This window comes from Streptomyces sp. NPDC058653 (assembly GCF_042716895.1).
In the GTDB taxonomy this organism is placed as follows: domain Bacteria; phylum Actinomycetota; class Actinomycetes; order Streptomycetales; family Streptomycetaceae; genus Streptomyces.
Genome location: NZ_JBHXRM010000005.1, coordinates 1 through 55,871, shown reverse-complemented (window position 1 = coordinate 55,871; position 55,871 = coordinate 1). Strand labels below are relative to the sequence as shown.

Here is a 55,871-nt window from a genome sequence, read left to right as displayed (position 1 = left end):
CCGCGGCGGTCTTCGGCAGGGTGCGGAGCTGACGGAGCATCATCGTCTCCTTGACTCGCGTCACTTGGTGAGAGTGAGGGTGTCGATGTCGAAGAGCGCTCCGGCCCCACCGCTGAAGGTGAGGAACAGCGCCCCGGACGAACCGGTGCCGGTCAGGGAGGTGGAGACGTTCTGGAAGGTCTCCCAGCCGCCGGTGTTGGGTACGGCGACGCTGCCGAGGACGGCTCCGGTGGCCGAGCCCGAGCGGATGGTGATGGTGCCGCCCGCGCCGGCCGAGGAGATCTTCGCGGAGAAGGTCTTGGTGCCGGCCGTCGGGACGGAGGCGTAACCGGCCCAGTCGCCGTTCTCGATGTGGCCGAGCGTGTTGCCGCCGCTCGCCGGGGCGTGAGCGGCCGCCTGGACGCCCTGGCCCGAGCTGAACGACTCGCCCTCGACGGTCTGGCTCGACCCGCTGGTGCCGGTGGTGAAGGTGAAGGCGTCCACGTCGAAGAGGTTGCCCTGGCCGGTCACGCCCTTGAAGACGAGGAACAACTCCGTCGTCCCGGTGGGGGCGTTGGTGATGTTCCCCGACACGTCGACGAAGTTCTCCCAGCCGCCGGTCGGGGCGACGGCCACCGAGCCGAGGAGTGTGCCGGTCGCGGAACCGGTGCGCACCTCCAGGGTGCCGCCGACGCCGCCGGACGCGACGCGGGCCGTGAACCGGGTGGCGTTGGCCAGGTTGTACGGCTTGAACGCGACCCAGTCGCCGTTGTCGGTGAAGCCGACGGTGCTGCCGCCCTCGGCGTTGGCGTGCGCGGCGACCTGGATGCCGCCCTGGTTGCCGAAGTGCTCGGCCTGGCGGTGCCGGGGCTGGAGGATACGGACGCTGTGCGAGGTCAGCCCGGCGGCGTCGGTGTACTCGGCGTCGAAGACCCCGTAGATGTTGGCCGCGCTGTCGTGCTCACCGTCGGCGGGCACGTTCAGATTGCCGGAGCAGCCGGTGGCCTGGGTGATCTGGTGCCGGTGCTCGTCGTGGCCGAGCAGATAGGTGACCTTGACCTTGGAGCAGTCGATGGTCCCGTCCTCCGGGTCGCTGACGGTGACCTGGAAGGGCACGGTGTCACCGAAGGAGAACAGCTGGCCGTCCTTGGGGCTTCCGAGGGTCACGGTCGGCGCGGTGTTGCCCGCCGTGACGACCAGACTCGCGGTGCCGGTCAGCCCTTCGGGGTCACGCACGGTGAGCGTGGGCCGGAAGGTGCCGTTGGTGGTGTAGGTGTGGCTCGGGTTGGCGGCCGTGGACGTGGTGCCGTCGCCGAAGTTCCACGAGTAGGTGAGGGCCTTGCCCTCGGGGTCGGTGCTGCCGGCCGAGGAGAACGCGACGGTCAGCGGGGTGGGTCCGGACACCTTGTCGGCGGCGGCCTTGGCGACGGGGTTGCGGTTGGCCCCGCCGACGTACTCGACGCGGTACAGGGCCTGGTTGTTGCCGCCGGTGCCGTAGTCGAGGACGTACAGCGCGCCGTCGGGGCCGAAGGCCTGGTCCATCACCTGCGTGCCGGTCCAGGGGAAGGCCTCGATGACACCGGGGGTGCCGTCGGACTTGACCTCGATCGCCTTGATCCACTTACGGCCGTACTCACCGGCGAAGAAGCGGCCGTCGAGCGACTGCGGGAACTTCACGTTCGAGTTGAGGTTGGCGTCGTAACGGTAGACCGGGCCGCCCATGGGCGACTCGGAGCCGCCGCCGAACTCGGGCGGGGAGCCCGCGTCACCGCCGTACTTGATCCAGCTCGACTTGGCGGCGGGCAGGGTCGCCAGACCGGTGTTGCGGAACGAGTTGTTCGCGGGCGCGGCGCAGTTGTACTTCGCGGCGGAGGGGCCGCTGGGGAAGGTGAACTCGCTGTACGTCTCGCTGGAGGTGTTGGTGCCGGTGCAGTACGGCCAGCCGTAGTTGCCCGGTCCGGTGATGCGGTTGAACTCGACCTGGCCGCTGGGACCGCGGCTCGCGTTGGTGACACCCGCGTCGGGGCCGTAGTCGCCGAGGTAGACGATGCCGGTGGCCTTGTCGACGGACATCCGGAAGGGGTTGCGGAAGCCCATCGCGTAGATCTCGGGACGGGTCCGCGCGGTGCCGGGCGCGAAGAGGTTGCCGGACGGCACGGTGTAGCCGCCGGCCGCCGTCGGCTTGATCCGCAGGACCTTGCCGCGCAGGTCGTTGGTGTTGCCGGAGGAGCGCTGGGCGTCGAACTGCGGGTTGCGGTCGGTCCGTTCGTCGATCGGGGAGTAGCCCGAGGACTCGAACGGGTTCGTGTCGTCGCCCGTGGTCAGGTAGAGGTTGCCCTGCGCGTCGAAGTCGATGTCACCGCCGACGTGGCAGCACTGGCCGCGGTCGTTGGGTACTTCGAGTACGACCTTCTCGCTGGCCAGGTCGAGCGTGTTGTCGCTCTTGAGCGTGAAGCGCGAGAGGTTGAGGTGGCCCTTCCACGCCTCGAAGGACGCGGCGTTGCCGGTGACCGGCGCGTCGCCGCCCGGGGTGCTGAGCTTGGGCGAGTAGTACAGGTACAGATACCGGTTGCTCTGGAAGTTCGGGTCGGCGGCTATCCCCTGGAGGCCTTCCTCGTCATGGGTGTAGACGTCGAGCTTTCCCGCCGACTTGGTGTTGCCCGCGGGGTCCGTGTAGCGGACCGTTCCGTCCCTCGCCGTGTGCACGACGGCACGGTCGGGCAGTACGGCGAGTGACATCGCCTCGCCCAACTCGGCCGAACCGAGCGCGAGTTGTACCTGCTGGTAGTCGCCGGCCGGAATGTCGGCGGATGCTGCGGGTGCTGCCTCGTGGCCGGGGTGACCCGGGTGGGCCCCGGCGGTGGGGACGCTGATCGCGCCACCACCCACCACCAGACCCAGTACCGCGAGCCACCTCAGCCACTTCTGTCTCGGGCGCGGCCGTCCTGAGAGTCCTGACATCGAGCTTCCTTCCTTACCTGATCATGGGGGGTGAGGCAGGCGGAAGCGCGGGCGAGCGCGCCACCGTGTCTCACTCAGGGAGGAACCTGCCGCCCGGGTGATGTCCCGTCACCCGGATTGCAGCCGTACTGATCTGTGCAAGGGCATGTGATGCGGCACCGAACATTCGCGGGAAACCCGCGAGAGTTTCGCATGCTGGCAACGGGCCACTAATTTGTCAAGGGTCTATCCAAATGGGCTTGACCTGCTACGGGTTCGACAGCGCGCGAGGAGCAGCGTGGCGCGGCGTGCGCGGCCCCCGAGACTCATTGGGGGATTGCGTTCGCACACTGAACAAATACGACGGGCGCCGCGGGTGACGGCCGGTGCGACGGCGGCTCCTGAGGAGAACCTCACTGTCGCGGTGGAGGTGGCTACACCCCACGATCTGCCGTCCAGCCCCCGTGATCTCGCGGGCCCGATGGATCAAGCTCGTCTCATCGGCCGGGACGTGGCCGGGGGCACGTACGAGGAGGGATTCAACCATGAGCCGCGAGATGACCGCCGCAGCCACGGAGACGGAGACCAGGACCGGAACGGCGACCCTGACCTGGCCGCGGACCGGCACCACGGTCACCGGCACCGGGGCCGGCACCGGCACGGGGAGGCACGGCCGCCGCGTCGTGGCCGCCGCGCTGCTGGCCCCCGCGCTGTTCGCCACCGCCGTTCCCGTCGCCGCCGCGCGGGAGGCACTGGGCGGCGGTGTGCGGCACCAAGTCGACCTGCTGGTCGAGCGGGACGGGGTGCCCGGCGCGCTCGCCCACGTCAACGGCCGTACTTTCACGGCGGGAACGGCGGAGCTCGGCACGGACCGGCCGATCGTCGGCGCCGACGCCCACTTCCGACTGGCCAGCGACACCAAGGCGTTCACCGCGGCCGCCGTGATGCGTCTGGTGGCCGACGGCAAGGTACGGCTCGACTCGCCCGCCCGGCGCTATGTCCCGCAGCTGGCGGAGAACCCCGTCACCGTACGGGAGTTGCTGAAGCAGCGGAGCGGACTGCCCGAGTACAGCGATCTGATCGACTGGTCGGACGGCCCGTACACGGACGAGGACTGTCTCGCGCTCGCGCTCGCCAAGGGCCAGGACTTCGAACCCGGCTCGGACTGGGCGTACTCCAACACCAACTACCTGGTCCTGGGCCTGGTGATCGACAACACCTCCGGGGAGGACTACCGCGGCTACATCGAGCGGACCGTGCTGCGCCCCCTCGGCCTGAGGGACACCTACTGGCCCGCGCCCGGCGAGCCGACCCTGCGCGGCCCGCACGCCCGCGACTACGGCCACCACCCGGCCGATCCGGAGGGGGGTGTGGTCGACATGACGGAACTGCCGGGTCACGGGTTCGGCCCCTCCGGTGGTCTGGTGTCCACCCCGAAGGATCTCAACGCCTTCTGGGAAGGGCTCTTCGACGGGCGGCTGCTCCCCGGCTGGGCGGTTCGCCAGATGACGGACGACACGACGGACGTCGGCGGGCTGGATGTCTATCCGCAGGGCAGCCGTTACGGCTACGGGGTCGCGAGCATCCCGCTGAGCTGCGGCGGCGAGTACTGGGGCCACGGCGGTGACCTGCCGGGGAACTCGGTGGGCGGGAGCCACGCCACCACCGGCCGGGGCGATGTCACCGTCTCCACCACGACGGCCGCGGCGTCGGGCGATCGGCTGCGCCACTTGCGGGGAGCGGTGGACGCGGCGCTGTGCACGGGACGCCAGGGCGTGTCCCAGTAACACCAACCCCCGTTGTCCGGACCGGGCGGCGCCGCTCCTGACCGGGAGCGGCGCCGCCCGGTCACCCCGGGAGGTCACCGGCAGTCATCAGGGGTCGCTCTTCGCCGGAGGTGTACACCCGCGGGGTGATTGCCCTGGAAGCGCCGACAACCGAGTACAACCCTTCGTGGAGTTCGAGGGTCTACCAAGTGCGAGCAAACCGCTCTCGGAGTCACAAGGGGGAAATAATGGGAATCACGCGTAATGCGGCGTCCGCAGGAGTGTTGACCGCACTGCTGGTCGGCGCCACCGCCACGTTCGGTGCCACCGCGCAGGCCGCGCCCAATGTCACACCGCAGGGGGTCTGCGGCAGCGGCTACAAGACCGTGAACTCGGCTCCCATCGGTTCACAGGGCACGGTCTACCTCACGTACAACTCGGCGAACGGCAAGAACTGCGTCGCGACCATCCGCACCAACCCGGGCACCGCCAAGAGCATGTCGGCGTACATCTACGTACCCGACACCGACGAGTGGGCCGACGACTCCGGGAACTTCACGTCGTACGCGGGTCCGAGCCGTGTGTACGGCAAGGGCCACTGCGTCAGCTGGGGCGGCAACATCGCCAACGTGTACGTCTCGGTGGAGAACTCCAACTGCGCGGCCCTGAAGGAGCGCCGGGTCACCACCGTCCGCTGACCCGGTCCGGTCCCGCGTCAACGAGTCTCCGCGCCACCCCGCGGGTTCGGCTTCTCCGGACCTCCACGCGGACGCCTTCGGGAAGGCGTCCGCGCGTCGCGGGGTGGCGCGGGGCTCTGTGGAGACCCCGAGTTCAGTCCCGGACGACCGCCCCCTGGCCGGCCCACGGGCTGTCGACGGACCAGATCGTGTCCTCGGTGAACATGGCCGGGTCGTCCCAGGCACGCGCGCCGCCCCGAGTCGCCATCCAGACCTCCGAGTTGATGTGCCGCAGATAGCTTCCCGCCATGTTGTACGCCGCCAGCCGTACTCCCCCGCTCGCGGGCAGCGCGCAGAACGTGGCGTCGGCCCGGAAGAGCGCCGACCCGTCGCCCGCCTCCTTGTACACGCGGAAGTCACGGTGTCGCAGATACTGCCCGGGATAGTTGAGGGACTCGAAGGAGTAGCAGCCGCTGCCCGCGAGTCCGGGGACGATCTTCCAGGTGGCGTCGGACTTCAGCAGGCCGTCGCTGTTCGCGTCGACGGGCGCGGTGAAGGCGAGCCCGTCCTGATGGCGGAGGTACTTGCCGGTGTGGCCGGGTGTCGTCACGCGGAGCGACTTGTACTGCCCGGTGGGCAGCGTGACCGGTGCCGGCGGGTTGCGTGAGGCTTCGACGAGGGCGAGGTTGGCGGCCCGGAGGCGGGCCGCGTCGACCTTGACCACCTGCCGGTCGTAGGTCAGCAGGCCGTTGGCCTCGTTCTCCACATCGGTGATCTCGGTGTAGACGGACGCGGACAGTCCGCTGGGCATCTGGTTCTCGCGGATGGTGTCGATGAGGCCGACGAGACGGTTGTTAAGCGCGGCGACGCTCGCCTGGTCCTCGTAGCTGAAGCCGCCGCCGGGGTACCACTCATGTCCCGGTACCTTCCAGCCGAGCCCGCCGAACTCGCCGAGGACGGCCGCGCGGGTGGCCGTCGGTGTGGTGGTGCCCGGACCGACGTAGACATGGTTGTCGATGACGTCGCCGTTGCCGCCGTCGACGGAGCCGCAGCAGTTGACGCCGCTCATGTTGTTGACGAGGCGGGAGGGATCGTACGCCTTGACCTCGTTCGCGATCCTGGCCTGGTCGTACTGGCCCCAGCCCTCGTTCTGATTGACCCACATGACCAGCGACGGCGAGCTGCGGTGCTGGTCGATGATCCGGTCGTACTCCGCCTCCCACTGCACCCGCGCGGCACTGTCCGGGGTCCGGGTGTCCATCGCCGGCATGTCCTGCCATACCAGCAGCCCGAGCCGGTCCGCCCAGTAGAACCAGCGCTGCGGCTCCACCTTGATGTGTTTGCGGACCATGTTGAAGCCCAGGTCCTTGTGCTTCTGGAGGTCGTACCGCAACGCCTCGTCACTGGGCGCGGTGTAGATGCCGTCCGGCCAGTAGCCCTGGTCCAGCGTGCCGGTCTGGAAGACGAACTTGCCGTTGAGCAGCGGGCGTTGGACACCGCCGACCTTGCCGACGGAGACGGAGCGCATTCCGGCGTAGCTGCCGACGGAGTCGACGGCCGTGCCGCCCGTGCCGGACAGCAGGTCGGCCTTGACGTCGTAGAGGAACGGGTCCTCGGGGGTCCACAGGCGCGGGTTCGGGATGGCCACCGAGAACTGGCTGTTCACGGGGCCGGTGGCGGTGGCGACCGTCGTGCCGCCGGAGGAGACGGTCACCCTTGCGGTCTGGCCGGCGATACCGGCGCCTCGGACGGTGACCTTCAGCGTGTTGTCGGAGAGGCTGGGCACCAGGTCGAGCCGGGTGATGTGGGCGGACGCGGTGGGCTCGATCCAGACGGTCTGCCAGATGCCGGACGCGGCCGTGTAGAAGATGCCTCCGCCGGGATGGGGGGTGACGTCGTTGACGCGCTGCTTGCCGACGGCCTGGCCGCCGGCCTGGGACGGGTCGAAGACGGAGACGACGACGGTGTTGGTACCCGTCGTCAGCAGGGGCGTGATGTCGTAGGTGAACGCGTCGAAGCCGCCGCTGTGGGCGGCGCCGGCCTGCCGGCCGTTGACCCAGACCGTCGTCTGCCAGTCACTGGCACCGAAGTTCAGCTGGACGCGGCGGCCGTTCCAGCCCGCCGGCACCGTGAAGTTCCGCTTGTACCAGAGTTTGTCGCTCTGGGTGATCTTGCGCTGGATACCGGAGAGCGCCGACTCGGCGACGAACGGGACCCGGATCTGCTCGGGGAACGAGGCGGGCTGCCCGGCGTTCGCACCGGTGACGGCGAAGTCCCAGATGCCGTTGAGGTTGACCCAGTCGGGGCGGGTGAGCTGGGGGCGCGGATACTCCGGCAGCGGGTTGTCGACCGGGACCTGATTCGTCCACGGGGTGGTCATCGGGGAGGGCTTGGGCTGCCAGGCGCCGGCCTTCGCCTCGGCGGGACCGGCGGCCATCACGAGGCTGGCGCAGAGGAGGAGCAGAGCGCCGAGCCAGGCGGTCGCGCGGTCGCAGGGACCGGCGGCGGTGCCGGCGGTACCGGCGCTTCTGGTGGCCCTGGGGTTTCTGGTGCTTCTGGGGGTGGTGGGGTGGGCTGTGGGGGTGGGGCGTGACAGCGGGCTGTACGGGTCGTACGAGGCGTACATGGTCGATTGCCCTCCTCGGTGATACGGGCGAGGACGGTGCTGGTGCGGCCCGTAGGCATCTTTTACATCGTTGGAAGAGGGCTGTACAGCCTCGCCGCACGACCGGTTCCGCCGGGCTGCGGGGCGGCGTGGCAGACGTGATGATGGCACTGCCCGCAGCGCGGTCCGCGCGGCGGGCAGTGCCCGTCGACGAACGTGCGAGCGACCCAGTCACCAGGAGGACCACCCATGAGCGTCACCCCCGAGGACCCGACGGTCGCCGCGTTCGTCTCCGCGATCAACAGCGGCGACCGCGACGCCCTCTTCGCCCTCCTGACCCCGAACGCCACGATGACCGACGACGGGAGCGAGCGGGATCTCGCGGGCTGGGTGGACAAGGAGATCTTCTCCGTCGGCGGCCGGATGGACGTCGAGACCGCGTCCGACGGGGGCCGCTCCCTGACAGCGACGTTCACGAACGCGACGTACGGCAGCATGCGGACGCGCTGGGCCTTCACGGTCACCGACGGCCGTATCAGCCGCTTCGACACGGGTCAGGCCTAGGAGCCCGCTGTCGCCGGGGCCGGACGGGTCCGCGGAGGGGACGGAACCGGGGAGCGTCACCGGCGGGTGCGCCGAGGTCCGGGCCGTCGTCCCCGTACGCGGTGAGTACGCGCGCCCGCGACTCGGCGGGACCGCGGCGGGGTGCGGGACGACGGATCTGACGTCGTCCACCGCGCGTGGTTGGGAGCGATGAGTCCGGGGCGATCTCCGAGTCAGTACCGGTACAGGGCAGCACTGCCGACGAACCGTGAAGAGGAGAAACCGATGCGCCATCCGACGCCCCACCCCGCGCTCAGCCGCCTGGACGCCCCCGTGGGCGAGTGGGACATGTGGGCGGCCGGGCTCAAGGCGGGTCCCGTCCGGACGGAGTTCGCCTGGCTGGAGGGTGGCGCGTTCCTGATCCAGCGCACGGACATCGGGGACTCGACGGAGCTTCCGCCGGAGTGGCGGGCGAACGCGCCCTTCCCCACGAGCACGATCATCGGTTACGACGACACGGCCGACGAGTTCACGACGCTGTACGCCGACGGCCGGGGCGTCGCGCGGGTCTACCGTACGAGCCTGACCGCCGGCGTCTGGAAGCAGTGGCGCGCGGCGACCGGCTTCCACCAGCGGTTCACCGGGACGTTCGACGCGTCCGGCGACACGATCAGGGGCGGCTGGGAGCGGTCGGAGGACGGCGAGTTCTGGGCGACCGACTTCGACGTGACGTACGTCCGGCCCGGCGTCCGGCCGCCGTCGCCGTCGCCGTCGTCGGACGGGCCGGCCTAGGCACCGTCGGTCCGGCGACGGGAGCAGCGTGCCCTCTGTCGCTCGTCGCCCGTCGCCCGTTGCTTGAGGGCGCCGCGCGGGGCAGGTCAGTCGCCGAGTTCATGGCCCGTCGTCGCGTCGACATGGTCGGGGATCTCGTCGTGCCGGTCCCCGACCGTCGACGTCCCCGAAGGCTCGAACATCATGATCGCCGTCCGCGTGGCGGCGTACGGCTTGTGCTCCGTACCCCGGGGGACCGTGAACACCGCTCCCCGGGGCAGCACGACCGTGCGCTCGCCCGCGGGCTCACGCAGGGAGATGGACAGCTCGCCTTCGAGGACGAGGAAGAACTCGTCCGTGTCCTCGTGGACGTGCCAGACATGCTCGCCCTCGACCTTGGCGACGCGGACGTCGTAGTCGTTGACACGCGTCACGATACGGGGGCTCCACAGGGCGTCGAAGGAGGTCAGCGCCTTGTCGAGGGAGATGGGTCGTTCGGTTCCGTGGCTCATGCGCCCATGCTGGTCCCTTCCACGCGGCCGGGGTGAGTGCTAGGAATCGCATATGACGCAAGAATCCTCGCAGGGACCGCGCCGGGACGCCCCTCCGCGCGTCCACCGGGTCGTGGTGATCGTGGACGAGAACTCGAACCCGTTCGAGCTCGGCTGCGCGACCGAGGTCTTCGGACTGCGCCGACCCGAGATCGGCCGTGATCTCTACGACTTCCGCCTCTGCTCCCCCGAGCCGAGCACCCCGATGCGGGACGGGTTCTTCACGCTCACGGGCGTCGCCGAGCTGGCGGTGGCCGACACGGCGGACACCTTGATCGTCCCCAACCGGCCCGACGTAGAAGTGCCGCGCCGCACTGCCGTGCTCGACGCCGTCCGGCGGGCCCACGCGCGGGGCGCGCGCCTGGTCGGCTTCTGCAGCGGCGCCTTCACCCTGGCCGAGGCGGGGGTGCTCGACGGGCGCCGGGCCACGGCACACTGGCAGTGGGCCGACTCCTTCCGGGCCCGCTTCCCCTCCGTACGGCTCGAATCGGATGTGCTGTTCGTCGACGACGGGGACATCCTGACGGCGGCGGGGAGCGCCGCCGCGCTCGACCTCGGGCTGCATCTGGTCCGACGCGACCACGGGGCCGAGGTCGCCAACTCCGTGAGCCGGCGGCTGGTCTTCGCGGCGCACCGGGACGGCGGGCAGCGGCAGTTCGTGGAGCGTCCGGTGCCGGATCCGCCGGACGAGTCGCTCGCTCCCGTGCTGGCCTGGGCACAGGAGCGACTGGACTCCCCGCTCGCGGTGGCCGACCTCGCGGCGCGTGCCTCGGTCAGCGCCGCGACACTGCACCGCCGCTTCCAGGCGCAGCTCGGGACGACGCCGCTGGCGTGGCTCACCGGTGAACGGGTCGCTCTCGCCTGCCGGTTGATCGAACGGGGTGAGTCACGCTTCGAGCTGGTGGCGCGTCGCAGCGGCCTCGGCACGGCGGCGAATCTGCGGACCCTGATCCGCCGGGAGACCGGTCTGACACCGTCGGCCTACCAGCGCCGCTTCGGCCCCGGCCCCACCCTGACGCCGGCGGATCTTCCATGACCGGGACACCGGAGACTCGACACCGTACGCCCGGGACGAGAGCGCTCCGCCGCCCCGGGCCGACCCGCGAAGATCCGCCGCGCAGGATCTGACGGGTCACCGATCCACCGCGCCCGCCATCTCTTCGGCCTCCTTGACGTCCTGAACGGCGGCGTCACCGCCGTCGTCGTCGCCACCGCCGTCGAGAACCGCCGCTATCAGTTCCGCGAACTCCTCCGGCGACGCTATGCGTGTGCCGAGTTGTTCGGCCTTCTCCCGCTTGGACCCGGCGTTCTCACCGGCGACCAGCAAGGACGTGCGCTTGGAGACGCTGGAGGAGGACTTGCCGCCCGCCCGCTCGATCAGTTCGTTCATCTGGTTGCGCGAGAGCTTCTCCAGCGGTCCCGTCATGGCGCCGGTGACCACCACGGTCATCCCGTCCAACGGGCCGCTCCCCGCCCGGACTTCGCCGTCCCCGGGGTCCGTCGGGTCGTCCGACGGCGGCGTCGCGCCGGGCTCGACCATGTTGACCCCGGCGGCACGCAGCTTCTCGACGAGGCCCGCCAGCTCGGCCAGCTCCGCCACGATCACCGGAGCCTTCTCGACGCCGATCCCGTCGACCCGCTGCATCGCCTCCTCGTCCGCTGCACACAGCACGTCCATGGTGGCGAAGTGCCGTGCGATCCGCCGGGACATGGAGCGGCCGGTGCCACGGACGCCGAGAGCGGCCAGAACCCGGGAGAGCGGCTGTCCCTTGGCCCGCTCGATCGCGGCCAGGAGATTGTCCGTGCTGGTCTCCCCCATCCGGTCGAGCCCGAGGATCTGCTCGCGGGTGAGGGTGAACAGGTCGCCGATGTCCCCGACGAGACCGGAGTCCACGAGCTGGACGACGCGGGTCGCGCCCAGGCCCTCGATGTCGAACTGGTCGCGCCCGGCGGCGTACGAGATGGAGGCGACGACATGGCAGTTACGGCCCCGGACACAGCGCCACCGCTGCTCCGAGGTGTCGATCTCCGAGCCGCACTGGGGGCAGACCTCGGGGAACACGATGGCTGTCTCGTCGCCGGTACGGAGGTGCGCCACGGGCGCCTCGACCCGGGGGATGATGTCGCCCGCCTTGTAGACCATCACGTGGTCGCCGATCCGCAGGTCACGGCGGGTGATGTCGTTCGGGTTGTGGAGGGTGGCGTAGGTGACCGTCGATCCGTCTATCTCGACCGGCTCCAGGACGGCGCGGGGCGCGACGGTGCCCGTCCGGCCGACGTTCCACTCCACGTCCAGCAGCCGCGTCACCTTCTCGACGGCCGGGAGCTTCCAGGCGATCGCCCAGCGGGGCGCGCGGGAGCCCGATCCGGCGGCCAGTTGGTCGGCCGCCGCGTCGGCCTTGATGACGATGCCGTCGATACCGAACGGCAGCTCCGGGCAGAGCGCCGCGATCTCGTCCACGCGCCCGCGCACGGCCTCGGGGTCGGTCACCGTCCTGGGCGGGACGGTGGTGCCGGCCGTGGTGTGCACGCCCAGAGCCGCCACGAAGGCCAGCACCTCGCTGTGCGGCAGCTCCGCCAGAGAGGCGGCAGGCCCGTCGGCGGTCCCGGCGAGGGGCAGGGCCGCGTAGGCGAAGAAGGTCATCTCCACCTGGTACGGACGGTCCTTCGCCCGCACGCTCCCTGCCGCCGCGCTGCGCGGATTGGCGAACGGCGTCCCGCCGTGGCCGGTGCGGAGCGTGTTGGCCCGCTCGAACTGCTCCACGGTCATCAGGACCTCGCCCCGCACCTCGAGGGTGACGGGCTCCTTGAGCCGGTCGGGCAGGCCCTCGATCATCCCGATCGCGTGCGAGACGTCCTCGCCCGCGAGCCCGTCCCCGCGCGTGATGAGCCGGGCCAGGCGCCCGTCCTCGTACCTGGCGGCGACGGCCAGGCCGTCCAGCTTCGGCTCGACGCTCCAGCTCCCGACCGGGCGCCCGATCCGCCGCTCCAGCGACGCGGCCCAGGCGGTGAACTCCTCGCCGCCGAAAACGTTGTCCAGGGAGAGCATCGGCACCGTGTGCGGTACGTCCCCGACGACCGCGCCGCCCGCCACCTTCCCGCTGGGCGAGTCGGCGGAGATCTCGTCGGGATGAGCCTCCTCGTAGGCGGCTATCCCCCGCGCCAGGCGGTCGTAGGCGTCGTCGTCGAGGGCGCTCTCGCCCGTCGCGTAATAGGCGGCGGCGGCCTTCGTCGCGGTCTCGACCGCCACGGCGTAGGCGGCTGCGTCGACAAGTACGGCTGCGGGTGTCGTCATGTCCCTCATCTTGCCGCGCACCACTGACAATGCCCCTGCCCACGGCGGGACAGGGGCTTGACCAGGCACTTTGTCAGTGGTCTGGGCCCGGGCGCGCTCTCAGTCGGCGAGTTCGCCCAGGAGGTTCCAGGTGCGGCGGCGGTCGGCCTCCCCCGCGATCTCCGTGCCCGCGAAGACCACCTCCGTCGCTCCCGCGTCCCGGTAGCGCCGTACCTCGGCCGCCACCGTCCGCTCGTCGCCGATCACGGAGACATCGACGGCGCGGGTGCCGCCGGAGAGTCCGATCGCCCGCGCGTAGGACGGGATCTGCTCGTAGAACGCGAGCGCCTCGGTGGCCGACGCACGTACCGTCTCGACGTCGTCGGTGACCACACCGTGCACGAGCGCCACGATCCGGGGCGCGGGGCGCCCCGCGGCCTCCGCCGCCGCGGTGACGGCCGGCACGATGTGCTCGGCCAGCGCACGCGGACCGGCGAGGTACGGCAGGATGCCGTCGGCCAGCTCCCCGCTGACTCTCAGCGCCTGTGGCCCCATCGCCGCGACCAGCAGGGGCACACCGGCGTCGGCTCCGGGCACTCGCGCGGAGAGGGGGGTGTGCGCGGTGAGCAGTTCGCCCTCGAAGTCGGCGTTGCCGGTCTCGGTCAACTGGCGCAGCGCGGTGAGGAATTCACGCAGGCGCGCGACAGGGCGTTCGAAGGGGATGCCGAAGCCGCCCTCGCTGAGGAACTTGGTGCCGAGCGCGAGGCCGAGGTGGTAGCGGCCGTGGGTGGCCGCCTGCGCGGTGAGTGCCTGGCTCGACACGGTCAGCGGGTGCCGTCCGAACACGGGTATCGCGGACGTGCCCACCTGGAGGGCCGGTACCTCACGTCCCACGATCGCCGCGAGTTGGGGCGAGTCGGCGCCGAAGGTCTGGCCGAACCAGGCGGACCGCAGTCCCGCCGCCGCGGCCTCCTCGGCGAGCCGTACGGTGGCGTCGATCTGGTTGTCGGGATCGGTCGTGTTGAGTGCTACTCCCACAGTCATGTCCCGAGAACCGTCGCCCGCCGGTCACCCATTCCGGTCCTGTGTGACGGCTGTGTGACGGCTCGCCGTGGCCCCGGGGTCCCGACCCGCTGTGGACGCCCGCGCCCCAACTCGCCCTGGGCGCCCGGGTCTCGGCCGCCGGCAGGCGCCGGGGAGGTCTCAGTGCGCGATCGAGTCGATCAGCTCGCGTGCTCCCTGCCGGAGCAGGGCCACGGCCACCGACGTGCCGAGGGTCGCCGGGTCGAGCGGCCCCGCCCACTCGTGCGCGTTGAGGACCGTCTTGCCGTCCGGGGTGAAGACCCGGGCGCGCAGGGAGAGGCCGCCGCTGCGCTCCGCGTGCGCGAATCCGGCGATGGGGCTGTTGCAGTGCCCCTGGAGGACATGGAGGAACATCCGCTCGGCGGAGGCTTCCTTGTACGTGTCGGGGTCGCCGAGCGAGGAGACGGCGTCGATGGTGTCGGTGTCGTCCTCGCGGCACTGGAGGGCGAGGATCCCGGCGCCGATGGGCGGGCACATGAGGTCCACCGGCAGGGTTTCGGTGATCACGTCGGTGCGCCCGATCCGTTCCAGTCCCGCGGCGGCCAGCAGCAGCGCGTCGGCCTCCCCGGCCGCGAGCTTCTCCAGCCGGCGGTTGGCGTTGCCGCGCATCGGCACGCACATGAGATGCGGGTGCGAGGCGGCGAGCTGGGCGACGCGCCGGACCGACGAGGTACCGATCCTGGTCCCCGCAGGGAGCTCGTCGAGGGTGTGTCCGCCCGGGTGGACCAGGGCGTCGCGGATGTCGTCCCTCTTCAGGAAGGCGGCGAAGACCGTCCCGGCGGGCAGCGGCCGGTCGGCGGGCACGTCCTTGACACAGTGGACCGCGAGGTCGGCCTGTCCGGCGAGGAGGGCGGCGTCGACCTCCTTGGTGAAGGCGCCCTTCCCTTCCACCAGGGACAGGTCGCCCATCCATTTGTCGCCGGTCGTCTTGACGGGGACGACCTCGGTCGCGATACCGGGGTGGAGCGCGGTCAGTTCGGCACGCACACGCTCCACCTGTGCGAGTGCCATCGGCGAGTCGCGGGAGACGATGCGGATCAGTTCTGGGGTGGACATGGCGTTCACCCTAGAGCGTCGGGAGGGCGCTCCCGGCACCCGGTCCGGAAGCCCATCACAGTGGCACGGAAAGCGGGTTGACCGCCTCGGTCAGGTGTACGAGCGGGAGGGCCGCGCTCCGGGGCGGGACCACCGGACTCCGGCGTGTTCGACGGCTCCCCGATCCCGCCGGGCGTACGCCGGGAGGCGTGACGGTGCGACGTAAAGGCGCCATAAGCAGATGGCCGAACGAATGACGACGTCCCTTCGAAGCCCGCACAAGGTGTCGGACCGAGTGCGCCGGATCCGCCGGTTACCCGTACAGGTGAGCTTGGCATCGCCGCGCATGGTGGCCCTTTCCGTACGGAATGAACTCAAGGTTGCCAACGTCACCGTGAGTGACCATCCTGCCCGTGGGAGTGCTGTGATGACCGGCGTGGACTCTGTAGGGACCTGCCCCTTCCGCCATGACGAGGCCCTTGAACCGGACCCCTTCATGACCCGGATGCGCCTGGAGGCACCCGTCGCCCGGGTACGTATGCCGTACGGCGAGGGTGACTGCTGGCTGGTGACCCGGTACGAGGACGTGAGGACCGTCACCTCGGACCGCCGCTTCAGCAGGGCCGCCCTGATCGGGCAGGACTTCCCCCGGATCACTCCGGCGCCCATCGCGCAGTCCGAGTCGATCAACCTCATGGACCCGCCCGCGCTCAACAGGGTGCGCAGGCTCATCACGAAGGCGTTCACCACCCCGCAGGTGGAGGCGCTGCGCCCGTGGACCCAGCGGACCGTGGACGCTCTGCTGGACACCATGGCCAAGGGCGGCGCGCCGGCGGACATCGCCGACCATCTCGCGGACCGGCTTCCACTGATGACGATCTGCGAGCTGCTGGACGTACCGGAGGCGGACCGTCCGCAACTCCGGCAGCGCGCCATGGACATGATGTCCATGAACGCCGCGGACCGGAATTCGGCGGTCGAGGCGAAGGCATGGCTGCGGGCCTACTTCTCCGAGCTGACGGCCGAGCGGCGGCGGAACCCCGGCGAGGACCTGATCAGCGGCCTCGCCAGCGCGCGCATCGGTGAGGAGACGCTCGACGCGGACGAACTCGCCGTTCTGGCCATGCTCCTGGTGATCACCGGGCACGACACCACCACGTACAACATCAGCAACATCGTCTACACGCTGCTGACCCAGCCCGAGCGCGCGGCCGAGCTGCGCGCCCGTCCCGAACTGCTCCCGAAGGCCCTTGAGGAGCTGCTGCGCTACATCCCCTTCCGCCAGGGCGTCGGCATCCCCCGCGTCGCCACCGAGGACGTCGACTTCGACGGTGTCGTCATCAAGGCCGGCGACACGGTCCATGTCTCCTATCTGACGGCCAACCGTGACGAACTCGCCTACGACCGGCCGGACGAGCTCGACTTCCACCGCGAGAACCCCGCCGTGCACATGACCTTCGGGTACGGCAGCCACCACTGTCTGGGCGCGCACCTCGCGCGCATGGTGCTCCAAGTCGCCATCGGCACACTGCTCACCCGTTTCCCCGACCTTCGTCTGGCCGTCCCGGCGGAGGAGGTGCGGTGGAACACCGTCTCGATCTGGCGATACCCGCTCGCCCTGCCGGTCACCTGGTAAGGAGCTGATCATGGCAACTCTGTGCAGGCCCGCCATCGCCGTCCCCGAGCATGTCATCACGCTGGAACAGACCGTGGAACTGGCACGGGAGCTCCACCCCGACCACCCGCAGCTCGAACTCGCCGTACGGCTCATCACCAACACCGGTGTCCGGACCAGACGTCTGGTGCAGCCCATCGAGACGACGCTCGAGCACCCCGGCTTCACCACCCGTAACGCCGTGTACGAGGCCGAGGCGAAGACACGCGTACCGGAAGCGGTGCTGCGGGCCCTCGGCAACGCCGAACTGACGCCGCGGGACATCGACATGATCGTCTATGTGTCGTGCACCGGCTTCATGATGCCCTCGATGACCGCCTGGCTCATCAACACCATGGGCTTCAGGTCGGAGACCCGTCAGCTGCCCATCGCCCAGCTGGGCTGCGCGGCGGGCGGCGCGGCCATCAACCGCGCGCACGACTTCTGCTCCGCGTACCCGCGGGCGAACGTGCTGATCGTGTCCTGCGAGTTCTGCTCGCTCTGCTACCAGCCGACGGACCTCGCGGTGGGCAACCTGCTCTCCAACGGGCTCTTCGGGGACGCCGTCGCCGCCGCGGTCGTCCGGGGAGAGGGAGGCACCGGCGTACGTCTTGAGCAGAACGGCTCCCATCTGGTGCCCGACACGGAGGACTGGATCTCCTACGCGGTCCGTGACACCGGGTTCCACTTCATGCTCGACAAGCGCGTGCCCGGCACGATGTCCGTACTGGCGCCCGCCATGCGGGAGATGGCGGAGCCGCACGACTGGGACGTGTCGGGGCTGGACTTCTACATCGTGCACGCCGGCGGTCCCCGGATCCTGGACGATCTCTGCCAGTACCTCGACGTACCGGCGGAGAAGTTCCGCTACAGCAGGGCGACCCTCACCGAGCGCGGCAACATCGCGAGCGCCGTCATCTTCGACGCGCTCGACCGGTTCTTCGAGGACGGCGGCGCCGAGCACGGAGCGCGCGGGGTGATCGCCGGCTTCGGTCCCGGCATCACGGCCGAACTGACCCTGGGCACCTGGTCCGTGGCCGGTCAGGAGAGCGGTCGGATCGAGCGCGAAGTGATCCTTCCGGCGCCGGTCCTGATGGCGGGGTCGGACGCGGCCGGCTGATCCGGGGCTTTCCGGCCGCTGTCCCCCTTGGGTGCCGGACGGGACCATCGTCCCGTCCGGCACCTCGCCGAGGACCGGCCCCCGCCGCTATCTCGGCCCGCCGATGCTCAAGCCCGGGCCCGGCGGCCGCTCGTCCCTGTCGTGCGGCATCAGTTCGATCTCGACGCGGTGCAGGCTCTCGCGCGCCGCCGTCCCGCCCGCCTCCGCGGTGACGACGCCGATGTTCAGACCTCCCCGCCCGGTGCCCTCGCGCCGCACCTGCACGGAGAACTCGACGTGCACCCGCTCCACCCGGAACTGGAGTCTGCTCTCCCGGCCGCCCCGCTGTGCCTCCTCCAGCTCCTCGCGGATCCGGCCGATCACCTCGGCGAGACCGACGGTCTCCGCGCCGTCGTGTCCACCACGTGCGCCACGCGCGCCCATTTCGACCCCCTCGTCACACAGCGGGGGTCAATTGTCACACCCCGTGGTTATTGTTGAGCAGTATGAGCCAGCTGGACACCACATCCAACTCTCCGTCGCAGGACGGCCCTTGGCGGGTCCGGCTGGTCGAGGGGGAGACCCGCGACGCCGCACCGCTCGGCGCGGGGGTGCTGCTGCCCGGCGGACTGGTGCTCACCTGCGCCCATGTGGTGCTGTCCAAACCCCGTCGCGGGACGGACAGTTCCTGGGGAGCCGGCCGGCGCGACGAGCGGCCCCGGCCGCTCGACGTGGTGTACGCGGAGTTCCCCGGCTCACCCGCGGACCCTCCCCTGCGGCTGCGCGCCGAGGTGCTGACCGACCATCTCAGGCCGCCCACCTCGCACTTCAGCGCCGACATGGCGCTGCTGCGGCTGGCAGCCGTGCCTCCGGTGGAGACCGCCGTACTGCACCGACAGATCCCGGCGCGAAACGAACCGGTGCACTCCGTGGGCTATCCCGACGAGCTCCCCGGCGGGGAGATCATCAACGCCCGGCTGATGGGGCGCGGCGGTCCCGGGCGGTTTCCCGAGTGGGTCCAGCTCGACCCGGACGGCGGGTCGTACGCGGTTCGCCACGGGTACAGCGGCAGCGGGGTGGTCCACACCCGCTCCGGCGGGGTCATCGGCATCATGGTGCACCAGTTCGGCACCGAGCGGTTCCCGGTCGCGGTGAGCCACGCCTATATGATCCCGACCGAGACGATCCTGCGTCATCTCTCGGTCCTGCGGCAGCCGACGCCCGGTCACCGGCCGGCCCTTCGGGTGACGGGCACCACCGCCCTCTCGGACACCATCCCGCGCAATCCGCCGAGGAGCGACTCCAACCGCGCCCAGGGACTGCGCCGCAAGGTGACCCACTGGCTGATCGGCGCGGCTCCGGCGCCGGGCTCGGCCGCTCCCCGGGCCTCGGACGCCGCGTCGGGCGCGGACCCCGCCTCCCGCAGGCATGTCGCGGCGGAGCCGGTGGAGCTGATGTTCGCCCGGGGCGACCGTCCGGACGACATGTCGGCGATCCACGCCACGCTCAACCTCGCCGACCGCGAGCGCACTCCGCGCGTGCAGGGCCCTGGCGACACCACGGAGCCGCCGGTCGGCTCGATCGACATCGCCGTGGACGCGGCGGGTCTGACCGCCGGCCAGCTGGTGGGCCTCACCGCCGACCGCCTCGGTCTCACCGGCCCGGCGGCGTCCGTCGCACCGGGCGGACCTGGAGCGGCCCACGGACCGCCGGGGGGACCCGGCGCGCCCTACGGACCGGCCGGATCCGACGATCCGGAGGAGCACGAAGGCGTGCTCACCAGGATCGCCGCCGACAGCCCGACGATCTCCGCCGCCTTCCTGTCGGTCGACCGGACGGCACCGACGGGAGAGGCGGTCTTCCCGCTGCTCGCGGCGTTACGGGAGCGCCGTCAAACCCGGCTCCTGCTGGTCTTCCGCGACCCGGCGTCCCCCTTGCTCGAACTCGTCGTGGCGGGACTCCTCGACGACGGGTGGGCCGAGCGCCGCACGGCCGCCGTCGCGGCGCGCCTCGACGTGCTCGCCGAGCTGGAGAGAAGGTTCCGCAGGCTGTACGCGCGCCCGGGAGCCAGGCCCATCACCGACGCGCCACGACCGGCCCACCCGCAACTGACCGCCAGGCTGCGCGAGTTGCGCGCCGAGGACGGAGGCGTGCCCCACAGGAGCCCGGCCCTCGCGTACGACCTGTTCCTGCTGGACATCGCCGTGGAGGACGCGGTGCGGCGGACCGGATCCGCCGTCCAGCTTCTGGACCGTCCCTACTCACCGGGTGAGTACGTGGTGAATCCGCCCGGTGACGGTCTCACCGATCTGCCGCACATCAGCGTCGGGGATCCGGACGCGTTCGTGGAGCCCCAGCAGGACGCCGGGCTCGTACGGGGCCAGGAGCTGCACCAGCAGTACCGGGTGGTCGGGCTGCTCGGCGAGGGCAGCAACGGACAGGTGTATCTCGCCCGGGACCAGATGCTGGAGAGCCGCCCCGTCGCCCTGAAGGGCGTACGGGACCCCGACGACCCGACCGACCGGCGGATCTCCCGGCTGGAGCTGCTCCGGCTGGTCAGCCTCAACCACCCCTCGATCATCAAGGTCTTCAACTACGCGAGGCATCCCGGCCACCCCGACCGGCCCGAACACCCGGCGAACAACGCCCGGTTCATCGTGATGGAGTTCGCCGACGGGGCTCCGCTGAAGTGGGTGGCCGAACAGATCAAGCAGAACGCGGAGCCGTTCGCCGGCTACCGCGTCCATGAGTTCATCGCCGCGTACGGACTGCGCATCCTGAACGCGCTCAGCTATCTGCACGACGAGGAGCACTTCGTCTACGGCGACCTGTCCCTGACCAATGTCATGCACTGCGGCAACGGCATCAAACTCATCGATGTCGCGGGCGTGCGGAAACCGGGGCACGCGGGCCCGGTCACCTTCGCCGCTCCCGAGCTGGGCACCACCACGGAGGTGACCGTCGCGGCCGATCTGTACGCGGTCGGTGCCGTCCTCCAGGAGTTGCTCGACCAGGTTCCCGGACGCGCCGCGGACCTCGGGACGACCTCTCTCCAACGGGTTCTGGACCGCGCCCAGGCCCCCAGTCCCAAGGACCGGTTCGCCCGCGCGCAGGAGATGGCGGTCCAGCTCCGGGGTGTGCTGCGGGAGCTGCGCTCGCTACGGCTGGACGAGGAGACGTTCGAGCCGTCCCCGGTGTTCTCGGGCGCGCCCGCGGCGCTCGACGGCGAACTCGGCAAGGCGCCCCCGCTCGAACAGTGGCGGCACGGCGGCACGGACAAACGCCCGCTGACGATAGGGCCGCCGAGGCCCGCCGAGGTGGCCGTGGGGCTGCCCGCCCCCAAGCCGAACCCCCAGGACGACAACTGGCAGCGGCTGCGGCGGACGTCGTACGACGATCCGGTCGGGCTGCTCCAGAAGAGCGCCGACTGGAAGCTCACGCCCGAACTGGCTCTGCTGCGCTGCCGTCTGCATCTGGCCGTCGCCCGGCACGAGTCGGCCGACACGGGCGGACAACTGGTCCTGGCGGCGGCCGAGTTGAAGCGGGCCGGGCGCGCCGTCGGCGCCCTGGCGGAGTACGACTGGCGACTGCGCTGGCACGAGGGTCTGCTCCATCTCGCCAGGGACGACGTGAAGTCGGCGCTGCTCTCCTTCGACCAGGTCTACGCGGCGATCCCCGGGGAGTACGCGCCCAAGCTCGCCCTCGGTTACTGCCACGAGGTCCTGGGCCGGCCACGTGAGGCGATGGTCTTCTACGGCGCGGTGTGGAAACGCAACCACGCGCTGGGCGGCGCCGCGTTCGGTCTGGCCCGGATCCATCTGGCCGAAGGCGACAGCCGGCTCGCGCTCGGCCAGTTGGAGGCCGTCCCCGCCGACTCCCGGCACCGCACCGCCGCACGCACGGGCATGGCCCGTATCCACGCCGAGGCCCCGGCCGGCGGCGGGCCGCCGACGGTGAGCGCCGCCGCGAAGGCGTGCGAGGCGCTGCACCAGCTGGCCAGGGACGAGGGTCTGACGGACCGTCAGGCCCACGAGCGGCTGCGCACCGATCTGCTGGAGCTGCTCCTCCGGCTGGTCACGACCGACCAGGAGTCCGACCCGCTGCGGAAGCTCCGCGAGGCGCTGCCCAAGGACATCGCCGTTCCCTGCACCGAGCGCGAGCTGCGCGAACAGCTCGCGGCGAGCTATCTGCGGCTCTCCAAACAGGTACCGCACACGGCCCTGCGTGAACACACCGCCCTGGAGGAGGCCCTGCTCGACAACGCGTACCGCACCCGGCCGTTCGGCTTCACCCACAGCAGGCGCGACCACGACCGGGATCCGGTCCGCGGCTGGCGCCTCGGACGGCTGCGCGGCCGGCTGCGCGGCGGGCGGACCGAGCCGCCGGCCGCGCCGGAGATCGACGGACGCGTCGACGTCGCCGAGGCCGGGGAGCGCTGATGCGGCGACGCCGGTTCACCGTGCCCGGGTGGCTCCGGCCCGCCGTCACGGCGGTGAGAGGGGGCCTGCGGACCGTGTGGCGCTCCCTGTGGCTGCCCCTGTGGCGCCGGTCCTCCGGCCGTACGCCCACGGGCACGCGACGGCACACCGCGCCGTTCATGTTCAGCCGCATGCTGCTGCTTCCCGCGCTCTCGCTGACGGTCCTGGCACTGGCCGGCACGGCGTATCTCGACGTGCACGGCCGTACGGAACAGCTGCGTGAGCGCTACGCCCCGGCCCTGGTCGAACTGGCCCATGCCCGGACGTCGTTGGAGCTCGCGGACGACGAGGCGGCGCTGCGGCTCGGCAGAGGCAGGGCGGCGCCGCCGCCCCAGACCGATCTCGTCAGGCTCGGTGAGAAGTACCCGTCCCTGTTGACGGAGGCGGCGCAGAGTCTCAACAACGCGGCGCAGACGAAGGCACTCCGCACCGATCAGGAGCAGGAGGTCCGTGTGGTGTCGGGGCTGGTGGTGGCGTACGACTCCTGGATCGGCTGGGCGGACAGCCACCACAAGAACGCGGCGCTGCGCAACGCCGGGCTGGAGTACGCCCGGAGCCTGCTGCGGGACACGGGCAGCCCCGACGAGCCCACGGCCGTGATCAATCGCATCCTGGCCCTCGAAGACGAACTGGAGGGCGACATCGCGGAGTTGTCGGGCTGGACCTCGCTGTCGGCGGTGACGGCGTCGGCCGCCCTGCTGACGGCGCTGCTCTTCGCCTTCGTCGTCGTCGGCACGCTCGACTTCGTCCGGGCTCAACTGCGCGTGCATCCGTGGCTGTTGACGCTGTACGCGCTGCCGGTCCCGCTGGTCCTGGGGGTCCTGCTGCTCGGCGGGCTCGGCCAGCAGCACGCACAGCGGGAAGTGCGCCGGGCGGGCACCCAACTCGCCGCGGTGCAGGCGACCCCAGGGGCCGATCCGCGGATCGAGTCGCTGGACGAGCAGTTGGCCGTCGACCTGCGCGGGACCCACCCCGGCGCGTGGGTGCTCGCCGCCGAACTCTCCCTGGCGGTCGGCGCGGTGGGGGCGGTGGCGGGCGGCTTCACCCTGTTCCACTACGGCCGCAGACACCTGCAGATCTTCTGGAGGACGCCATGAGGACCCCGTACCGGCTGGTCCGGTCGGTGCTGGCGGGCGCGCTGCTCGCCGGGGTGGCCATGGTGTCGGGGGGCTGCGCGGCCGAGGAGCAGCCCTCGTTGGTCGTTCTCGGTCCCTGGACGGACGGCGAGGAGAGGTCGTTCAAGAAGACGCTGGCGAAGATAGGCGAGCGGACGGGCCGGCATTACGTGTACAAGGGCACCCGCTCCCTGCGCGAGACGCTGGTCGCGCAGTTGCGGACCGACGCGCCGCCCGACGTGGCCATCCTCAACGGCCCCGGCGAGCTGGCCGAGTACGCGCGCGACGGCGACGCGTACCCGCTGCCCCCGGAGGTGGAGCACGCGGCCATAGGGCCCTGGGCGCCCGACGTCACCACCGTCGGCAAGGACACGACGATGGGAGAGCGGGCGTACTGGGTGCCGATCCGGGTGGACCTCAAGTCCATCGTCTGGAGCAGGGGCGGCGAGCGGGACGCGACGCCCGAGGACGCCGTGTGGTGTCTGGGCATGGCGTCCGGCGCGACATCGGGATGGCCGGGGACGGACTGGATCGAGGACCTGCTCCTCCAGCGACAGGGCTACGAGGTGTACGAGCGGTGGGCGACCGGCAAGCTGCCATGGACCGGGAAGGAGGTGCGACAGGCCTGGCTGGACTGGGCCTCCGTGCTCGCCTCCGACAGGCCCACGAACGCGGTGGACTCACTCACCAAGAACTTCGAGAACCTGAGGGCGGGCAGGTACGGACTGTTGAACGCGAAAGACTGCACCCGCGAGCATCAGGGTTCCTTCATCGGCCGGCACTACGGCCCCGACGTCATGCCCGCTCCGACCTCGGACTTCATCGACTGGCTACCGAAGGACCAGCGTGCCTTCGAGGTCTCGGGCGACATGGCCGCGGTCTTCAAACCGAGCGCCGGCGCGTGGGAGCTGATGCTGGCCCTGACGTCGCCGGAGACCCGGACCGACTGGGTCGAGGCGGCGGATCCGCGGGAGCGGCCGCACTTTCCCTCGGGTGCGCTGGGCATGACGGGAAAGCATGCCCCGACCGGGAGTTCGGCTGCGGTGCTGACGATGCTCGACGAAGCGGATCAGATCTGCCTGGACGCCTCCGACGCCATGCCGTCGACGCTGCGGGGTGCCTTCCAGCGGGCCGTACTGCAATTCCTGGAGGATCGGGAGAAAACGGAGGCGCTGGATCGGCTGCTCGGGCAACTGGAGGCGGAGCGGACGTTGCAGAGGAAGGCCGACGCGTTCGTGCTGGACGATCTGTGCGACGTGCCGCCGGGCGGCTAGGGCGTCTGCGCCCAGGGCGCCCGGCGGCCGATGTCGCGGTCGGGACCGGGGTCACGGTCGCGGTCGTGGCCGCTGATACGGCCGGTGCCCCGATCGGGGTCTCCGCGCACCGGCGGCGGTCAGGGCGTGATGGCGATGTTCGTCAGGCCCCGGCCGCCGGTCACGGTGTTGTTCGAGTGCACGGTCGTCCGGCAACTCGCCGTGTCGGCGGTCACGTTGATCGCCAGCTGCTTGTCACCGGTGGCGCCACTGAGATCCGACCTGTTGCCCCGGAAGACCGTGCCGCAGCCCCACCCCGACTGCTGGGTGTGGGTCTCGAAGCCGTTGTTCGTGGTGTTCTTCCCGGTGTTGTTCTCGACGAGCGTGTTGTTGCCCTTCACATCGACCCAGGAGTCGTCGAAGTTGGCACCGGTCAGCCCCCGCCCGTCGAAGGTATTGCCGATAATCTTCGCACCGGTGGTGCCTTCCTTGATGTCGATGGCCTCGCCGCCGACATCGGGCCCGATGGTGTTGCCGATGATCTGCGCGTTGTCGCTCTTGTCGGACGTACCGCCCGCCGAGCCGACATAGACGCCCTCGCCCATCCCCCGGCCGTCGTTGCCGGTGTTGTAGATCCGCGAGTTCTTGATAATGCCGTCACGGCTGGTGTTACGGAAGTGGACACCCTCCATGTCCAGGTCGTGCACGACCACGGAGTCGATCACGACGCCGTTGGCGCTGTCCGCCATGATCCCCTTCTGGGCGCCGGTGAGGGTGATGCCCTTGACGGTCCAGTACGAGGCGCCGTTGAGATGCAGCACATAGCCGCCGCCCGCGCTGAGCACGGCCTTCTCCGAACCGGTGAGCGTGATACGGGAGTTGGCGGTGCCGGCGACCAGCGCCTTGAAGTTTCCCGTGTAGGAGCCGTCGGCGAGCTGGATCGTGTCGCCCGGGCGGGCGGCGGTGAGCGCCGACTTCAACTCGGCGGCGGTCTTCACATTGATGACGGCGGCATGGGCGGGGGTGACGGTCGCGGACAGCACACCGGCCGTCGTGGCAACGGCGAGGAGGGTGGGGAGCAGCCTTCGAGCACGCATCGCAAGCGCCTTCCTGCGGAGTGTGGGGTCGCATATGCGAACAGGGAACGAGCTTGTGAACAGGGGAGCCGAGTGGCCACCGTAGGGACACCGATCGACCGCGTCAAGGTCCATACCAATCAGGGTCCGTCAGCCTTCCTGCCCCCGATGCGCGCGCTCGAACACTCGGACAGGCCCCGGCGCGGGACACCACCGACACTCCGATGCCACACTTGCTTGCAGTATGCGCACGACCGATCGTACTTTTACGGCATGACTACTGTGGCAAATGCCCTCACCGAGGAGACCGATCCCTTCTGCCTCTCACCGGAGCGTGCCGTACGGCTCCTGGCCGGTTCGCCGTGGCGGCGATACGCGGTGGCCGGCGACAGCCTGGCCGCCGGGACCGGGGACCCGAGTCCCGGTTACGCGAACACGCCCTGGGCGGACCGGGTCGCCGATGTCCTGCGCCGTCTCCGTCCCGAACTGGCCTATCTGAACACCGGCACGATCGGAGCCACGGCCGCCGACACGCTGGCCCACCAGCTGGACGAGATCGTCGCGTTCCGCCCGGATCTGGTCCATGTCTCCTGCGGCGCCAACGACTTGTTCCGCCGGCGGCCCGACTTCGGTATCGCGGAGCGCACGGCGCGTCAGGTCCTCGAGCTGGCGGCGGGTACCGGGGCGCGGCTGACGACGTTCACGCTCGGCAGGGCCTTCGACGTACCCGCCATCCCCGATTTCCCCCGACGGGTGCGGACCCTCAACGACATCACGCGCCGCCTGGCGGCCGAATTCGACGTGCTGGTGGTCGACATGTGGGACCACCCGCTCAACGCGCGGCCGGAGTTGCTGAGCGCCGACCGTATCCACTTCTCCACATCCGGCCAGGCGGTGATCGCGGCCGAGATGGTGAAGGGACTCGCGGGCGTGCTCCACCGGGCGGGTGCGGCGGAAGGGCGGCCCGTCGCCGTGGCGCGCCGCCCCTCGGCGCTGCGTCAGCCCTCGACGTCCCCCGGCGACTCGTAACGCGCCGGGTCCGAAGAGGCCGGGCGCCGCCGTTCCGGGGACCGGTCTCAGGGCGGGCCGAGTCCCTCGCGGGCCCGGCGTTCCTGGACGAGGCGCACCGCCATCGCGCCGTCGCCCACCGCCGCCGCCACGCGCTTGACCGAGCCGCCGCGTACGTCGCCGGCGGCGAACACCCCGGTGAGCGCCGTCTCCAGCATCAGCGGAGCCGGGGTCAGCGCCCGCCGGGGCACCGGGCTCGTCGACGCGAGGGCGTCGGGTCCGCAGAGGACGAAGCCGCGTTCGTCCAGGGGAAGCGTGCCCCGGAGCCAGCCGGTGTGGGGCCTGACACCGATGAAGACGAAGAGCGCGCCCACCCTCGTACGGCTCGACTCCCCCGTGCGATTGTCCTCGACGGTGAGCTCTTCGAGGGAGTTCCGCCCGTGCGCCTCGCGGACCTCGGTGTGCGGGCGCACATCGACGCGCGGGTGGCGTTCGATCTGGTCCACCAGATAGCGCGACATGGAGGCGCCCAACTCTCCCCCGCGCAGGAGTAGTTGGACGCGGGGGGTGAACCCGGCGAGGAAGAGCGCCGCATGGCCCGCCGCGTTGCCGCCGCCGACCACCGCGACCGGTTGCTCGCCGCACCGGCGGACCTCCTCCAGCGTGGCGGCGTAGTGGACGCTCCCGCCCTCGAGCCGCTCGACGCCCGGGGCGGTCAGCCTGCGGTAGTGCGCGCCGGTGGCCACCACGATGTGGTGGCCGGCCGCCTCCGTACCGTCGGCGAAGGTGACGACGTAATGGCCGTCGCTCTCGCGCAGCGCGATCGCCTTGGCGGGCACGGTGACGGCCGCGCCGAACTTCCGTGCCTGGACGACGGCGCGTTCCGCGAGTCCCCCGCCGGAGATGCCGGTGGGGAAGCCCAGATAGTTCTCGATCCGCCCCGACGTGGCGGCCTGTCCGCCGGTGGCGACGCTGTCGACCATCGCGGTGGTCAGACCCTCCGACGCGCCGTAGACCGCAGCGGCGAGTCCGGCCGGTCCGGCGCCGACGACCAGCAGATCGCGGACGGTGTCGGACGGCACGCCGGTCGCGGGCAGGCCGATGAGCGTGGCCAGTTGGGCGTTGCCGGGGTTGCGCAGGAGGTGCCGGCCGCCCCACAGGACGACGGGGGTCTGCTCGGGTGTGATGCCGAAACGGCTCAGGAGCGCGTCGGCGGCATGGTCGCGTTCCAGATCGGTCCAGCGGTGCGGCACCTGGTTGCGGGCGGCGAACTCGCGCAGTCTGCGGCTGTCCGGGGAGTAGCCGGACCCGATGATCTGGAAGCCGACGCCCTCCCCGACGTGCATCTCACGGCGGACGAGACAGGCCTGGAGGACGAGGTCCCCGAAGCCCGGTTCGCGGGTGACGAGTTCGCGCAGCATCTCCACGGGAAGGGCGAGCACGTCGCAGGGTTCGCGGGCGGTCACGGTGTAGAAGGCGGCCCGGCCTTCGAGGAGGCCGAGTTCGCCGAGGAACCGGCCGGGTCCATGGACCCGGATCTCCTGTTCGTCCGGGCTCCCCGGGCCTTTCACGACGACGACCGAACCGCTCAGGATCACCAGGAACCGCTCGCAGGTCCGCCCTTCCACGAAGAGCCGTTCGCCCTGCTCGAAGAAGCGGCGGGCACCGTACGGGGCGAGGACGTCGATCTGTTCGGAGGTCAGCCGGGGGTAGGCGCCGTGGAGATCGGGGGTCTCGTCGGGGGGCGGCGCGGGCAACCGCCCTGTGGACGCCGGGACTTCGACGCCGGGGATCTCGTCGGCGTGCCCCCGGCCGACGGGCACTTCGCTCCCGGGCGCGTCGTCGGCGGGCATCAGACGAGCGCCTCGTGGAGATAGCACCAGCGCCAGTTCTGGCGCGGCACATAGGGCTCGACGATCGGATGCCCGTCCGCGCGCGCGTGATGACGGGCGTGCCTGAGCGGCGAGGAGTCGCAGCATCCGACGTGCCCGCAGGTCAGACAGAGACGCAGCTGGACCCAGGGGGTACCCAGCCGCAGGCACTCCTCGCACCCTTCGGGGGTGAGCGGCTCGACGGATCGCACCATGGACAGATGCGGGTCGACTCCGATGCTCATGGTGCTCACTCCTTCTGCTGTCGGGCGGCCTCGCGGTCCGCGACGGCCCCTCGCACCCAGGACCGCAGCGCGGCCGCCGGTGCCGCGCCCGCCTGGCGGGCGATGACCTCGCCGCCGTCCATGACGAGCAGCGTGGGCACGGCCTGCACCTCGAAGCGGGCGGCGATGCCGGGCGACCGGTCGATGTCGACCTTGACGAGTTTGATCTCCCCGGCGAGCTCCTGGGCGACCTGTTCCAGGGCGGGGCTCACCGTGCGGCAGGGCCCGCACCAGACGGCCCAGAGGTCCACGAGGACGTAGGGGCCCGGCCGTTCGGCGATCCGGGCGAAGTCGTCGTCGCCCGCGTCGGCGATCCAGGGCAGCGCGTGGTGGCAGTTGCCGCAGTTCGGCGTGGAGTCAGCCTCGGACGGCACCCGGTTCCTGCGTCCGCAGTTCGGGCAGACGGTGACCCGCGACTCCTTGGTCCCGGGGTCCGTGACGGGCGATTCCATAGTGTTCACGCTCCCTGTCCGACGGTCTCGCGTGGCCTGCTGCCGGCGAAGGTGACGACGAGTTCGCCGTTCTGGGCGTCGACCAGGATCGTCGCGCCGTCCTCGACGTCACCGCGCAGCAGCGCCCGGCCGATGAGGGTCTCGACCTCGTGGGAGATGTACCGGCGCAGCGGTCTGGCGCCGTAGACGGGGTCGAAGCCCTGGTGGGCGATGAGTTCGCGGGCGCCCGGAGTGAGGTCGACGCTGATCCGGCGCTCCGCGAGGCGCCCGCGCAGTTCGTTGAACTGAAGCTCCACGATGCGCTCGATCTGTTCCAGACCCAGCGGCTGGAACAGCACGATGTCGTCCACCCGGTTGAGGAACTCGGGGCGGAAGTGGGCGCGTAGCTCCGCCATCACCAGATCGCGGGCGTCGGGCTTGATCTCGCCGTCGGCGGTGGCGCCGTCGAGGAGATGGGACGACCCGATGTTGGACGTCATGATGATCACCGTGTTGCGGAAGTCGACCATCCGGCCCTGCGCGTCGGTGATGCGGCCGTCGTCCAGGATCTGCAGGAGGGTGTTGAAGACGTCCGCGTGGGCCTTCTCGATCTCGTCGAACAGGACGACGGAGTACGGCTTGCGGCGTACGGCCTCCGTGAGCTGGCCTCCCTCCTCGTACCCGACGTAACCGGGAGGCGCGCCGACGAGCCGGCTGACCGTGTGCCGCTCCTGGTACTCGCTCATGTCGAGACGGACCATGTTCTCCTCGGAGTCGAAGAGCGCGGCGGCGAGGGTCTTGGCGAGTTCGGTCTTTCCCACTCCGGTCGGTCCGAGGAAGATGAACGACCCGATGGGCCTGCGGGGGTCGCGGATACCGGACCGGGCCCGGATGATCGCGTCGGCCACCAGCTGGACGGCCTCGTCCTGGCCGATGACGCGCTCCTGGAGTATCTCGTCCAGGCGCAGCAGCTTCTCGCGTTCGCCTTCCTGGAGCCGGGCGACGGGGATGCCGGTCCAGACGGCGACGATGTCGGCGATCTCGTCCTCGGTGACCACCTCGCGGAGCAGCCGGGTCTCCCCCTGTTTGGCGGCGAGTTGTTCCTCCTCGGCGGCGAGCCGGCGTTCGAGTTCGGTGATCCGCCCGTAGCGCAGTTCGGCGGCCCGGTCGAGGTCGTAGTTCCGTTCGGCCTCCTCCGCCTCGCGCCGTATCTGTTCCAGTTCCTGGCGCAGGTCCTGGACGCGCCGGATGGCCTGGCGCTCGGCCTCCCACTGCGCCTGTGAGGCATCGGCCTCACCGCGCAGATCGGCGAGTTCGCGGCGCAGTTCGGTGAGCCGGGCCTCGCTGGCGGCGTCCTCCTCCTTGGAGAGCGCGGCCTCCTCGATCTCCAGGCGGGTGACGCGGCGGGTGATCTCGTCCAGCTCGGCGGGCATGGAGTCGATCTCGGTACGCAGCCGGGCGCAGGCCTCGTCGACGAGATCGATGGCCTTGTCGGGGAGGAAGCGGTCGGAGATGTAGCGGTGGCTGAGCGTGGCAGCCGCCACCAGGGCGGTGTCCTGGATCCGTACGCCGTGGAAGACCTCCAGACGCTCGCGCAGTCCGCGGAGGATGGAGACGGTGTCCTCGACGCTCGGCTCGTCGACCAGCACCTGCTGGAAGCGCCGTTCGAGCGCGGCGTCGGACTCCACGCGTTTGCGGTACTCGTCCAGGGTGGTGGCGCCGATCATATGGAGTTCGCCGCGGGCCAGCATGGGCTTGAGCATGTTGCCCGCGTCCATGGCTCCCTCGGGGCCGCCTCCGGCGCCGACGACGGTGTGCAGTTCGTCGACGAAGAGCAGGATCCGCCCGGCGGCGGCCCTGACCTCGCCGAGCACGGCCTTGAGCCGTTCCTCGAACTCGCCCCGGTACTTGGCGCCGGCGACCAGCGCCCCCATGTCGAGGGAGAAGACGGTCTTGTCACGCAGCCCTTCCGGGACGTCGCCCCGCACGATGCGCTGGGCGAGTCCTTCGACGATGGCTGTCTTTCCGACGCCGGGGTCGCCGATGAGGACCGGGTTGTTCTTCCGTTTGCGGCTGAGTATCTGGGTGACGCGGCGGATCTCGGCGTCGCGGCCGATCACCGGGTCGAGCGTGCCGTCGCGTGCCTCGGCGACCAGGTCGCGGCCGTACTTCTCCAGGGCCTCGTACGCCCCTTCGGGGGTCGCAGACGTCACGCGCTGGTTGCCGCGGACCCGGGTGAGCGCGCCCAGGAACGCCTCCTTGGTGAGGCCGTGTTCCTTCAGGAGGCGTCCGGCGGAACTCGCCGAGCCCTCGTCGACGAGCGCGAGCACGAGATGCTCGACGGAGACGTACTCGTCCTTGAGCCGGTGTGCCTCCTGTTCGGCGCTGTCCAGCAGCCGGCCGAGGCGCTGGGTGACGAAGACCTGGCCGGGTGCGGCTCCCGGGCCGGTGCTCCGGGGCCGGCGGGAGAGATCGGCCTCCACGGCGGTGCGCAGGTCTGCGGTGTCGGTGCCCGCCTGGTCGAGCAGCCTGGGCACGAGGCCGTCCCGCTGGTCGAGGAGCGCGAGGAGCAGATGCTCGCCGTCGGTCTCGTTCTGCCCGAGGCGTACGGCCACGGTCTGGGCGTCCTGCAGCGCTTCCTGGGACTTCTGCGTGAGCCGGTTCATGTCCATGGCGGCTGATCACTCCTGGTGTCTCGGCGGCGCAGGGCGGTTTCGAGACGGCTGATGCGGTCGAGGAGGTCGACCACGACGCCGAGCGAGGCGTAGTTGAGGCACAGGCCGGTCCGCAGCCGCTCCATCCTGGCGAGTTCCAGCGGGGCGCTCTCGGCGAACCTGAGCCGGCCGGACGCCTCGCGACGGGCGTCCAGCAGGCCGAGGGCGACGAACTTGCGGACGGCGTCGGGGTGCATGCCCGAGCGGCGGGCGACGGTCTCCAGGGAGAGTCCGGGAAGCGGCGCCAGCGCGTAGACGGCGCGCGTACGGGGGTGGGCCGGACGGCGCGGTGGAGGGGTCATGACGTCCTCCTCGGGTCGAAGTCGGAGACCTTCGCCAGCTCTTCGAAGAGGTCGCGCTCACGGTCGGTGGGGTGCGGCGGCACCATGATCCGCAGCTCCGCGTAGAGGTCGCCGTCCTTGCCGCGCGGGTTGGGCAGTCCCTCGCCGCGCAGCCTCAGCCTTCGCCCGCCGGAGGAACCGGCCGGGACGGACACCTTGGCGGTCCCGTGCGGTGTGGTGACGGGAAGGGTGGCGCCGAGCGCCGCTTCCCAGGGGGAGAGCGCCAGTTGGACGGTGAGGTCGCGGCCGTCGACCCGGTAGGCGTCGTGCGGGGCGAGACGTACGCGCAGATACAGGTCACCGGGCGGCGCGCTGCCGCTGCCCCGGCCGCCCTGCCCGGCGAGGCGGATCCGCTGCCCCTCGGTGACGCCGCGCGGGATGTTGACCTCGTAGGAACGGCTGCCGTCGGGACCGGAGAGGGTGAGACTGCGCCGGCCGCCCTGGTACGCGTCCTCGACGGTGAGCACCAGTTCGGTCTCCTGGTCGGCGCCGGGCACGCGGCCCCTTGCCCCGCCGCCGAAGATGCCGCCGAAGAGATCTTCGAAGTCGACGCCGGGCCCCCCGGAACCGGAGGAGCCCGGTGATCCCCCGAAGGGGCCGCCACCGCCGTAACCGGGTCCGGAAGGCCCTGGTCTTCCCCTCCCCGCTCCGGTTCCGGCCCGGGTGCCGGCCCCCACGCGCTCGTCGTAGTCCTCGGGTATCTTCCGGAAGTCCGCGCCGAACCGGTCGTAGCGCGCCCGGGTCTTCGGGTCGGACAGCACGCTGTAGGCCTCGTTCAGCTCCTTGAAGCGTTCCTCGGCGCCGGGTTCCTTGTTGATGTCGGGGTGGTACTTGCGGGCGCGGGCGCGGTACGCCTGCTGGATCTCCTCGGTGCTGGCGGTGCGCGGCACGCCGAGGGCTTCGTAGAGGTCCACTGCCATGGGCGCGTCACTCCTGCCGCTTGCTGACGACGGCGGCCATCGGGCGCAGCTGGCGGCCGGGTACGCCGTAGCCGGGACGCAGGCACTGGACGACGGTCCCCGGCTCGGCGTCGGGGTCCTCCACCACGGTGACCGCTTCGTGCCGGAGCGGGTCGAAGGAGACGCCGGTCTCGTCGTCCCTGGGGTAGCCGAGCCGGTCGAGGATGTCGACGGCCTGGTCGCGTACGGCCCTGACCCCCTGGACCAGGGATTCGGTCGCCGACTCGGAGTGGGACAGGGCGAGTTCGAGGTTGTCCACCACCGGGAGCCAGACGGTGGCGACGCGGGCGCGTTCGGAGTCCCGTTCGCGTGCCAGGTCCTTCGTCTGGCGCTTACGGAGGTTGTCGAGGTCGGCGAGGGCGCGTTTCCAGCGGTCCCTCAGCTCGTCCAGCTCGGCCACGGGGACCTGCTCCCCCTGGTCGGGGGCGGCGGGGGCGCCGGGCGTGGCGGGGGCTCCGGGGTCCTTCGGCCCCGGGGCCCCGGGACCGTGCGGCGCGGCGGGGTCGTTGGGCCAGTTGCCCGCGTCGCCCCGCCCGGTGTCCTGGTTGCCTTCGTTGCCTTCGGGGGGCGGCTCGGGCGCCGCTTCCTGGGACGTAGTCATGGCGGCCGCTTCAGCTCTTGTTGAATTCGGCGTCGATGACGTCGTCGTCGGCTCCGCCGCCCGAGCCGGGCCCGGACCCGGACTCGTCGTCGGAGCCCTCTCCGCCGCCCGGCCCCTCGCCGTCACCGCCCGGACCCGGCCCGGCCCGGCGGGCGGAGAGCGCGGCGTGCACCTGCTGGAGTTCGGAGGTCAGCGATCTGGCCCTCGCCGGGTCGGCCTCCTCCTTGACGGCCTGATGGGCATCGGTGATCAGCATCTGCGCACGGGCCTTCTCGTGTTCGGGCGCGGAGTCGCCGAGTTCGGCGAGGCTCCGCTCCACCTGGTAGGCGGCGGCGTCGAGTTCGTTGCGGGCGTCGACGGCTTCGCGCAGCGCCTGGTCCTCGCCACGGTTGCGTTCGGCCTCGCTGACCATCCGTTCGACCTCGGACCGGTCGAGGTTGGAGCCCTCGCTGATGGTGATGGACTGTTCCTTGCCGGTGGACTGGTCCTTCGCGTTGACGTTGAGGATGCCGTTGGCGTCGATGTCGAAGGTGACCTCGATCTGGGGCTCACCCCGGGGCGCGGGGCGGATGTCGGTGAGCTGGAACCTGCCCAGTACCCGGTTGTCGGCGGCCAGTTCGCGTTCGCCCTGTACGACCACGACGTCGACGGCGGGCTGGTTGTCGGCGGCGGTGGAGAACGTCTCGGACCGCCGGACGGGGATGGTGGTGTTCCGCTCGATGATCTTCGTCATCACGCCGCCGCGGGTCTCGACCCCGAGGGAGAGCGGTGTGACGTCGAGCAGCAGGACGTCCTTGACCTCGCCCTTGAGGACGCCCGCCTGGATCGCGGCGCCCAGCGCCACGACCTCGTCGGGGTTGACGCTCATGTTGGGCTCCTTGCCGCCGGTGAGCCGGCGGACCAGGGCCTGTACGGCGGGGATACGGGTGGAGCCGCCGACCAGGATGACCTCGTCGATGTCCTGGTCGGTGACCTTGGCGTCGGCGAGCGCCTGCTTGACGGGATCGAGGCAGCGCTCCACCAGGTCGGCGGTGATCTGCTCGAACGTGGAGCGCATGACGGTCTCGGTCAGATGCTTGGGGCCGGACGCGTCGGCGGTGACGAAGGGCAGGCTGACCTGTGTCTGGGTGACGGAGCTGAGTTCGGTCTTGGCCTTCTCGGCCGCCTCGAAGAGCCGTTGCAGTGCCTGCGGGTCCTGGCGCAGATCGATGCCGTTGTCCCGTTGGAAGGCGTCGGCGAGATGGTCGACCAGACGGCGGTCGAAGTCGTCGCCGCCGAGGTGGCTGTCGCCGGCGGTGGAACGGACTTCTACGACACCGTCCCCGACGTCCAGGATGCTCACGTCGAAGGTGCCGCCGCCGAGGTCGAAGACGAGCACGGTCTCGTGCTCCTTCTTGTCCATCCCGTACGCGAGGGCCGCGGCGGTCGGCTCGTTGATGATGCGGAGCACCTCGAGGCCGGCGATCTTGCCGGCGTCCTTGGTGGCGGTGCGCTGCGCGTCGTTGAAGTAGGCGGGGACGGTGATGACGGCTTCGGTGACCCGCTCTCCCATGGACCGTCCGGCGTCCTCGGCGAGTTTGCGCAGTACAAGCGCGCTGATCTCCTCGGGCGCGTACATCTTGCCCCGTACGTCGATACGGGCGACGCCGCCCTCACCCTCCACGACGTCGTACGCGACGGCCTTGGCCTCGTCGGATATCTCGTCGTAGTGCCGGCCGATGAAGCGCTTGGCCGAGTAGATGGTGCCCTTGGGGTTGAGAATCGCCTGACGGCGGGCGAGCTGCCCGATGAGGCGTTCTCCCGAATCGGTGAATCCGACCACGGACGGTGTGGTGCGGGTGCCCTCCGCGTTGGGGAGCACCGTCGCCTCGCCGCCCTCCCACGACGCGATCACCGAGTTCGTGGTACCGAGATCGATTCCTACTGCCTTGGCCATGGAAGCACTCCTCAGTACTGCCGCCCCAGGCACTCGGCCCGCCGCGGCGGGTGTGGGCCGCGTCGCAAGCCAGGCCCGGTTCGGCGTGACCGAGGGGCCGGCGCCTTCGATCAGAGCTGTGCGACCGCGTCTGATCCCCTTTTGATGTGATCCCTCCGGGAGTGGACGGTGATTCCACTCACCGCTGTCCAGTTTCACACCATTTGTTACGCCGTGCGAAAGGGGCTCATCGCGTGAGGTCAGCGGCGGTGCCCGGCCGCGTTGGGCCGGCGCCCCGGCGGATAGCCCGGCGTCGGCGGGGCGACGAGCGCGGGGATGGGGCGGGCCTCGGCGAGTCCCCCCTGGAGGGTGACGGGGTCGCCGTAGTGGTGGATCTTCAGCGGTTCGCCCTGGGGCATGGTGTACGTGGCGGTCGTCGAGGTGATCTCCACGCGGATGCGCCGGCCGCGGAACTGCATGGTGAACGCGAGGCGCCTGATCTCCTCCGGCAGCCTGGGCGAGAACTCCAGCCTGTCCCAGCTGTGCCGCATACCGCCGAAGCCGGCCACCAGAGCCATCCAGGCACCCGCGAGCGAGGCGATGTGCAGCCCGTCCCGCGTGTTGTGCTCAAGGTCCTCCAGGTCCATGAGCGCGGCCTCGGTCAGATAGTCGTAGGCCAGCCGGAGATGTCCCGTCTCCACGGCCATGACCGCCTGGCAGCAGGCCGACAGCGAGGAGTCGCGGACGGTCAGGGGTTCGTAGTAGGCGAAGTTGCGCGCCTTGTGGTCGGCGTCGAAGAACGAGCTGCACTTGTACATCGCCAAGACCAGGTCGGCCTGTTTGACGATCTGCTTCCGGTAGATGTCGAAGTACGGGAAGTTGAGCAGGATCGGGTACTGGTCGGGCCGGGTGGCCTCGAAGTCCCAATGCTGGTGCCGGGTGAATCCGCCGTCCTGCTCATGCACCCGCAACTCGTCGTTGTACGGGATGTGCATGGAGTCGGCCGCGTCCCGCCAGGCGGCACTCTCCTCGTCGTCGACGCCGAGCCGGGCGGCGGCATCGGCGTGGCGCTCGGCGGTCTCGGCCGCCGCGAGGAGATTCGTCCGGGCCATCAGGTTGGTGTACGTGTTGTCGTCCGAGACGGCGCTGTACTCGTCGGGTCCGGTGACCCCGTCGATGTGGAACGCGCCGTGGTGGTCGTGGTGGCCGACCGAGCGCCACAACCGCGCGGTCTCCACGAGCAGTTCGAGGCCGCAGTCGACCTCGAACTCCTTGTCCCGGGTGGCCGACAGATACCCCACCACGGCATCGGCGATGTCGGCGTTCACATGGAAGGCCGCCGAACCGGCGGGCCAGTAGGCCGAGCACTCCGAGCCCTCGATGGTCCGCCAGGGGAACGTCGCCCCGCCCAGTCCGAGTTGCTTGGCACGCGCACGCGCGGCGGGCAGCGTGCTCTGGCGCCAGCGCAGGGCGTGCGCCACCGCCTCGGGGTGCGTGAACGTGAGGAGCGGCAGGACGAACGCCTCGGTGTCCCAGAACGCGTGCCCGTCGTAGCCGGATCCGGTCAACCCCTTGGCGGGGATGCCCCGTTGCTCGGCGCGCGCACCGGCCTGGAGGACATGGAAGAGTGCGAACCGTACGGCCTGCTGGATCTTCTCGTCGCCGTCCACCTCCACGTCCGCGCGGGTCCAGAAGTCGTCGAGATACTGCCGCTGTTCGCGGGCGAGTCCCTTCCAGCCGACGCTCGACGCGCCGGCCAGAGCCGCGTCCACCTGGTCGGTGACCGCGGGCAGCGATCTGGTGCTCGACCAGCCGAACGCGACGAGCTTGTCGAGACGCAGCCGCTTGCCCGGGGAGAGGACGGTGGTGACGGTCAGCCGCGCGATGTCGTCGTGCGACTCGCTCTGGGTCGTGGTGCCCTCGGGCCCGGAGACGATGTGGTCCGCCGCCGCACCGACCCGAAGCCCGCTGCGGCGGGTGCTGTGGATCAGCCTCAGCCGGTGCCCGGACGCGAAGTTCTCCTCCGCCTCCAGCGGCGACTCCAGGGCGACGGCGGCACGGGGGTCGGCCTCGGCGCCGGGCAGCTGCTCGTTGGCCACCAGCTCCGACTGGATCACGACGCGTACGTCGCTGTCGACCGCCTCGACCTCGTAGGAGACGGCGGCCACCGCGCGCTGGGTGAAGGAGACGAGCCGGGTGGAGCGCACCCGTACGGTGCAGCCCGCCGGTGAGGTCCACTCGCAGGTGCGGTGCAGCAGACCGGAGCGCAGGTCGAGCACCCGCTCGTGGGAGCGCAGCTGCCCGTAGCGCACGTCGAACGGCTCGTCGTCGACCAGCAGCCGGACGATCTTCCCGTTGGTGATGTTGATGACGGTCTGGCCGGACTCGGGGTACCCGTAACCGGCCTCGGCGTAGGGCAGCGGGTGCGTCTCGTGGACACCGTTGAGGTACGAGCCGGGCAGGCCGTGCGGTTCGCCCTCGTCGAGATTGCCGCGCCAGCCGACGTGCCCGTTGGAGAGCGCGAAGACCGATTCGCTCTGCGGCAGCAGGTCGAGCTTGAGGCCCGTCTCGCGCAGCGACCAGGGCTCCACCGCGAACATCGAGTCAGTGATCATGCCTTCGGCTCCCGGTCGGCGTCGGTGGCTCGGTCCGCGTGGGTGGCTCGGTCCGCGTGGTCCGAGGGGCCCGCTCCCCGGCCGTTCCCGCCGCGGGCCAGTTCGTCGGGGCGGGCGAGGTCGGCCAGGTCGGTGACGACGGTGTCCCCGCCGTGGGCCCGCAGCGCGTCGGCCTGCCCCACCCGGTCGACGCCGACGACGTACCCGAAGTGTCCGGACCGGCCCGCCTCCATGCCCGCCAGCGCGTCCTCGAAGACGGCGGCGTCCGCCGCCTCGACCCCGAGGTCCCCGGCCGCCGCGAGGAAGGGGGCGGGGTCGGGCTTGCCGGGCAGGCCGCGCTCCGCCGCCACGACGCCGTCGACGCGGGCATCGAAGAGGGCCTCGGCGTCGATGGCCCGCAGAATGTCGCGGCAGTTGGTGCTGGAGGAGACGACGGCGGTGCGCAGACCGCCCGCCCTGACGGCCCGGATGTAGCGCAGCGAACCGTCGTACGCCTCGACGCCACCGGACCTGATCCTCTTCAGCAGCCGTTCGTTCTTGCGGTTGCCGATTCCCTGGACGGTCTCCGCGTCGGGCGGGTCGTCGGGCTCGCCGTTGGGCAGCTGGATACCGCGTGAACCGAGAAAGGCGCGTACTCCGTCGGCCCGGGGAAGACCGTCGACGAATTGGTTGTAGTCGGCGACGGCGTCGAAGGGCCGGAATTCCCCGTCACCGCGCTTCCGCAGGAACTCGTCGAACGTCTCCTTCCAGGCAGCCGCGTGAACGACGGCGGTCTTGGTGATGACACCGTCGAGATCGAACAGACAGGCCTGGATTCTGTCCGGAAGGCCGAGTTTCGTCATGCGGCGCACCTTCTCCGTCGAAAGGGGCTGCTTTCCGGGCAATCGTAGGGCGGGTGGCCCGCCGGGTCCTCGCGAACATTCCGCGGGGGCGGGCGACGGGAGAGCGGGAACACCCCGGCGGCGCCCGCCACCGGTTCGCGCCGGCCCGCGTGGGGGCGTACCGTCCCCGGTCCGCGACCGCCGGGCACGGCGCCGGACGGGAGCGGCACAGTGCGCGGGAGCGGTACGGCCGTACGGGCGATCCGGGCCCCTCAGGTCAGGGACCGAGCTGGTCGAGGAAGCCGAAGAGGTTCGCGCGGGTGCGCTCCACCTGCTGCTCCACGGTCAGGCTCTCCTCCATGCGTCCGCCGGGCGCGGCCACTTTCCTTCCGCGCGTGTAGAGGGAGCAGGCGAGATCGCTGCACATGTAGAGACCGACCGAATTCCCCTCCCGGCCCGCGCTGCCCCGCTTCCTGGCGGTCATCAGTGACACGCCGCCGCCCGGGTGCGTGGTCAGACAGAGGGAACACATGCTGCGGTGCAGATAACCGCGGCGGCGCGACGGATAACGCAGCGTCACACCGATGAGCGCGCCGTCCCTTTCGGCCACGAGATAGCCGCGGTCGGGCGCCGAGAGATCGAGCCACCCGAGGAAGTCCAGATCGTCCCAGGGGCGCTCACCGAGATCCCGGGGCAGCGGCAGGCGCGCCGCCTCTCCCTTGGAGCAATTGACGAACGACCTGCGGATGTCCTGTTCGGTCACGGCTTTCATGAGGGGCACGCTAACAACGCCTAATAGTATTAGGCAAATGATTATTGTCCCTAGATTCGCCGGGCGGCCCGCACCGTCCGGGCACTCACCGCCCACTGGCGCGGCGCGACCTCATAGGGTTACGTGGCACGCGCCCGGACGACGGGCTCGACGTCCCGCGCGGCGGCCGACCGACCGACACGATTGGAGTTCGCCGATGGTGCACGACAGGGCCGGGCAGCCGGCGCAGCCCGGGGATCTGGTGGACGTGGCGCGGCTGGTGACGGCCTATTACGCGCTGCACCCGGACCCGTCCGAGCCCGCGCAACGGGTCGCCTTCGGTACGTCGGGGCACCGCGGCTCCGCGCTGGCGACGGCGTTCAACGAGGACCACATCGCCGCCACCACCCAGGCCATCTGCGACTACCGGACCCGCCAGGGCACCGACGGGCCGGTGTTCCTCGGGGTCGACACGCACGCCCTGTCCGAGCCGGCCCGGGTCACCGCGCTGGAGGTGCTGGCCGCCAACGGGGCCGCCGTCCTGATCGACTCGGACGACGGCTACACGCCCACCCCGGCGGTCTCGCACGCGATCCTCGACCACAACCGGGGCCGCGCCTCGGGCCTCGCCGACGGCATCGTGGTCACACCGTCGCACAACCCGCCGGCCGACGGCGGGTTCAAGTACAACCCGCCCAACGGGGGGCCCGCCGGATCCGACGCGACCTCCTGGATCCAGGACCGCGCCAACGCCCTGATCGAGGCGGGTCTCAAGGAGGTCCGCCGGATTCCGTACTCGCGCGCGCTGGCCGCCGACACCACGGGACGGTACGACTTCCTCGGCCGGTACGTGGACGATCTCCCGTCCGTGCTGGATCTCGACGCGGTGCGCGATGCCGGGATCCGTATCGGCGCCGACCCGCTCGGGGGCGCCTCGGTCGCGTACTGGGGGCGGATCGCCGAACGGCACCGGCTCGATCTCACGGTGGTGAACCCGCTCGCCGACCCGACGTGGCGGTTCATGACGCTGGACTGGGACGGCAAGATCCGGATGGACTGCTCGTCGCCGCACGCGATGGCCTCGCTGATCGCGCGGCGCGACACGTACACGATCGCCACCGGCAACGACGCCGACGCCGACCGGCACGGCATCGTCACGCCGGACGGCGGTCTGATGAACCCCAACCACTATCTGGCCGTGGCCATCCAGTACCTCTACGCGCACCGGGAGAGCTGGCCGGCCGGCACCGGGATCGGCAAGACACTGGTCTCCTCCTCGATGATCGACCGGGTCGCCGCCGACCTCGGGCGCACGCTCGTGGAGGTGCCGGTGGGATTCAAGTGGTTCGTCGACGGTCTCTTCGACGGGAGCCTGGGCTTCGGCGGAGAGGAGTCCGCCGGCGCCTCCTTCCTCCGCCGCGACGGGCGGGTCTGGACGACCGACAAGGACGGCATCCTCCTCGCCCTGCTGGCCTCCGAGATCACCGCCGTCACCGGCTCCACCCCGTCCCAGCACTACGCGGCCCTCACCGACCGCTTCGGCGACCCGGCGTACGCCCGTGTGGACGCCCCCGCGACCAGGGAGGAGAAGGCGGTCCTCGCGAAGCTCTCCGCGGACCAGGTCACCGCCGACACCCTGGCGGGCGAGCCGATCACCGCGGTCCTCACCGAGGCGCCCGGCAACGGCGCGGCGATCGGCGGCCTGAAGGTGTGCACCGACAGCGCCTGGTTCGCGGCACGGCCTTCGGGCACCGAGGACGTGTACAAGGTGTACGCGGAGAGCTTCCGGGGCCCGGACCACCTGAGCGAGGTCCAGGCGGAGGCGACGACCCTGGTGTCGACGGCGCTGCGCGCCGGTGGCTGACAGGACCTGACGCCTCGTCAACTCGGCGCCCGGTCAAGGCCTTTCATCCGGTGGGTGCCGGTGCGACCGTCACGGACAGATCGTTGTCCACCGTGTAGTACGGACGCACCGTCACCCCGCCGAGCGTGGCCGCCGGATAGACGAAGACCGCCTTGCGGTCCGCGACGTCGTCCAGCAGCCGGGCCACCCTGATCCGGGAGGCGCCGGCCTCCGGGCGCACGTAGACGTCCCAGATCTCCTGGGCGGCGCCGGCCGCGGGCCCTCCGCGTTCCGCCAGGAGTTCCCGGTAGTCCACGGTGAAGGAGAGGTCCCGCTCCCCCTCGGCCTGCAGCGCGATCTGCCGTACGGGTCCGTCCGTGCCCCGTCGATGCAGCAGCGCCGCCGCGCCCTCCCCCAGACGCGCGCCGAACAGCCGCGCCCGCGCCGTCATCGCGTGGCCGGAGACGGCGATCCGGCCGGCCTCCGCGTGCGTGGTCCGCAGCCAGGCCCGTACCGCGAGACGGCCGTCCTTGGTCGCGTAGGGAATCCGGACCGCCAGGGGCGTCCGACGGCCGTCGCCGCCGGAGACCAGCGCGCGCAGATCGCGCAGGCCGGGAAGCAGCGGCGTGCGCTCCTCGCCGGGCGCTCCGAGCACGTACGCGTCCCAGCGCCCCTCGGGCAGGGCGGGCGCCGCCTCCAGGACGGCCCGCCACTCGTCCTCCCCCATGTGCTCCAACGCGGTCACCCTGCCGGTCTCCTCCGACTGCCCCTTCCTCGGGCGCGGTTGGAGCAGCAGCCGGGGGCGGGCCGAGGCGGGCAGCGGCAGTCGTACGCGTACGACGAAGCGCCCCTCCTCGTCCACGGTCGCGTCGGCCCATGGCTTCTCCACCGGCCCGCCGCCTGGGCGGACACCCGCTCCGCTGTCCGTGCCGCCGCTCATCGCCGCGCCCTCCGCACCGTCCGCAGGACCCTGCCGGCCGCGACGAGTGCGGCGTCCTTGGCGGCGTAACCGCCGCTGACCAGGGCGCGGTCCGTCCCGCGCGCCCGTGGACGCCCGCTCCTCCGGGCCGCCAGGAGCTCCTCGAACAGCCCCTCGGCCTGGGCGACGACGGGGCCGGGGGCGTAGCGGCGGGAGTTCTCCAGCGCCGTACGGCCCATCCGGCGGCGCAGCTCGTCGTCGCGTACGAGTTCCAGCAGCGCGCCGGCCAGCGCGTCCCGGTCGCCGACGGGGACCAGCCGGCCGTCCTCACCGGGGGCGATGATCTCGGCCGGGCCGTAGTCGCAGTCGGTGCTCACGACGGGCAGACCGCAGCGCATCGCCTCCACGATGGTCATGCCGAAGGGCTCGAAGTTGGAGGTCGCCGCGCCTATCGAGGCCTTGACCCACTCGGCCTCCATCGGGGTCACGGCGCCCATCAGGAACACGCAGTTGTACAGGCCGAGCCGCTCGATCAGCGCGCGCAGCCGCTCGTGCTCCTCGCCCTTGCCGTAGATGCGCAGCTGCCAGTCGGGCCGCTCGGCGGCGACGGCGGCGAAGGCCTCGATCAGCAGGTCGAACCGTTTCACCGGCACGAGCCGTCCGGCGGCCATCACGACGCGCTCGGCGCCGTCCGACGGCGGGAGGGCCGGGGTCGGGACGCTGTTGGGCAGCGCCTGCACCCGCACGCCGGGCAGCCGCATCGTGCGCCGGTAGGCGGCGGCGTCCGCCTCGGTGACGGGGGTGAGCGCGTCCAGGCGCGGATAGACCCGGCGCAGCGCTCTGCGCAGGCGAGGGGGGTGGTTGTTCAGCGTGAGGTGCTCCTGGCCGACGCGCACCGCCCGCGCGGGCGCCTGGAGGGCCAGATGCACATTGAGTCCGGGCCGGGTGCCCACGACGACGTCGGCGTCGAGCGAGGCCAGCGCCCCGCCGATGCGTTCGTCGGTGAGCGCGCTGTACTGGTGGTAGCGGTACTCGGACGAGGGGAAGACCTTCGCCGGCGTCAGATGCCGCGGATCGTTCTTCTCGTGGCGCAGATCCACCAGGGGCCGCAGCCGTACGCGCGGGTCGAGCGTGAGGTTCGGCCGCTCCCGGTGCCGGAGGGCCGAGATGATCTCCACATCGTGCCGATCGGCAAGCGCGCGGGCCAGGTTGAACGTGGTGGTGATCGTCCCTCCTATCCCGTACGCGTTGTGAATCAGAAAAGAGATCTTCATGCCGTGCCAGACGGGCGGGGCGGACAGAAGGTTGCCCGCAACCCACAGGCAAGAGGCACGCCACCTTCTCGTAACCGAGCCGGCTGACGCCCCGTCGGGCCGGACCCGGGGAGGGCGCCACTGGTGGCATTTGCCGCATTATGGAGTTTTACCGGCAATACGATCGGGAAGTCGGTGCTGTGCACCGCCCCCTCACCCACCCGCCTCGCACCGCCCTCGAAGAAGCACATGTCAAGGAGCCAGCATGAACGCGGTACCCGACGTCACGCTCAACAACGGCGTGGAGATCCCCCAGCTCGGCTTCGGCACCTTCCTGATCCCGCCGGCCGAGACCCGGCAGGCGACGCTGAACGCGCTGGAGCTCGGCTACCGGCACATCGACACGGCGGAGATGTACGGCAACGAGAAGGAGGTCGGCGAGGCGATCCGCGACTCCGGGATCGACCGGGACGACATCTTCGTGACGAGCAAGCTGAACAACGGCCTCCACGAGGCGTCCGCGGCGCGCGCCGCGTTCGACCGGAGCCTGGAGGACCTCGGACTGGCCCGTCTCGACCTCTTCCTGATCCACTGGCCGCGGCCCAAGACAGGGAATTTCGTGGAGGCCTGGCAGACGCTGGAGGAGATCTACCGGTCCGGGCGGGTCAGGGCGATCGGCGTCTCCAACTTCAAGCCGCACCATCTGCGCCGGCTCATGGACAACTCGGTGATCGTGCCCGCCGTCAACCAGATCGAGCTCCACCCGTATCTGACCCAGGACGACGTCAGGGCGTTCAACGCCGAGCACGACATCGCCACCGAGGCCTGGTCCCCCATCGCCAAGGGCAGGGTGCTGAGCGACCCGGTCGTCGTCGGCATCGCGAACAACATCGGCCGGACACCCGCGCAGGTCGCGCTGCGCTGGGCCATTCAGCGAGGGGACATCGTCTTCCCCAAGTCGGTGACGCGCGCGCGGGTGAAGGAGAACTTCGCCCTCTTCGACTTCGAGCTGAGCGAGGCCGACATGGCCGAGATCTCCGCCCTGAACCGGAACGAGCGCACCGGCTCCGACCCCGACAAGAACGGCTGACGCCCGTCCCGCCGCCCCGTCCGTAATGGATGTTCCAACTCCGCAACTCTCGGCTGAGATCCTCCGGTTCGTACGGCAAGATCGGTCGTATGACCGAACAGCGGGGCAGCGCACCACGACAGAGCGCAACGGACGAGACGGTGGCGGCCCTGGCGGTCCGCCTCCGCGCGGCGGACACCGGCGGCTGGACGTCGGACGCGACACGGGCGCTGGTCGTCCGGCTCGGCTGGGGCTGGAGCGACAGCCCGAGCGTGGTCACCGGCCGCTCCACCGGCGACGCGCGGCTGCGGCCGGTCGGGAAGTACGAGGAGCGGTACGTGGCCGGGGAGGCGTACGTCGAACTGGCCGTCCCCGTACGGCACGCGGACCCCGACCCCGCCTCGCAGGCCGAGGCCTTCCGGATGGTCAAGGACGAGCTGACCGCGACACTCGGCGAGGCGTCGATCATGGGGGTGCACGGCAGGCTGGCGCCGTTCCTGCGCCCCGTACAGAGCTGGGGCTCCCCCTATCTGCGCTGGCGGGGCGAGACGGACACCCTCGAACTGCGCGCGGGCCCGGCCGGTCCCGAACTGGTCCTCCAGCCCACCGACCCGGCCGAGAGCTGGTTCGTACGGCAGGGCTACGACGAGGACCACGCGATCACCGGCTTCTTCGGCTTCCGCCCCGACGGGTCGAACGGCGGCCTCACCTTCCCCGGCGGCTGGCGGGTCCGCAGCTGGGAGACGATGACGCGGGCGCTCGCCGACTTCCTGACGACGCTGCCCGCCGAGACGACCGCGCTCCGGACCCCGATGTGGATGCCCATCTACGGCCGGATCGAGGGGAAGGGCGCGCCGATCCTCTTCGACATCGACTGCGGCGACCGGCTGATGCTCGCCTCCTTCGCGGACCGGTCCGTTGACCCGGCCTCGCTGGGCTGGGGCACGGCGGTCGAGCACCCGACGACCGGCAGGCCCTGGCCCGACCCCGACAGCCCGCGGCTGCGCATCGACGCGGGCGGTCCCGGCCGGCCCGACGGCCAGGCGCTGGCCCGGACGATCGTGGCGACGGCGCGCGCGATGGGGGTGCTGTCCCCCGAGGACCTGCTCATAGGCAACGAGGCCGGGGATGTGGGCGCGTACCGCGTCACCTATTACGGCCTGGGTCTGCCGATGGCCTGAGCTGCCCGGACGTGGCCGCCGACCGAGGCGGACGGATCAACCAGGGGGCCCTGTGGCAGAATTCCCCGGACGGCCGGTGACGTCCGGGGAAGCCCGGCGACGGCGCGCGAACACGTCGTCCCGCCTCCCGTCGTACCGCCACGCACGCATCGGAGCTTCGTATGACGGCAGGGATTCCCAAACCTCAGGTCGACACCAGCAGGCCGCACCCTGCCCGGGTCTACGACTGGCTGCTCGGCGGCAAGGACAACTACGAGGTCGACCGTCAGGTCGGCGAGCGCCTGCCGGCCGAGTCGAGCGACGCCGCCCGCCAGAACCGGGCGTTCATGCACCGCGCCGCCGCCTGGCTCGCTGACAACGGTGTCAACCAGTTCCTGGACATCGGTACCGGCATCCCGACCGAGCCCAACCTGCACCAGATCGTCCAGGCGATCATGCCGACCGCCCGTATCGTCTACGCGGACAACGACCCCATCGTCCTGAGGCACGCCGAGGCCCTGCTCGTCAGCACCCCCGAGGGCACCACCGACTACATCCAGGCCGATGTGCGCGACCCGCAGGAGATACTGCAGTACGCCCGCGCCACCCTGGACTTCGAGCGGCCGATCGCGCTGTCCCTCATCGCGCTCATGCACTTCGTCCCCGACGACCAGGGCCCGTACGACATCGTCTCCAGCCTGGTCGACGTGCTGCCGTCGGGCAGCTATCTGACGCTGTCGCACGCGGCGTCCGACCTGATGCCCGAGCTGTCCGCCAAGGTCGTCGCGGAGTACGCGAAGGGCGGCATCAAGCTGGGATTCCGCACCCACGCCGGGGTGAGCAAATTCTTCGACGGGCTGGAGCTGATCGAGCCGGGACTGGTCACGGCTCCCGCGTGGTTCAAGACCACGGGCTCGCCCGAGGAGGAGTCGAGCGGCATCTACGTGGGCGTGGCGCGCGTCCCGTAACGGCGGCGCGGCGTCCTCGACGCCGGTGGGAGCCGATCGACGCGGCCGGGTCGTTGCCTCGCGCACGGCCCGGTCCGGCTTACGCTGCGGTGGCCCGGCCCGCCGCCGACGTGAGATCGAGGTGCTCTGCCATGCCGACGACCATGCGCAAGTGGGCATGGCTGCCAGTCCTGGCCGTCGGGCTCGGTCTGTACTTCCTGGTGCAGAGCACACTCGTCGACACCGGCAACGTCAACTACGTACCGTCCCTGATCCTGTTGGGCGCCCTCGTCGTCCCCCTCTCCTTCCTGACGTTCGTCGCCGGGCGGACGGGCGAGTGGCAGGTCGGGCCGTTCGTGCTGGGGACCGCGGCGGTCTTCGGCGGGGTGGTCGGGATCGTGACCGCCGGACGGCTGGAGTTCGCGACCCTGCGCGGCCTCGGCGCCTCGTCCCTGATCGGCATCGGCCTGATCGAGGAGTCGTGCAAGCTGATCGTCCCGGTACTGATCCTGGTGTGGCAGTGGCGACAGGGCACCGTCCATGTCGCGGACGGGCTGCTCATCGGGGTCGCGTCGGGCATGGGGTTCGCCACGCTGGAGACCATGGGGTACGCGTTCACGGCGCTGCTGGCGTCCCAGGGGAACATCGGGGACGTCGAGGAGACGCTGCTGCTGCGCGGACTGACCTCCCCCGCCGCGCACATGGCGTGGACCGGGCTGATCTGCGGAGCGCTGTGGGGGGCGGTGACGGCACGGTGGTCCTTCGCCGCGACGACCCAACTGGTGGTCACCTTTGTCCTGGCGGTCGCGCTGCACGCGCTCTGGGACGGTGTCACCGGGCGCTTCACGTACTTCCTGCTGGCCGCGATCTCGCTGGGCTGGCTCCTCTACGAGCTCCACCGGAGCGACACCCTGATCTTGCGCGGCCCTCCCCCGCAAGCCCGGCACACGCCTCGTCCCTGAGCGCTAGGTTGAGTTCATGTACTCGATCGAGGTCTCCCGCTTCGTACGAGCCCCGCGTACCGCCGTGTACCGCGCGCTGCTCGACGCCGACGCCGTCGCGAAATGGCGGGTACCGGACGGGATGACCACCCGGGTCCACGAGTTCGACGACCGCGAGGGCGGGCACTTCCGTATCTCGCTGATCTACGACGCGCCGACGGACACCGGGAAGTCGGCGCCGCAGACCGACACGTACCAGGGCCACTTCGAACGGCTGGTGCCGGACGAGCAGGTGGTGGAGGTGATCGAGTTCGAGAGCCCCGACCCCGCCCTTCTCGGCAGCATGACCATGACGACCACCCTCAGGGACGTCGACGGCGGTACGGAGGTCGTCATGGTGCAGGAGGGGGTCCCCGACGCGGTGCCGGCGGCCGACAGCGAGACCGGCGCGCGCATGTCGCTGGACAATCTCGCCCGGCTCGTCGAGGAAAACACGGGAACCGGATCCAACTGAAGGGCGTCATCGGGGAATTGACGCTCGACCAACCGAAGGAAAGGCACAGATCCACCATGTCACTCGCCCGCGTCCAGCATGTCTCCGTCTCGCTCGACGGTTTCGCCACCGGCGAAGGCCAGAGCCCCGAAGCACCGTTCGGCCACGCCGGCGAACGGCTGCACGAGTGGATGTTCGCCACCCGGTGGGGCCGCCGGATGCTGCGCCAGGCCGGCGGCTCGGAGGGCATCGACGACGCCTTCCTGAGGCTGTTCACCCCCGGGGTCGGCGCCGAGATCATGGGGGCCGGGAAGTTCGGGCCCCCTGGATGGCACGAGGACCCGGACTACAAGGGCGCCTGGGGGCCCAACCCGCCTTTCCACACACCGGTCTTCGTCCTCACCCATCACCCGCGCCCGTCGATCGAGATGGAGGGCGGCACGACGTTCCACTTCATCGACGCCTCACCCGCCGACGCGCTCGCGAGAGCGCGCGAGGCCGCGGGCGGCCTGGACGTACGCATCGGCGGAGGGCCCTCGATGATCCGGGACTTCCTCACCGCCGGACTGATCGACCATATGCACATCGTGGTGGTCCCGATCCTGCTCGGCCGGGGCGTACGCCTCTGGGACGGACTGGAGGGGCTGGAGAAGGAGTACGAGATCGAGGCCGTCTCCACGCCGAGCGGCGTCACGCATCTGACGTTCGGCCGCCGCTGACGCCGAGGCGCTCCGGGCCCGGGCGTGCGGGTCGGGCGTGCGGTCGGTGGGCCGCTTCTAGGACCTTCTGCCCGGTCTGCCGCGCCTGCCGCTCTTCGCGCCGCCGGAACCGCCCGAGCCGCCCCCCGATCCACCGCCCCGGGGATTCCCGCCGGTCGATCTTCCGGCGGCGGGCTTGCGGCGTGCGGCGCCGGCCGCCTCCGCCCGCTTGGGCTTCGCTTTCGACTTGGCCTTCGACGCCCCGGGCTGCTCCTGCGCCTGCGCCTGGTTCGCACGACGGCCCCGTGTGCTATTGACGGTGCGCCCCCGGACGATCCCGATGAACTCCTCGACCAGATCGGTGGTGCGCTCCTCCGGCCACGAGAGCGCGACACGCGACTCGGGCGCGTCGATGACCGGCCGGTAGACGAGGTCCCTGCGATGGTGCAGGCGGGCGAGCGACTGCGGGACGACGAGGAGTCCCACGCCCGCGGCCACCAGCTCCACCGCGTCGGCCGTCGTGGCGGGCCGCTGCTTCGCGGGCAGCCCGGGCAGGGGCCCGCCCCAGTCGAGCGTGTCGTCGAGCGGGTGCAGCACGAGGTCGTCGGCCAGATCCCCGATGGACACCTCGTCCACCGCGGCCACCAGGTGGTCCTTCGGTACGAGGACGACGGTCGTCTCGGTGTAGAGGGGGATCGCGCTGAGATCCGTCCGGTCGATCGGCAGTCGTACGAATCCCGCGTCGGCCTCCCCCGCGCGCAGCGTGTCGGCCGCGTCGGCGGCGGGGACGGTGGTCAGGGTCAGCGGTACGTCGGGGAGCCGCTCGTTCCAGATCCGCACCCACTTGCCGGGGATCACCCCCGGTACGTACGCGAGCCGGAACGTGGGGGACGCGAGGGGTACCTCCGAGCCTGTCACTCAGCCAGGCTACCGGTCGTGGTCGGACGCCCCTTACCCGCTCGATAGTCTGGACACCATGAAGTCGCACCAGACCACCCAGACGATGAAGCCCGCCACGGCGGCGAAGAAACTGGGTGTGTACCTCGAGGCCACCCCCGCCGATTTCCAGGAGGGTGTCGTCTCACGCACCGAGTTGAACGCGCTCCAGACCGATCCGCCCGAGTGGCTGCTGGAGCTGCGGCGCGACGGCCCGCACCCCCGGCCGGTGGTCGCGGCCAAGCTGGGCGTCTCCATCGCGGGTCTCGCCCGTGGCGGCGTCACCGAGGCGCTGACGACGGAGCAGATCGACGCACTCAAGGAGGAGCTTCCCTCGTGGCTGCGGCGGGAGCGCGCCACGCAGGCCGAGGTCCGCAAGGAGGCGGCGCGTATCAAGGAGAAGAACGCCGAGCGGGACGAGCAGGCCCGGCGCCCGCGTTCCTGACGAGACGCGGGACCGGACGGGGCAGGGTGCCGCGACGACGCGACGAAGCAAGACGGGGCGGCCGGGTGGAGGCCCGGCCGCCCCGTCGTGCGCGCGGCTACCGCGCCGCCGGCCGGGGGCGGTCGGTCAGCAGCGACCAGATGACGAAGACACCGATCGCGATGGTGACCACCGCCCAGACGGGCTGGTAGGGCAGCCACATGAAGTTCGCCACGACGCTGATCGCGGCCATGCCCACCCCGATCACCCGTGCCCAGGGCGCGCGTCTGATGATGCCCAGGCCGGTGAGGATCAGCAGCACGCCCACCACCAGATGGATCCAGCCCCACGAGGTCAGGGTGAACTGGTAGGTGTAGCTGCCACTGAGGCTGAACACGTTGTCCCGCGCGATGGCGACGACACCGTTCAGGACGGCCAGCACACCGTCCACGAAGAGCAGGACCCCGGCGAACATCGCCCCGCCCGACGCCCACGCGGTCCCGCCGCGTCCCTTGCGGGACGGTGTGTGATGAGTCCCGGAAGGGGACGCGGTCTGTGCCATGAGAGCCTCCTCGGCCGAGTAGGTGGCCCGCTCTCCGGACCACTCCGGCATGGGGCCGACAATCCGCCGCCCGCACTCCCACGACCACCCGGACTACGCCATTCGAGTGAACGGCATGGTGGGCGGTGCCTGCGTCACTCCTGGATGTGGATGGCGAGCGCCGGACAGACGGACGCGGCGTGGCGGGTGTCGTCGGCCTGATCGGCGGGAGGCTCGGCGTCGAGGAGTACGGCGATGCCGTCCTCGTCGCGCTGGTCGAACACCTCGGCCGCCGCCACCACGCACTGCCCGGACGCGACGCACTTGTCCTGGTCGAGGGTGATCTTCATGAGGGCTCCTTCGGTGGGGGGTGGGTCGGGGGCCGGTCAGTGGGACGCGCAAGTACGCTCGGTTGAGGGCGAGTTGGGCCCGGCCGGATCACCAGGTGACGGGCATCTCGTAGACCCCGTAGACGCTCCCGTCGTGCTTGAAGGGGAGTTGGCCGAGGTCGGCCGCGAGTCGCAGCGTGGGGACGCGCCGGTAGAGGGTGCTGTAGACGACCTGGAGCTCCAGCCTGGCCAGCGGCTGGCCCAGACACTGGTGGACGCCGAAGCCGAAGGCCACGTGGTGGCGGGCGTCGCGTTCGATGTCGAGGCGGTCGGGTTCCGGGAAGGCGTCGGGATCGCGGTTGCCGAGGTCGTTGGCGATGATCAGTCCGTCACCGGCACGGACCCGCCGGCCGGCGATGTCGATGTCCTCGAGTGCGACGCGGCGGCGGCCGTTGTGGACGATGTTGAGATAGCGCAGCAGCTCTTCGACGGCCGACGCGACCAGCTTGGGATCGTCGGAGTCGCGCAGGAGCTCCAGCTGGCCGGGGTGTTCGAGCAGCGCGAGCGTAGCGAGCGCGATCATGTTCGCGGTCGTCTCATGACCCGCGATCAGCAGCAGCACTCCCATCTGGGCCGCCTCGTCACGGGTCAGCTCCCCCGCCGTCACCCGCCCCGCCAGGCCGGACAGCAGGTCGTCGGCGGGAGCGGCGATCTTCTGGCCCATGAGGTCGTCGAGATAGCCGAGCAGCGCGCGCTGGGCGCGGTGCCGCTGCTCGGGCTCGGCGTCCCGCCTGATGACGATCTTGCTGTTGTCCTGGAAGAAGTCGTGGTCGCCGTAGGGGACTCCGAGCAGTTCGCAGATCACCAGCGAGGGCACCGGCAGGGCGAACGCCTCCACCAGGTCGACGGGTTTCGGACCGGCGAGCATGTCGTCGATCAGCTCGTCGACGATCCGCTGGACGGCGGGCCGGAGCGCCGCCACCCGCTTGATCGCGAAGGGCGCCGTCACCATCCGCCGCAGCCGGGCGTGCTCGGGGTCGTCCATCAGGATGAAGCTGGCTCCGGTGCCACCGGGAGGGAGCGGTACCTGGAGCGGATAGCCGGGACGGTTGATGTCGGCGCTGACCCGGGGATCGGAGAGCAGGGCGCGTTGTTCGGCGTACCGCGTCACCAGCCAGGGGGTGCTGCCGTCCCAGAGCCGGACCTTGGTGAGGGGGGCCTCCTTCTGCTTGGCGACCGCGGTCGGCGGCGGGTCGAAGGGGCAGCCGGCGGCGCGGTTCATCGGGAAGTCCGGTACGGCGGCGGCCGGGCTGCCTCCGACTGATCCGACGGTTGTGGTCATGTTTCCGCTCCTAGGGGGGTGGGAGTGGGGTTGTTGTGGCTGTTGGGCCCGCGCCTGTCAGCTCAGGGCCGTGGTCCGGGCCGGTCCCCGGGCGAGGGAACCGGCGAGCGGGTCGGCGAGCGGGTCGGCAGGTGCGGCGGCGAGTGCCGCGACGACCTCCTGGCGGCGGAGGCGCGTCTGCTTGGGCATGTTCCAGCCGAGTACGCCGGTGACCCTGCCCGCGCGCCGGTACCGCGCGACGAATCGTCCGGACGCGGGGTCTCCGTCCACGACGGTCATTTCGGCGTCGGCGCCGGCGGGAACGAAGCCGTGCACCTGGATCTTCGTGTCGTACTGGTCGGTCCAGAAGTACGGCACGGGTGTGTACGCCCGGTCGGCGCCCAGGATGTTGGCGGCGACGACCATGGCCTGCTCGCCGGCGTTGGTCCGGTTCTCCAGCCGTAGCAGGCCGTCGAGCTGGTCGTGATGCCAGCGCGCCACGTCCCCGACGGCGTACACCCCCTCGCCCGCGCGACAACGGGAGTCACAGACAAGGCCGTTGTCCACCCGCAGCCCGCTGTCGTGGAGCCAGCCGGTCACCGGCTCGGCGCCGATCGCCACCACGACCAGGTCCGCGGGAAGCAGCTCCCCGTTGTCGAGAGCCACGCCGGTGACGGCGCCGGCCTCGCCGACCGGCCCACGGACTCCGGCCCCGAGCCGCAGACGGACCCCGCGCCCGGTGTGCAGTCCGGCGAGGAGGTCCGCGACGCCGTGGCCGAGTTGGCCGGCCATGGGCGCGTGCTGGGGGCCGGCGAGTGTGACGTCCAGGCCCATCGTGCGAGCGGTGGCGGCGATCTCCGCGCCGAGCACGCCGTCTCCCACGATCACGGTCCGCGCGGAGACCAGAAGCGCGGCGCGCAGCGCGAGCGCGTCGTCGAGGGTGCGGAGCACATGCACCCCGGCCAGAGCGGCCTGCCCGGGAAGAGTGCGAGGCCGTGTTCCGGTGGCCACCACCACGGCGTCGGCGCGCAGCGTACGGCCGGCCGCGGTGCGTACCGTGCGGGTCGCCGCGTCCAGCGCGACCGCCGGGTCGCCCAGGATGAACTCGGCGCCCATCGCCGACAGGGCCTCCGGCGAACGCAGTTGGGCCCTGTCGGGCTGCCAGGTGCCGGCCAGGACCTGCTTGGACAGCGGAGGCCGGTCGTACGGCGTGTGCGGCTCCGCGCCGAGCACCGTCACTCGGCCCGTGTAGCCCTGCCGTCGTAACGCCTCCACCGTGGTCAGCCCGGCGGCGGACGCGCCGACCACCAGTACGTCGGCGGGCTCACGGACCGTCGTGCCCGGTGTCCGGTCCACCGTTGATCTCATCGTCGGAACTCCTCCGTCTGCGGTTCGGCGTGGAACGTGGGGGGCGCAGGGGTGGCTCGACAGCGGCCGCGCGGCAGGCGGCCGTCCCGGGCGTGAAGCGCGGAGGGCGCGGCGAGGGAGCGCCCCGGATGCCTCAAGGGGTGATGTTCAGGGGTCGGTGACGGCCGTGACGGGTGACGGCCGTGGAGGGGGTGACGGGGGCCTGCCAGAGCCCGACGATCGCGTCGATCAGACCGGTCCCGGCGTCGTGCCAGCTCGACCGTGGTGTGTCGGTGCCGAGCGCGAGCGCCCGCTCCCGCTCGGCGCACATGTGCACCATCAACTGCCGGGCCATGTCGCTCCGCTCCGCGCGTACTTCGGCCGGCAGATCGGACAGACAGTCGTCGAGCCCCTGAATGATCCGGCGCAGCGAGGGGGCGCCGAGCGATTCGTGGACCATGATCTCGCGCAGCCCCGGGTCGGTCATCGCCTGTGCGGTGAACCGGGCGTACCACGTGGGGCTGTCGAGCGAGGCGAGATGGTCGGTGCTCGGGCGTACGAGGCAGGTCACCCAGTCCCGTACACCGGGCGACTCCCCGACCTCGACGACCATCCGCAGCCGGAGCCGCTCGACGGGCTCCGCGTGCTTGCGGGCGATCGCCCGGACGAGATCCGTCTTCGTACCGAAGTGGTAGCCGACCGCGGCGTTGTTGCCCTGCCCGGCCGCTTCGCTGACCTGTCGGTTGGAGACCGCGAAGACTCCGTGCTCGGCGAACAGCCGCTCCGCCGTCGCGAGAATCAACTCCCGCGTCGCGTCGGACCGTTCCCCCCGGCCGGTCTTCCCTCTCACGGGCACGAGCGTACCGGCACCTGGCGGGGGGCCACTCATCGAACCTCCTCGTGGTCGGCTTCGCGCAGGTGATCAGTGAACCCCTCCCCCCACGCTAAAGCAAGCGACTGACTTAATCTCGACGCTCGGGTGTCGGCCCCATCGGTCGGCCGTCGTCCGGCGCCCCGCCGGCGCTCCCCACACCCCCGCCGGTGGCGCCAACCCGTCGACAGGAACGCCGACCGCCCGTCGAGCGAGGCCCTGCCCGGCATCGGAGTGGTCTCCCCCGCCACTCGGTTATCGAGGGGCGTCGGACGTCTATGGGTGCACTGTCCGACAGTCCCCGCACGACCCGTAGAAAGAGAAGAACCCATGCGTATCCGTACAGCAGTCGCCGCCACCGCTCTCGCCGCCCTCGCCGTTCTCGGCAGCGCGGGTGCCGCCGCCGCCGGTGGGCAGGGCGGGCACGACCGTGGCAACTCCATCGTGAACAGCGAGTTCGTCGCCACGTGGATCCACGACAGCTTCAACACCGCCGTGATCTTCGGCGACAACCTGTAAGGCGCCCTCGTACGCGCTCGCCGGCCTCCCGCGGTGATCCGCGGGAGGCC

General features: G+C 71.0%; 48 protein-coding genes (1 of these 48 running past the window's edge). 20 read left to right on the top strand and 28 right to left on the bottom strand.

Annotated elements, in window-relative coordinates:
• Together ACFWU9_RS06205 and ACFWU9_RS06200 are read right to left on the bottom strand one after the other, a co-directional pair.
• Positions 1-40, bottom strand: partial view of a ThuA domain-containing protein gene (locus ACFWU9_RS06205; protein ID WP_384315352.1) — the 5' portion only. It extends 1,688 nt beyond the left edge of the window; only the first 40 of its 1,728 coding nucleotides appear in the window; it begins with the start codon at positions 38-40; the stop codon falls past the left edge of the window.
• Positions 41-60: 20 nt separating this feature from the next.
• On the bottom strand, positions 61-2,940 hold the full coding sequence (locus ACFWU9_RS06200; RefSeq protein WP_384315200.1) for a carbohydrate-binding protein: 2,880 nt from the start codon (positions 2,938-2,940) through the stop codon (positions 61-63).
• Between the two features lie 524 nt (positions 2,941-3,464).
• Between ACFWU9_RS06200 and ACFWU9_RS06195 the strand changes: the two genes are divergently transcribed.
• Both ACFWU9_RS06195 and ACFWU9_RS06190 read left to right on the top strand, forming a co-directional pair.
• A complete protein-coding gene (locus tag ACFWU9_RS06195) occupies positions 3,465-4,706 on the top strand; it encodes a serine hydrolase domain-containing protein (protein WP_384315199.1) in 1,242 nt (413 codons plus the stop codon).
• 227 nt (positions 4,707-4,933) lie between these two features.
• Positions 4,934-5,383, top strand: a complete 450-nt coding sequence (locus ACFWU9_RS06190) for a spore-associated protein (protein WP_384315198.1) — start codon at positions 4,934-4,936, stop codon at positions 5,381-5,383.
• Positions 5,384-5,516: 133 nt separating this feature from the next.
• On the opposite strand, the gene ACFWU9_RS06185 is transcribed toward ACFWU9_RS06190, so the two are convergent.
• Positions 5,517-7,799 (bottom strand): AbfB domain-containing protein, encoded by a 2,283-nt coding sequence (locus ACFWU9_RS06185; protein WP_384315351.1) that lies wholly within the window; start codon positions 7,797-7,799, stop codon positions 5,517-5,519.
• 417 nt (positions 7,800-8,216) lie between these two features.
• Between ACFWU9_RS06185 and ACFWU9_RS06180 the strand changes: the two genes are divergently transcribed.
• Positions 8,217-8,531, top strand: coding sequence for a nuclear transport factor 2 family protein (locus ACFWU9_RS06180; protein ID WP_384315197.1), 315 nt, complete (start codon positions 8,217-8,219; stop codon positions 8,529-8,531).
• A gap of 264 nt (positions 8,532-8,795) precedes the next feature.
• Positions 8,796-9,302, top strand: coding sequence for a hypothetical protein (locus ACFWU9_RS06175; protein ID WP_384315196.1), 507 nt, complete (start codon positions 8,796-8,798; stop codon positions 9,300-9,302).
• Between the two features lie 86 nt (positions 9,303-9,388).
• Here ACFWU9_RS06175 and ACFWU9_RS06170 read toward each other — a convergent pair whose 3' ends face one another.
• Complete coding sequence (locus tag ACFWU9_RS06170; protein WP_384315195.1) at positions 9,389-9,793, bottom strand: cupin domain-containing protein; 405 nt, start codon at positions 9,791-9,793, stop codon at positions 9,389-9,391.
• Positions 9,794-9,845: 52 nt separating this feature from the next.
• Between ACFWU9_RS06170 and ACFWU9_RS06165 the strand changes: the two genes are divergently transcribed.
• Positions 9,846-10,868 (top strand): GlxA family transcriptional regulator, encoded by a 1,023-nt coding sequence (locus ACFWU9_RS06165; protein WP_384315194.1) that lies wholly within the window; start codon positions 9,846-9,848, stop codon positions 10,866-10,868.
• Positions 10,869-10,964: 96 nt separating this feature from the next.
• Here the strand turns inward: ACFWU9_RS06165 and ligA are convergent, their stop codons facing one another.
• The 3 genes from ligA to hemC form a co-directional block, all read right to left on the bottom strand.
• Positions 10,965-13,136 carry an NAD-dependent DNA ligase LigA gene (ligA, locus tag ACFWU9_RS06160; protein ID WP_384315193.1) on the bottom strand — a complete coding sequence of 724 codons (2,172 nt, stop codon included), beginning with the start codon at positions 13,134-13,136 and terminating at the stop codon, positions 10,965-10,967.
• Between the two features lie 90 nt (positions 13,137-13,226).
• A complete protein-coding gene (locus ACFWU9_RS06155; protein WP_384315192.1) occupies positions 13,227-14,150 on the bottom strand; it encodes an LLM class F420-dependent oxidoreductase in 924 nt (307 codons plus the stop codon).
• Positions 14,151-14,309: 159 nt separating this feature from the next.
• Positions 14,310-15,245, bottom strand: coding sequence for a hydroxymethylbilane synthase (hemC, locus tag ACFWU9_RS06150; protein WP_384315191.1), 936 nt, complete (start codon positions 15,243-15,245; stop codon positions 14,310-14,312).
• A gap of 406 nt (positions 15,246-15,651) precedes the next feature.
• On the opposite strand from hemC, the gene ACFWU9_RS06145 reads away from it, so the two are divergent.
• Both ACFWU9_RS06145 and ACFWU9_RS06140 read left to right on the top strand, forming a co-directional pair.
• Positions 15,652-16,860: a cytochrome P450 gene (locus tag ACFWU9_RS06145; RefSeq protein ID WP_384315190.1), complete on the top strand. Its 1,209-nt coding sequence runs from the start codon at positions 15,652-15,654 to the stop codon at positions 16,858-16,860.
• 10 nt (positions 16,861-16,870) lie between these two features.
• A complete protein-coding gene (locus ACFWU9_RS06140; RefSeq protein ID WP_384315189.1) occupies positions 16,871-17,998 on the top strand; it encodes a type III polyketide synthase in 1,128 nt (375 codons plus the stop codon).
• An 87-nt stretch (positions 17,999-18,085) separates the two neighbouring features.
• Here ACFWU9_RS06140 and ACFWU9_RS06135 read toward each other — a convergent pair whose 3' ends face one another.
• Positions 18,086-18,421 (bottom strand): trypco2 family protein, encoded by a 336-nt coding sequence (locus ACFWU9_RS06135; RefSeq protein ID WP_384315188.1) that lies wholly within the window; start codon positions 18,419-18,421, stop codon positions 18,086-18,088.
• Positions 18,422-18,483: 62 nt separating this feature from the next.
• Between ACFWU9_RS06135 and ACFWU9_RS06130 the strand changes: the two genes are divergently transcribed.
• The 3 genes from ACFWU9_RS06130 to ACFWU9_RS06120 are packed head-to-tail and all read left to right on the top strand — an operon-like array spanning position 18,484 to position 24,844.
• Complete coding sequence (locus ACFWU9_RS06130) at positions 18,484-22,416, top strand: tetratricopeptide repeat protein (RefSeq protein WP_384315187.1); 3,933 nt, start codon at positions 18,484-18,486, stop codon at positions 22,414-22,416.
• A complete protein-coding gene (locus tag ACFWU9_RS06125) occupies positions 22,416-23,552 on the top strand; it encodes a hypothetical protein (RefSeq protein WP_384315186.1) in 1,137 nt (378 codons plus the stop codon). The genes ACFWU9_RS06130 and ACFWU9_RS06125 overlap by 1 nt, the downstream gene beginning before the upstream one ends.
• Positions 23,549-24,844, top strand: coding sequence for a hypothetical protein (locus ACFWU9_RS06120; protein ID WP_384315185.1), 1,296 nt, complete (start codon positions 23,549-23,551; stop codon positions 24,842-24,844). Before ACFWU9_RS06125 ends, ACFWU9_RS06120 begins: the two co-directional genes overlap by 4 nt.
• Positions 24,845-24,963: 119 nt before the next feature.
• On the opposite strand, the gene ACFWU9_RS06115 is transcribed toward ACFWU9_RS06120, so the two are convergent.
• Complete coding sequence (locus ACFWU9_RS06115) at positions 24,964-25,920, bottom strand: nitrous oxide reductase family maturation protein NosD (protein ID WP_384315184.1); 957 nt, start codon at positions 25,918-25,920, stop codon at positions 24,964-24,966.
• A 252-nt stretch (positions 25,921-26,172) separates the two neighbouring features.
• Here ACFWU9_RS06115 and ACFWU9_RS06110 point away from each other — a divergent pair, with 252 nt between their 5' ends.
• Complete coding sequence (locus tag ACFWU9_RS06110) at positions 26,173-26,928, top strand: SGNH/GDSL hydrolase family protein (protein WP_384315183.1); 756 nt, start codon at positions 26,173-26,175, stop codon at positions 26,926-26,928.
• Positions 26,929-26,975: 47 nt separating this feature from the next.
• Here the strand turns inward: ACFWU9_RS06110 and ACFWU9_RS06105 are convergent, their stop codons facing one another.
• From ACFWU9_RS06105 to ACFWU9_RS06055, 11 genes are all read right to left on the bottom strand, one after another.
• On the bottom strand, positions 26,976-28,760 hold the full coding sequence (locus ACFWU9_RS06105; protein ID WP_384315182.1) for an FAD-dependent oxidoreductase: 1,785 nt from the start codon (positions 28,758-28,760) through the stop codon (positions 26,976-26,978).
• Positions 28,760-29,023, bottom strand: a complete 264-nt coding sequence (locus ACFWU9_RS06100) for a UBP-type zinc finger domain-containing protein (RefSeq protein ID WP_384315181.1) — start codon at positions 29,021-29,023, stop codon at positions 28,760-28,762. Before ACFWU9_RS06100 ends, ACFWU9_RS06105 begins: the two co-directional genes overlap by 1 nt.
• A 5-nt stretch (positions 29,024-29,028) precedes the next feature.
• A complete protein-coding gene (gene trxA / locus ACFWU9_RS06095) occupies positions 29,029-29,514 on the bottom strand; it encodes a thioredoxin (protein ID WP_384315180.1) in 486 nt (161 codons plus the stop codon).
• 5 nt (positions 29,515-29,519) lie between these two features.
• Positions 29,520-32,165, bottom strand: a complete 2,646-nt coding sequence (gene clpB / locus ACFWU9_RS06090; RefSeq protein ID WP_384315179.1) for an ATP-dependent chaperone ClpB — start codon at positions 32,163-32,165, stop codon at positions 29,520-29,522.
• Positions 32,156-32,509 (bottom strand): chaperone modulator CbpM, encoded by a 354-nt coding sequence (locus tag ACFWU9_RS06085; protein ID WP_384315178.1) that lies wholly within the window; start codon positions 32,507-32,509, stop codon positions 32,156-32,158. The genes clpB and ACFWU9_RS06085 overlap by 10 nt, the downstream gene beginning before the upstream one ends.
• Positions 32,506-33,468 (bottom strand): DnaJ C-terminal domain-containing protein, encoded by a 963-nt coding sequence (locus tag ACFWU9_RS06080; RefSeq protein ID WP_384315177.1) that lies wholly within the window; start codon positions 33,466-33,468, stop codon positions 32,506-32,508. The genes ACFWU9_RS06085 and ACFWU9_RS06080 overlap by 4 nt, the downstream gene beginning before the upstream one ends.
• Positions 33,469-33,475: 7 nt before the next feature.
• Entirely contained in the window at positions 33,476-34,108 is a 633-nt protein-coding gene (locus ACFWU9_RS06075; protein WP_384315176.1) for a nucleotide exchange factor GrpE, read from the bottom strand.
• A gap of 10 nt (positions 34,109-34,118) precedes the next feature.
• Positions 34,119-36,044, bottom strand: a complete 1,926-nt coding sequence (gene dnaK / locus ACFWU9_RS06070) for a molecular chaperone DnaK (RefSeq protein ID WP_384315175.1) — start codon at positions 36,042-36,044, stop codon at positions 34,119-34,121.
• 239 nt (positions 36,045-36,283) lie between these two features.
• On the bottom strand, positions 36,284-38,638 hold the full coding sequence (locus ACFWU9_RS06065) for a glycoside hydrolase family 65 protein (RefSeq protein ID WP_384315174.1): 2,355 nt from the start codon (positions 38,636-38,638) through the stop codon (positions 36,284-36,286).
• On the bottom strand, positions 38,635-39,480 hold the full coding sequence (locus tag ACFWU9_RS06060) for an HAD family hydrolase (protein WP_384315173.1): 846 nt from the start codon (positions 39,478-39,480) through the stop codon (positions 38,635-38,637). Before ACFWU9_RS06060 ends, ACFWU9_RS06065 begins: the two co-directional genes overlap by 4 nt.
• A 256-nt stretch (positions 39,481-39,736) precedes the next feature.
• Positions 39,737-40,231, bottom strand: a complete 495-nt coding sequence (locus tag ACFWU9_RS06055) for an FBP domain-containing protein (RefSeq protein WP_384315172.1) — start codon at positions 40,229-40,231, stop codon at positions 39,737-39,739.
• A 196-nt stretch (positions 40,232-40,427) separates the two neighbouring features.
• On the opposite strand from ACFWU9_RS06055, the gene pgm reads away from it, so the two are divergent.
• A complete protein-coding gene (gene pgm, locus ACFWU9_RS06050) occupies positions 40,428-42,074 on the top strand; it encodes a phosphoglucomutase (alpha-D-glucose-1,6-bisphosphate-dependent) (protein WP_384315171.1) in 1,647 nt (548 codons plus the stop codon).
• A gap of 43 nt (positions 42,075-42,117) precedes the next feature.
• Here the strand turns inward: pgm and ACFWU9_RS06045 are convergent, their stop codons facing one another.
• Both ACFWU9_RS06045 and ACFWU9_RS06040 read right to left on the bottom strand, forming a co-directional pair.
• Positions 42,118-42,993, bottom strand: a complete 876-nt coding sequence (locus ACFWU9_RS06045; RefSeq protein ID WP_384315170.1) for a hypothetical protein — start codon at positions 42,991-42,993, stop codon at positions 42,118-42,120.
• Complete coding sequence (locus ACFWU9_RS06040; protein WP_384315169.1) at positions 42,990-44,246, bottom strand: glycosyltransferase family 4 protein; 1,257 nt, start codon at positions 44,244-44,246, stop codon at positions 42,990-42,992. The genes ACFWU9_RS06045 and ACFWU9_RS06040 overlap by 4 nt, the downstream gene beginning before the upstream one ends.
• Before the next feature lie 244 nt (positions 44,247-44,490).
• On the opposite strand from ACFWU9_RS06040, the gene ACFWU9_RS06035 reads away from it, so the two are divergent.
• The 6 genes from ACFWU9_RS06035 to ACFWU9_RS06010 all read left to right on the top strand — a co-directional run bounded on the left by ACFWU9_RS06035 (position 44,491) and on the right by ACFWU9_RS06010 (position 49,554).
• Positions 44,491-45,315, top strand: coding sequence for an aldo/keto reductase (locus ACFWU9_RS06035; protein WP_384315168.1), 825 nt, complete (start codon positions 44,491-44,493; stop codon positions 45,313-45,315).
• 89 nt (positions 45,316-45,404) lie between these two features.
• Positions 45,405-46,475: a hypothetical protein gene (locus tag ACFWU9_RS06030; RefSeq protein ID WP_384315167.1), complete on the top strand. Its 1,071-nt coding sequence runs from the start codon at positions 45,405-45,407 to the stop codon at positions 46,473-46,475.
• 161 nt (positions 46,476-46,636) lie between these two features.
• Positions 46,637-47,422 (top strand): SAM-dependent methyltransferase, encoded by a 786-nt coding sequence (locus ACFWU9_RS06025; protein WP_384315166.1) that lies wholly within the window; start codon positions 46,637-46,639, stop codon positions 47,420-47,422.
• 131 nt (positions 47,423-47,553) lie between these two features.
• Positions 47,554-48,363: a PrsW family intramembrane metalloprotease gene (locus ACFWU9_RS06020; protein WP_384315165.1), complete on the top strand. Its 810-nt coding sequence runs from the start codon at positions 47,554-47,556 to the stop codon at positions 48,361-48,363.
• A 16-nt stretch (positions 48,364-48,379) separates the two neighbouring features.
• On the top strand, positions 48,380-48,856 hold the full coding sequence (locus ACFWU9_RS06015; protein WP_384315164.1) for an SRPBCC family protein: 477 nt from the start codon (positions 48,380-48,382) through the stop codon (positions 48,854-48,856).
• 56 nt (positions 48,857-48,912) lie between these two features.
• The gene (locus tag ACFWU9_RS06010; protein WP_384315163.1) at positions 48,913-49,554 is read left to right on the top strand and encodes a dihydrofolate reductase family protein; all 642 of its coding nucleotides are present in this window, start codon (positions 48,913-48,915) and stop codon (positions 49,552-49,554) included.
• A gap of 57 nt (positions 49,555-49,611) precedes the next feature.
• Here ACFWU9_RS06010 and ACFWU9_RS06005 read toward each other — a convergent pair whose 3' ends face one another.
• Positions 49,612-50,451 carry a LysR family substrate-binding domain-containing protein gene (locus ACFWU9_RS06005; RefSeq protein WP_384315162.1) on the bottom strand — a complete coding sequence of 280 codons (840 nt, stop codon included), beginning with the start codon at positions 50,449-50,451 and terminating at the stop codon, positions 49,612-49,614.
• 58 nt (positions 50,452-50,509) lie between these two features.
• Here ACFWU9_RS06005 and ACFWU9_RS06000 point away from each other — a divergent pair, with 58 nt between their 5' ends.
• On the top strand, positions 50,510-50,914 hold the full coding sequence (locus ACFWU9_RS06000) for a DUF5997 family protein (RefSeq protein WP_384315161.1): 405 nt from the start codon (positions 50,510-50,512) through the stop codon (positions 50,912-50,914).
• A 97-nt stretch (positions 50,915-51,011) separates the two neighbouring features.
• Here ACFWU9_RS06000 and ACFWU9_RS05995 read toward each other — a convergent pair whose 3' ends face one another.
• The 5 genes from ACFWU9_RS05995 to ACFWU9_RS05975 all read right to left on the bottom strand — a co-directional run bounded on the left by ACFWU9_RS05995 (position 51,012) and on the right by ACFWU9_RS05975 (position 55,281).
• Positions 51,012-51,455: a hypothetical protein gene (locus ACFWU9_RS05995; RefSeq protein WP_384315160.1), complete on the bottom strand. Its 444-nt coding sequence runs from the start codon at positions 51,453-51,455 to the stop codon at positions 51,012-51,014.
• Between the two features lie 134 nt (positions 51,456-51,589).
• On the bottom strand, positions 51,590-51,784 hold the full coding sequence (locus tag ACFWU9_RS05990) for a ferredoxin (protein ID WP_384315159.1): 195 nt from the start codon (positions 51,782-51,784) through the stop codon (positions 51,590-51,592).
• Positions 51,785-51,872: 88 nt separating this feature from the next.
• Positions 51,873-53,105, bottom strand: coding sequence for a cytochrome P450 (locus ACFWU9_RS05985; protein ID WP_384315158.1), 1,233 nt, complete (start codon positions 53,103-53,105; stop codon positions 51,873-51,875).
• A gap of 57 nt (positions 53,106-53,162) precedes the next feature.
• Positions 53,163-54,452, bottom strand: coding sequence for an NAD(P)/FAD-dependent oxidoreductase (locus tag ACFWU9_RS05980; protein WP_384315157.1), 1,290 nt, complete (start codon positions 54,450-54,452; stop codon positions 53,163-53,165).
• 133 nt (positions 54,453-54,585) lie between these two features.
• On the bottom strand, positions 54,586-55,281 hold the full coding sequence (locus ACFWU9_RS05975) for a TetR/AcrR family transcriptional regulator (protein ID WP_384315156.1): 696 nt from the start codon (positions 55,279-55,281) through the stop codon (positions 54,586-54,588).
• 351 nt (positions 55,282-55,632) lie between these two features.
• On the opposite strand from ACFWU9_RS05975, the gene ACFWU9_RS05970 reads away from it, so the two are divergent.
• Positions 55,633-55,821 (top strand): hypothetical protein, encoded by a 189-nt coding sequence (locus ACFWU9_RS05970; RefSeq protein ID WP_384315155.1) that lies wholly within the window; start codon positions 55,633-55,635, stop codon positions 55,819-55,821.
• Positions 55,822-55,871: the final 50 nt, after the last annotated feature.

What these genes read in the sequence shown, in the direction of transcription:
- ACFWU9_RS06085 (WP_384315178.1), bottom strand. Translation starts at nt 32,509, where the DNA reads ATGACCCCTCCACCGCGCCGTCCGGCCCACCCCCGTACGCGCGCCGTC.
- ACFWU9_RS06140 (WP_384315189.1), top strand. Translation starts at nt 16,871, where the DNA reads ATGGCAACTCTGTGCAGGCCCGCCATCGCCGTCCCCGAGCATGTCATC.
- ACFWU9_RS06195 (WP_384315199.1), top strand. Translation starts at nt 3,465, where the DNA reads ATGAGCCGCGAGATGACCGCCGCAGCCACGGAGACGGAGACCAGGACC.
- ACFWU9_RS05990 (WP_384315159.1), bottom strand. Translation starts at nt 51,784, where the DNA reads ATGAAGATCACCCTCGACCAGGACAAGTGCGTCGCGTCCGGGCAGTGC.
- hemC (WP_384315191.1), bottom strand. Translation starts at nt 15,245, where the DNA reads ATGTCCACCCCAGAACTGATCCGCATCGTCTCCCGCGACTCGCCGATG.
- ACFWU9_RS06075 (WP_384315176.1), bottom strand. Translation starts at nt 34,108, where the DNA reads ATGACTACGTCCCAGGAAGCGGCGCCCGAGCCGCCCCCCGAAGGCAAC.
- ligA (WP_384315193.1), bottom strand. Translation starts at nt 13,136, where the DNA reads ATGAGGGACATGACGACACCCGCAGCCGTACTTGTCGACGCAGCCGCC.
- ACFWU9_RS06055 (WP_384315172.1), bottom strand. Translation starts at nt 40,231, where the DNA reads ATGAAAGCCGTGACCGAACAGGACATCCGCAGGTCGTTCGTCAATTGC.
- ACFWU9_RS05985 (WP_384315158.1), bottom strand. Translation starts at nt 53,105, where the DNA reads ATGACCACAACCGTCGGATCAGTCGGAGGCAGCCCGGCCGCCGCCGTA.
- ACFWU9_RS06180 (WP_384315197.1), top strand. Translation starts at nt 8,217, where the DNA reads ATGAGCGTCACCCCCGAGGACCCGACGGTCGCCGCGTTCGTCTCCGCG.
- ACFWU9_RS06015 (WP_384315164.1), top strand. Translation starts at nt 48,380, where the DNA reads ATGTACTCGATCGAGGTCTCCCGCTTCGTACGAGCCCCGCGTACCGCC.
- ACFWU9_RS06010 (WP_384315163.1), top strand. Translation starts at nt 48,913, where the DNA reads ATGTCACTCGCCCGCGTCCAGCATGTCTCCGTCTCGCTCGACGGTTTC.
- ACFWU9_RS06165 (WP_384315194.1), top strand. Translation starts at nt 9,846, where the DNA reads ATGACGCAAGAATCCTCGCAGGGACCGCGCCGGGACGCCCCTCCGCGC.
- ACFWU9_RS06080 (WP_384315177.1), bottom strand. Translation starts at nt 33,468, where the DNA reads ATGGCAGTGGACCTCTACGAAGCCCTCGGCGTGCCGCGCACCGCCAGC.
- ACFWU9_RS06175 (WP_384315196.1), top strand. Translation starts at nt 8,796, where the DNA reads ATGCGCCATCCGACGCCCCACCCCGCGCTCAGCCGCCTGGACGCCCCC.
- ACFWU9_RS06145 (WP_384315190.1), top strand. Translation starts at nt 15,652, where the DNA reads ATGACCGGCGTGGACTCTGTAGGGACCTGCCCCTTCCGCCATGACGAG.
- ACFWU9_RS06035 (WP_384315168.1), top strand. Translation starts at nt 44,491, where the DNA reads ATGAACGCGGTACCCGACGTCACGCTCAACAACGGCGTGGAGATCCCC.
- ACFWU9_RS06040 (WP_384315169.1), bottom strand. Translation starts at nt 44,246, where the DNA reads ATGAAGATCTCTTTTCTGATTCACAACGCGTACGGGATAGGAGGGACG.
- ACFWU9_RS06020 (WP_384315165.1), top strand. Translation starts at nt 47,554, where the DNA reads ATGCCGACGACCATGCGCAAGTGGGCATGGCTGCCAGTCCTGGCCGTC.
- ACFWU9_RS06155 (WP_384315192.1), bottom strand. Translation starts at nt 14,150, where the DNA reads ATGACTGTGGGAGTAGCACTCAACACGACCGATCCCGACAACCAGATC.
- ACFWU9_RS06200 (WP_384315200.1), bottom strand. Translation starts at nt 2,940, where the DNA reads ATGTCAGGACTCTCAGGACGGCCGCGCCCGAGACAGAAGTGGCTGAGG.
- ACFWU9_RS06045 (WP_384315170.1), bottom strand. Translation starts at nt 42,993, where the DNA reads ATGAGCGGCGGCACGGACAGCGGAGCGGGTGTCCGCCCAGGCGGCGGG.
- ACFWU9_RS06120 (WP_384315185.1), top strand. Translation starts at nt 23,549, where the DNA reads ATGAGGACCCCGTACCGGCTGGTCCGGTCGGTGCTGGCGGGCGCGCTG.
- ACFWU9_RS06115 (WP_384315184.1), bottom strand. Translation starts at nt 25,920, where the DNA reads ATGCGTGCTCGAAGGCTGCTCCCCACCCTCCTCGCCGTTGCCACGACG.
- ACFWU9_RS06170 (WP_384315195.1), bottom strand. Translation starts at nt 9,793, where the DNA reads ATGAGCCACGGAACCGAACGACCCATCTCCCTCGACAAGGCGCTGACC.
- dnaK (WP_384315175.1), bottom strand. Translation starts at nt 36,044, where the DNA reads ATGGCCAAGGCAGTAGGAATCGATCTCGGTACCACGAACTCGGTGATC.
- ACFWU9_RS06105 (WP_384315182.1), bottom strand. Translation starts at nt 28,760, where the DNA reads ATGCCCGCCGACGACGCGCCCGGGAGCGAAGTGCCCGTCGGCCGGGGG.
- ACFWU9_RS06135 (WP_384315188.1), bottom strand. Translation starts at nt 18,421, where the DNA reads ATGGGCGCGCGTGGCGCACGTGGTGGACACGACGGCGCGGAGACCGTC.
- ACFWU9_RS06000 (WP_384315161.1), top strand. Translation starts at nt 50,510, where the DNA reads ATGAAGTCGCACCAGACCACCCAGACGATGAAGCCCGCCACGGCGGCG.
- ACFWU9_RS06125 (WP_384315186.1), top strand. Translation starts at nt 22,416, where the DNA reads ATGCGGCGACGCCGGTTCACCGTGCCCGGGTGGCTCCGGCCCGCCGTC.
- ACFWU9_RS06185 (WP_384315351.1), bottom strand. Translation starts at nt 7,799, where the DNA reads ATGGCCGCCGGTCCCGCCGAGGCGAAGGCCGGCGCCTGGCAGCCCAAG.
- ACFWU9_RS05980 (WP_384315157.1), bottom strand. Translation starts at nt 54,452, where the DNA reads ATGAGATCAACGGTGGACCGGACACCGGGCACGACGGTCCGTGAGCCC.
- ACFWU9_RS06065 (WP_384315174.1), bottom strand. Translation starts at nt 38,638, where the DNA reads ATGATCACTGACTCGATGTTCGCGGTGGAGCCCTGGTCGCTGCGCGAG.
- trxA (WP_384315180.1), bottom strand. Translation starts at nt 29,514, where the DNA reads ATGGAATCGCCCGTCACGGACCCCGGGACCAAGGAGTCGCGGGTCACC.
- ACFWU9_RS05970 (WP_384315155.1), top strand. Translation starts at nt 55,633, where the DNA reads ATGCGTATCCGTACAGCAGTCGCCGCCACCGCTCTCGCCGCCCTCGCC.
- ACFWU9_RS06025 (WP_384315166.1), top strand. Translation starts at nt 46,637, where the DNA reads ATGACGGCAGGGATTCCCAAACCTCAGGTCGACACCAGCAGGCCGCAC.
- ACFWU9_RS06110 (WP_384315183.1), top strand. Translation starts at nt 26,173, where the DNA reads ATGACTACTGTGGCAAATGCCCTCACCGAGGAGACCGATCCCTTCTGC.
- ACFWU9_RS06130 (WP_384315187.1), top strand. Translation starts at nt 18,484, where the DNA reads ATGAGCCAGCTGGACACCACATCCAACTCTCCGTCGCAGGACGGCCCT.
- pgm (WP_384315171.1), top strand. Translation starts at nt 40,428, where the DNA reads ATGGTGCACGACAGGGCCGGGCAGCCGGCGCAGCCCGGGGATCTGGTG.
- ACFWU9_RS06030 (WP_384315167.1), top strand. Translation starts at nt 45,405, where the DNA reads ATGACCGAACAGCGGGGCAGCGCACCACGACAGAGCGCAACGGACGAG.
- clpB (WP_384315179.1), bottom strand. Translation starts at nt 32,165, where the DNA reads ATGGACATGAACCGGCTCACGCAGAAGTCCCAGGAAGCGCTGCAGGAC.
- ACFWU9_RS06190 (WP_384315198.1), top strand. Translation starts at nt 4,934, where the DNA reads ATGGGAATCACGCGTAATGCGGCGTCCGCAGGAGTGTTGACCGCACTG.
- ACFWU9_RS05995 (WP_384315160.1), bottom strand. Translation starts at nt 51,455, where the DNA reads ATGGCACAGACCGCGTCCCCTTCCGGGACTCATCACACACCGTCCCGC.
- ACFWU9_RS06060 (WP_384315173.1), bottom strand. Translation starts at nt 39,480, where the DNA reads ATGACGAAACTCGGCCTTCCGGACAGAATCCAGGCCTGTCTGTTCGAT.
- ACFWU9_RS06100 (WP_384315181.1), bottom strand. Translation starts at nt 29,023, where the DNA reads ATGAGCATCGGAGTCGACCCGCATCTGTCCATGGTGCGATCCGTCGAG.